Here is a 55,837-nt window from a genome sequence, read left to right on the forward strand (position 1 = left end):
GCGGGTAGTGCGGATCGGCGCGGTCATCCAGCACGTCGACATTCCAGCCGCCGGTCGTGTCAAAGAAATGCTGTGCACCCTCCGCGCCGAATTCGCGCAGATAGCCTTGCACGACAACGTCGATATAACTCAGCAAGATATGATGTCCCTGCGGGCTGTCGTCATAATGCGTACCCGGCACCGCATAAACGGCGATCTGCGGTGCATGGGGCAGGGGATGCTCGACCATATGCGCGGCGGGCACGCGGTCATACGCGCCCTCGCGAATATCCAGCGCATGCCAGTCGTCATCGGGGACCGGCGCGATGAGGCCGTGGATCCAGCACTCCTCGTCCGGCACGACCGACAGGAACGCGACCTCGCGCAGGTTGGTGGGCCGCCAGACCCGCCGCCAACCCTTCAGCTGGGCCGGATGCGCGTCCTTGAAGCTGTGCGTGTCGCGGTTCACGAGGCTGCCATAGCCAAAGAAATAGGCGTGCGAAGGGGCGGTCATCGGGGCCTTTCAACGTTGATCGGATGATTGGGTTGTGCCGCAAGGCGCGGCCCGGCGCAACCTGGCGGCGCAATTCCTCTTGCCGCTGCGCGGGTGGTATACTACCGTCTACCTTGATTGGATTGGGAGAACTGGTGTGAGCCAGTGCCGAAGGAGCAACCGCCCCGGAAACTCTCAGGCGACAGGACCTTTTCAATCGACAGACTCTGGAGAGATCCGCGTTCGGGGGGCACCCCGGGCAAGGGCGCCGAAGGGATAGCGATCTCAGGCCAAAGGACAGAGGGGGCATCGTGGCGCAGCCTGCATAGGGCAAATGCGCCGTTGCGATGCCGCAGTTGATTCCAGATCGACCCGGCAGCCATGATGGGAGGGCCGGTATGATCGACTTGAAGGTAACGGTGCTGAACGCGCTGCATCACGAGCTGGGGGCCAAGATGGTGCCGTTCGCGGGCTACGAGATGCCCGTGCAATACCCCATGGGCGTGATGAAGGAGCATCTGCATTGCCGCGCCGAGGCGGGTCTGTTCGATGTCAGTCACATGGGCCAGGTCATCATCCGCGCGCCAGGTGGCTACGCCGAGGTGGCCGCAGCGATGGAGGCGCTGGTACCCGTCGACGTGGCCGGGCTGCCCGAAGGGCGTCAGCGCTATGCGATGTTCACCAATGAGCTTGGCGGGATCGAGGACGATCTGATGCTGGCGCATCGCGACGAAGAGCTGTTCGTCGTCGTCAATGCGGCCTGCAAGGAGGCCGATATTAAGCGCATGACGGCGGGCATGCCCGGCTGTGACGTCCTGCCCGTGACGGACCGAGCGCTGCTGGCGCTGCAGGGGCCCAAGGCGGAGGCCGTGCTGGAGGGGCTGGTGCCCGGCGCCGCCGAGATGCGGTTCATGGATATTGCCGTGCTGCCGTCGGACTGGGGCGATCTGTGGCTTTCGCGTTCGGGTTACACCGGCGAGGACGGCTACGAGATTTCGGTGCAGGAAGACCGCGCCGAGGCGTTTGCGCGCGCCCTGTTGGAGCATGACGCGGTCGCGCCCATAGGCCTTGGCGCACGGGACAGTCTGCGGCTGGAGGCGGGGCTGTGCCTCTATGGCCATGACATTGATGCCGGGACCACGCCGGTCGAGGCCAATCTGGGCTGGGCCATCCAGAAAGTGCGCCGCATGGGCGGCGATCGGGCGGGTGGCTTTCCCGGCGCGGATGTGATCCTGCCGCAAATGGCCTCGGGCGCCGAGCGGCGGCGCGTGGGCCTTCGTCCCGAGGGACGCGCGCCGATGCGCGAGGGCACCGTGCTTTTTGCAGACGAGACGAGTGAAGATGCCATCGGCACCGTCACCTCGGGCGCGTTCGGGCCGACCATAGAGGCACCGATGTCGATGGGCTATGTGCCCAACGATCTGGCGGCACTCGGCACGACCGTCTATGGCGAGGTCCGGGGCAAGCGCATGGCCGCGACCGTGACCGCGCTGCCTTTCACACCTGCGAATTTCAAACGCTGACACGCATGAACGCTAACACCCAAGGGAGATATCAGGCATGAAATACACGGAAGAACACGAATGGCTGCGCGTCGAGGATGATATGATCGTCGTCGGCATCACCGAGCACGCGGCCGAGCAACTGGGCGACATCGTTTTTGTCGAGCTGCCCGAGGTGGGCAAGGAAGTGGTCAAGGATGACGAGGTCGTCGTGATCGAGAGCGTCAAGGCCGCCAGCGATATCCTGGCCCCCATCGACGGCGAGATCGTCGAAGTGAACGAGGCACTGACCGACTCGCCCAGCACGGTGAACGAGGATGCCATCGGCGATGGCTGGTTCTTCAAGATGAAGACCGAAGACATGAGCCAGCTGGACGACATGATGGACGAGGCCGCCTACAAGAAGTTCATAGGCTAGGCCCTCCGGCCCGCGGCGGACGCGCTCCGCGCGGGAGTATTTGAATCAAGATGAAGACGGGCGGGGCGCATCGGCGGCCTGCCTGACCCCAGCCCGCAACCTGATGGAGTGTGACATGGCGTTCGAGCCCACCGACTATCTGCCTTATGATTTCGCCAACCGCCGCCATATCGGGCCTTCGCCCGAAGAGATGGCTGAGATGCTGAAAGTTCTGGGGGCGGACAGCCTCGACGCGTTGATCGACGAGACGGTGCCGAAGGCGATCCGCCAGAAAGAGCCGCTCGATTTCGGCAAGGCCAAATCCGAGCGCGAGCTTTTGCATCACATGCGGCGCGTCGCGGGCAAGAACAAGGTTCTGGTGAGCCTGATCGGGCAGGGCTATCACGGCACCGTCACACCGCCCGCGATCCAGCGGAACATCTTTGAGAACCCGGCCTGGTACACCGCCTATACACCCTACCAGCCCGAGATTTCGCAGGGTCGCCTTGAGGCGCTGCTGAACTTCCAGACGATGGTCAGCGATCTGACGGGCCTGGAAATCGCCAACGCGTCCCTTCTTGATGAGGCGACGGCCTGCGCCGAGGCGATGACCACTGCGCAGCGCGTGGCGAAATCCAAGGCAAAGGCGTTCTTTGTAGATCGCGATTGCCATCCGCAGAACATTGCGCTGGTTCAGACACGCGCCGCGCCTTTGGGCATTGAGGTAATCGTCGGCAATCCGGACAAGATGGAGGCGGACAAGGTCTTTGGCGCGCTCTTTCAGTATCCCGGCACCTACGGCCATGTGCGCGACTTCACCGATCATATCGCGCAGCTGCATGAGCATGGCGCCATCGGCATCGTCTCGGCCGATCCGCTGGCGCTGACCCTGCTGAAAGAGCCGGGCGCGATGGACGCCGATATCGCGGTGGGCTCGACCCAGCGCTTTGGCGTGCCCTTGGGCTATGGCGGCCCGCATGCGGCCTACATGGCCTGCCGCGACGACTACAAGCGCGCGATGCCGGGCCGGATCGTAGGCGTCTCGATCGACAGCCACGGCAACCGCGCCTACCGGCTGAGCCTGCAAACGCGCGAGCAGCACATCCGCCGCGAGAAGGCCACCAGCAACGTGTGCACTGCGCAAGCGCTTCTGGCGGTCATGGCGTCGATGTATGCGGTGTTCCACGGGCCCAAGGGCCTCAAGGCCATCGCGCAGCGCATCCACCGCAAGACGGTGCGCCTGGCGAAGGGCTTGGAGGCCAACGGTTTCCAGGTCGACCCCAAGGCGTTCTTCGACACGATCACTGTCGATGTTGGACCGCTGCAATCGGCGGTGATGAAATCGGCGGTCGATGAGGGCATCAACCTGCGCCGCGTTGGCGAAACGCGCGTCGGAATCAGCCTTGATGAGTGCACGCGCCCCGAGAATATCGAGAGCGTCTGGCGCGCCTTCGGCATCACCGATCACGACGATGATTTCACGCCGGAATACCGCGTGCCGGACAAGATGCACCGCACGTCCGACTACCTGACGCACCCGGTCTTTCACATGAACCGCGCCGAGACCGAGATGATGCGCTACATGCGCCGCCTTGCGGACCGCGACCTGGCGCTGGACCGGGCGATGATCCCGCTGGGCTCCTGCACGATGAAGCTGAACTCAGCCGCCGAGATGATGCCGGTCAGCTGGCGCGAATTCTCGCGCATCCACCCCTTCGTGCCGCGCGATCAGGCTGCGGGCTACCACGAGCTGATCGACGATCTGAGCGCCAAGCTGTGCGATATCACGGGCTATGACGCTATCTCGATGCAGCCCAACTCGGGTGCGCAGGGTGAATATGCGGGTCTACTCAGCATCGCCGCCTATCACCGGGCGAATGGGCAGGGCGAGCGCAATGTCTGCCTCATCCCCACCAACGCGCATGGCACCAACCCCGCCAGCGCACAGATGGTCGGCTGGAAGGTGGTGCCGGTAAAATGCAATGCGCGCGGCGATATCGACATGGAGGATTTCCGCGCCAAGGCCGAGAAGCATTCCGACATGCTGGCCGGCTGCATGATCACCTATCCCAGCACGCACGGCGTGTTCGAGGAGACGGTGATCGATGTCTGCAAGATCACGCATGAGCATGGGGGCCAAGTCTATATCGACGGGGCCAACATGAACGCGATGGTTGGCCTTGCCCGCCCCGGCGATCTGGGCGGCGACGTCAGCCACCTGAACCTGCACAAGACGTTCTGCATCCCGCATGGCGGCGGCGGGCCCGGCATGGGTCCGATCGGCGTCAAGGAGCACCTGATCCCGCATCTGCCAGGCCATCCTCACACGGGTGGCACCGAGGGACCGGTATCCGCCGCGCCCTTCGGCTCGCCCTCGCTATTGCCGATTTCCTGGGCCTACATTCTGATGATGGGCGGCGAAGGTCTGGCGCAGGCGACGCGGGTTGCGATCCTCAACGCCAACTACATCGCCAAGCGGCTGGAAGGTGCATATGACGTTCTCTACAAGGGCGAGAACGGGCGTGTGGCGCATGAATGCATCCTCGACACCCGCCCCTTCGAGAAAAGCGGCGGCGTGACCGTGGACGACATTGCCAAGCGTCTGATCGATTGCGGCTTTCACGCGCCGACAATGAGCTTTCCGGTCGCGGGCACCCTGATGGTCGAGCCGACAGAGAGCGAGACCAAGTCCGAGCTGGACCGCTTCTGCGATGCGATGCTGGCGATCCGGCAGGAGATCAAGGACATCGAGGACGGCAAGATCGACGGGGAGAACAACCCGCTGAAGAACGCGCCGCACACGATGGAGGATCTGGTGCGCGAGTGGGACCGTCCCTATGACCGCGAGCAGGGCTGCTTCCCCCCGGGGGCGTTCCGGGTGGACAAATATTGGCCCTCGGTCAACCGGGTCGACAATGTCTATGGCGACCGGAACCTGATTTGCACCTGCCCGCCGATGGAGGATTACGCCGAAGCGGCGGAATAGAAGCCATCAGTGAAAGTTGCGGAAAAGCGGGCTCTCGCGGCCCGCTTTGTCATGCGGGGCTACTCACGCGCGCGCAGTACCTGCGCCGGGCGCGCGTTGAGCGGCTTCAGCGCAAAAGCGAGTGCGGTAATCAGCGTCACCAGCACCCCGGCGCAGATGATGATCAGCGCTGAGGGCCAGAGGATTCTGTATTCGACCTCCAGCACGTAATGGCTGACCGCCCAGCCCCCCAGCGCGCCAGCGCCAAGCGCCACGGCCCCTGCCGCGCTGCCCAGCAGAATGGCACGGAGCGCAAGGCTGGTTAGAATCCTCGCCCGCGAAGCACCCAGCGTTTTCAGCACCGCCGCCTCGAAGATGCGCGCGTTCTGGTCTGCCGCCGCCGCGCCGATCAGCACCAGAAAGCCGGTCAGAAGGGTCGCCGAGGCCCCCCATGACGTGGCCGCCGCCAGCCCCTTGAGCAACTGCGCCACGCGGTCGATCGCCTCCTTTACCGGAATGCCCGTGACGTTGGGATAGGCGTCCGACACGACCCGCAAGAGGCGCGCCTCGGCCCCCGGATCGGCGTAGACGGTGGCGATGACGCTATGGGGCGCGGCGGCTAATGCGCCGGGGTTCATCACCATGATGAATCCGATGCCGGCGGTAGAAAAATCCACCTCGCGCAGGCTGGTGATGGTCGCGGTGATGTCGCGGCCAAGGATGTTGACGGTGATTTCGTCGCCGAGGCCGAGCCCCATCTCCAGCGCCTCTTCCTCGGCAAAGCTGATCTGGGGCGGGCCGTCGTAATCCTCGGGCCACCACTCGCCCTGCGTGACCGTGTCATCGGGCCGGGCGGCATAGCTAAGGCCTCGATCCCCCTCCAGCACCCAATGCTGGCCCGCGACCTCATTGGGGTCTTGCCCCTTGATGGCGGTGATCATGCCGCGCAGCATCGGCGCGCTGTCGACCCGCGTGACATCGGGATCGCCTGCCGTCAACTCGCGAAACCCCTCCATCTGGTCGGCCTGCAGATCGACAAAGAAGAACGAGGGCGCGCGATCCGGCAGGTTGCCGGTGATCGCGCCGCGCAGCGTGCCGTCGATCTGGCCCACGGCGGCGAGAACAGTGAGGCCAAGGCCCAGTGCCAGCATCGTCGGCGCCGCCGTGCTCTGCGGCCCGCCGATGGCTGCCAGCGCCCATCCCAGTGAGGGCCGCCCGCGCGCAAGTGGACGCGCCAGCCGCGCGAGGGCCTGCACACCCCAGGCCGCCAGCCACAAAAGGGTCAGCGCCCCGATGATGCCCCCCGCCGTCCAGAGCGTCAGGCGCAGGTTGCCGGAAAAGGCTGCGGCGATCGCCAAGAGGATCGCGACCAGCCCGGCAATCAGCGCCAGCATGGGCCAGCGCGGCAGGCTGCGCGTGCCCGTTCCGCCATCGCGAAAAAGGCTGGCGGCGCGGATTTCCTCGATCCGCGACAGCGGAGCCAGGGTAAAGATCAGGACCGTGAGCGCGCCGTAGATGGCCGCCTCCAGCATGGGCCGTGCATAGAAGCCAAAGCTGGCGGGAACGGGCAGGCGCGCCTCGATCACGGGGGCGAGGGCCACGGGCACGCCCGCGCCCAAGAGGATGCCTACGGTCAGCCCGAGGCCGCCCAAAGCGCCTATCTGCAGGAAATAGGTGGCCAGCACCGTGCCGCGATCCGCTCCCAAGGTGCGCAGCGTGGCGATGGTTGCGGTCTTGCGCGCCAGATAGGCCCGCACGGCAGAGGAGATGCCGACCCCGCCCACCGCCAACCCGCTAAGCCCCACAAGCACCAGGAACGCGCCCAGCCGGTTCACGAATTCGGAAATGCCGGGCGCACCTTCTCGCGCGTCACGCCACTCGATGCCGCTTGTGCCCAGCGCCTCTTCTGCCTCCGCCTCGAGCGTGGCCAGATCCGCGCCCTCGGGCAGGTCCAGACGGTAGCGCGTCGAAAAGAGCGTGCCCTCGCGCAGAAGTCCGGAAGATTGCAGCGCCGTGGTCCGCACCAGCGTGCGCGGCCCAAGGGCGAACCCGGCGGCAGCTCCGTCCGGCTCGTCCACCAGTGCCGCCATCAGCACGAAATCCTGCGTGCCAAGGCGGAAGGTCTCGCCCGACTCCAGCGCCAGCCGCGCGATCAGCGTAGGCGCCATCACCGCGCCGGGCAGGCCGTCCGCGCCGTCAAGGGCCGTGGCTAGCGGCATCGCTGGATCGAGGCCGACATCGCCAAGGAGCGGATAGGCGCCATCCACCGCCTTCACTTGCGTGAGCGCGCGATCCTCGCCCACCACGGCAAGCGAGCGAAAATCGACGATCTCCGAAACAGTGTCGGCGCGGCCCCCCATCCATGCGCGCTCATCCTCGCTGGCGAAACGGTAGGTCAGACCGATCTCGGCATCGCCGCCAAGCAGCTCGGCGCCCTTTTCTGCAAGGCCCGCCTCGATGCTGGCGCGGATTGTGCCGACGGCGGCAATGGCGGCCACGCCAAGGATGATGCACCCTAGAAGGATGCGAAACCCGGCGAGGCCCCCGCGCAATTCGCGCCGGGCCAGACGTGCGGCTGCGCGGAAATTCATGCGATACGTCCGTCCGACAGCGAGACGGTCCGGTCACAGCGCGCGGCCAGATCGGGATCATGCGTGACCATGATCAGCGTCGCGCCATGCTTGGCCCTCAGATCGAACAAGAGGTCCATGATCGCGCCGCCGCTGGCGCTGTCCAGATTGCCCGTCGGCTCGTCCGCCAGAATGAGGCGCGGCTCTGTCGCGGTTGCGCGGGCCAGCGCGGTGCGCTGCTGCTCGCCGCCCGACATTTGCGAGGGGTAGTGCCCCGCCCGGTGCGCAAGGCCGACGGCTTTCAGCTGCGCTTCCGCCCGCTCGGTGGCGTCAGCCGCGCCCGCCAGCTCCAGCGGCACGGCGACGTTTTCCAGCGCGGTCAGGGTCGGGATCAGGTGGAAGGATTGAAAAACAACGCCCATATGCCCGCGCCTCAGCCGTGCCAGCGCATCTTCGCTGAGCGCACTCAGGTCTTGGCCAAGCGCCCTCACACGGCCCGAGCTGGCCCGCTCGAGCCCGCCCATCAGCATCAGCAGCGATGATTTGCCCGAGCCGGAGGGGCCGACCAGCGCAAGCGTCTCGCCCTCGGTGACATCCAGCGATATCCCATGCAGGATCTCGACGTCGCCGGTGCCTGATCTAAGTGTAAGACCAACATTTTCGAGCGACACGATAGGAGAAGACATGGATATGCGCCTGACATTTAGGAGTTTCCTGCTATATGGGGCTGCGCGGGCAGGGGGCAAGGCGATAGCGCTTGCGCTGGCCGTCGCGCTGGGCGGAACCGCCGCCACGGCCGAGGAGGCCGTACCGAACGAGGTGCGCGTGATGACCTTCGGCGACAGTCTGACAGCGGGATACGGCCTGACGCGCGAGAACGGATTTGCCGCCCAGATGAGTGTCTGGCTGAAGGAAAACGGGACGCCTCAGGGGGTGCCGGTGCGCATCCTCAACTCGTCCGTGTCGGGCAGCACCACGGCGGGCGGTGTGCGCCGCCTTGACTGGGCGCTGGCCGATGATCCCGATGCGATGATCGTCGAGTTGGGCGGCAATGATTTGCTGCGCGGCACCGACCCCGCCGAGACGCGCGCCAATCTCGAGACGATCCTGTCCCGCGCGGCAGATGAGGGTATCGAGGTGCTGCTGGTCGGGTTGATCGCCAAGGACAATTACGGGCCCGAATACCGTGAGGCGTTCAACGCGATCTATCCCGATCTGGCCGAGACATACGGCACGGCGCTGCAGCGCGATTTCTTTGGCGCGCTGCCCGAGGCGAATGCCGATCAGCTGCCGTATCTGCAAGGTGATGGCACGCATCCCAATGCGGAAGGCATCGCCAAGGTCGTGGCCGATATGGGGCCGCGCGTTCAGGCGCTGATCTCGGACGTGCTGGAAGATCGAGCGGCTGCGGTGCAGAACTAACGGGCACCTATCGCCGAGCCGGATACAAAAAGGGGCCCCGCGGGGCCCCGATTTACCACTTATCGCAAAAGGCTTAGGCCAGAACGATGTTCGATGCCGACTCGCGACCGTCACGGCCTGCTTCGATGTCGAACGTCACTTTCTGGTCGTCTGCCAGGCCGGTCAGGCCTGCGCGCTCAACAGCGGAGATGTGGACGAAAACGTCCTTGCCGCCGCCATCGGGTGCGATGAAGCCGTAGCCTTTTGTCGAGTTGAACCATTTCACGGTGCCATTAGCCATACCGTAATCTCCTTAGTTATACTGCCCGCGTCAGTGCGGCAGCGCGGCTAGTCAGTGCAAGATCGAGTGCCTGAGCCGTAAGGAGCAGTTGGTCGATAGTGGTAACGTCGCGCGAGTCGTATACGCCAAAAAAGGCGATTTTGCAAGACCTAAGGAATTGGCCAACGCCTAGCCGCGGCGTCGGTGGCGCCAAATCGCCTGCGGCATCCGGCGCAGGGCCAGCCGGCATATGGCGGGGTATTCCAGATCGCCGGCCAAAAGATCGAGATAGGCGCCCTTCAGCACCGATGACTTGGCGAAGGCGCGCAGGAAAAACGGACGCGTCCGTGCAGAGTAGATCAGCGGTCGCAGCCAGCACGCCATGGCGAGCGCGCGGTGCACGGGTTTCAGCGCGCGCCGATAGGCTGGCAGGAGGGCATCCGGGCGCCCTTGGGCCAGCGCATATGCGGCGGCGGCGGCGGCGGCGGCGCCCGATTGCAGCGCATAGGCGATGCCTTCGCCAGTGATCGGATCGACAAGGCCCGCGGCATCCCCCGCAAGCAGGACACGGCCCCGGCCCGGCACCCGGCGATAGGCTCCGAAAGGCAGGAAATGCCCCTTGACCCGCGCGCTGCTCGCCTCGCCCAGGATGTCGCGATAGGCGTCCAGCCGCCCTTTCATGTCGGGGTTCCGGGCGCTCAGGCCGCCAACGCCGATCGTCGTGCTGCCCGCCTTGGGAAATTGCCAGCCATAGCCCCAATCCGCGGCCCCGAGATCAATGCGGATCACGCTCTGCTCGGGCGGAGCCAGGGGCGGGGCCTCGATCTCCATCGCGAAGCCGATGGTGCCCTGATCGAAAGCGCGGCCGAAGAGCGTGCGGGCGACATGGCTGCTGACGCCATCGGCGCCGATCAGGATGCGCCCGGCCAGTTGGCGGCCATCCGACAGCGTGGCGGTCAGCGCGTCCGCGTCCAGATCGGTGATGCGCTGCCCGGTGAAATCCGCCGTCCCTGCCGCGCGCGCGATGTCCAGCAAATGCGCGTCCATGTCCCAGCGCATCGCCAGATAGACGGGCGGGCTGCCCATCTCGCCGCCCAGCGATGCGCCATTCGCCTCGAAGGTGATGCGCTCGCGCGGCTCGAAAAGCGAGGGAGGGAGCGGCGCGCTGAATATTTCACTATAAAGCGTGGCAGAGCGCCCGGTTACCAGCCCGCCGCAGAGCTTGGCGCGCGGGAAGGTCGCCTTGTCGATGATGGCCGTGCTGAGGCCTGCCCGGCAGGCCGTGACGGCGGCGGCTGTGCCCGCCGGGCCAGCGCCGATTATGAGGATGTCGAAGGTCTGGAGCGTGCGAGCCATGGACCGGGTTTAGGCGGTTTTCACGTCATGCAAAAGCGAAACGCGCCCGGTCGGGGCGCGCGTCTGGTCTGACTTTCAGGGCTTGCGTTGAAGCGAGGCGTCTTTTGCGGTCAGCGCGCGAACTTCTTGTGCTTGGTCTTCGACGGCTCGACATCGCCCATCCGGCGGATCTTGTCTTCTTCATAATCCTCGAAGTTGCCCTCGAACCATTCGACATGGCCGTCACCCTCGAAGGCCAGCATATGCGTGCAGATCCGGTCGAGGAAGAAGCGGTCGTGGCTGATGACCACGGCGCAGCCGGCGAAATCGACCAGCGCATCCTCAAGTGCGCGCAGCGTCTCGACGTCCAGATCGTTCGTCGGCTCGTCAAGGAGCAACACGTTGCCGCCCGCGCGCAAGAGGCGCGCCATGTGTACGCGGTTCCGCTCACCACCCGACAGCAGCGAGACCTTCTTTTGCTGGTCGCTGCCCTTGAAGTTGAAGGCACCGCAATAGGCGCGCGCGTTCACTTCGGCGTCACCCAGCTTGATGATGTCCTGGCCGTCGGCAATCGCCTCCCAGACGTTCTCGTTGGGGTCCAGATCGTCGCGCGACTGGTCGACATAGCTGAGATCCACGGTCGTCCCCAGCTCGATCGTGCCCTCGTCGGGCTGTTCCTGCCCGGTCAGCATCTTGAAGAGCGTCGACTTACCCGCGCCGTTGGGGCCGATCACGCCGACAATGCCGCCAGGGGGCAACGAAAAGCTGAGATTGTCGATCAGCTTGCGCCCGCCCAGCGATTTGCTGAGTCCCTCGACCTCGATCACCTTCGAGCCGAGACGCTGGCCGTTCGGGATGACGATCTGCGCCTTGGTCAGCTTCTCGCGCTCGGACTGGTCTGCCATCTCATTGTAGGACTTGATCCGGGCCTTGGACTTGGCCTGACGTGCCTTGGCGCCCTGACGCATCCATTCCAGTTCGCGCTCCAGCGTCTTTTGCTTGGACTTGTCCTCGCGCGCCTCCTGCAGCAGCCGCTTGGCCTTCTGCTCGACCCAAGAGGAATAGTTGCCCTCATAGGGAATGCCGCGGCCACGGTCCAATTCGAGGATCCAGCCGGTGATGCTGTCGAGGAAGTAGCGGTCGTGGGTGACGATCAGGATCGTGCCCTTGTAGTCGATCAGGTGCTGCTGCAGCCATGCGATCGTCTCGGCGTCGAGGTGGTTGGTCGGCTCGTCCAGCAGAAGCATGTCGGGCGCTTCCAGCAGCAGCTTGCACAGCGCCACGCGGCGCTTCTCGCCGCCCGAGAGGCCCGAGATATCGGCATCGTCCGGCGGGCAGCCAAGCGCCTCCATGCTGACGTCGATCTGGCTGTCGAGATCCCACAGGTTGTCGCTGTCGATCTCGTCCTGCAGCGCCGCCATCTCATCCGCGGTGTCGTCGGAATAATTCATCGCCAGCTCGTTGAAGCGATCCAGCTTGGCCTTCTTCTTGGCGACGCCCAGCATGACATTCTCGCGTACCGACAGGCTCTCGTCCAACTGCGGCTCCTGCGGGAGGTAGCCGACGGTCGCATCCTTGGCGGCCCATGCCTCGCCGGTGTAATCCTTGTCGAGACCGGCCATGATCTTCATCAGGGTCGACTTACCCGAGCCGTTGACACCCACGACGCCGATCTTGACGCCGGGGAGGAAGCTGAGGTGAATGTTCTCAAAGCATTTCTTGCCGCCCGGATAGGCTTTGGAAACGCCCTGCATGTGATAGACGTATTTGTTGGCTGACATGACGCATCTCTTTCCTGTGGACCGGCGCATGTGCCCGGCATGAGTTTGAGTGCCATGTAACCGCCCAGCGCGCCGAATTCAAATGGATGTATCGCGCCGCCGCCCTTTACCGTCTGTGGCATTCGGGCGGGGCGGGGGATCGCAGGGCGCTTCGAGGCCAGAGGCGAGGCCGCGCGGCATCGTGATGGGCGCGGCAAAGGGCGTATGCGCGCGCAGCCATCCCGAAAGGTCCGGCAAGGGCATGGGCCGCGCCAGACCATAGCCCTGCACCTGCGGACATTTGGCGCGGCGCAGGATGTCCAACTGATCCTGGGTTTCCACGCCCGCCGCGATCACGTCGACCCCCAGGAGCGCGCAGAGCCTGATGATCGAGCGGGTGATGACCCGCGCCCGCGCGTCATGGCCAAGACGGCAGATCATCGTGCGGTCCAGCTTGATCGCGTCGATCGGTGCGGCGGACATATGGGCAAGGCCCGCATAGCCGGTGCCGAAATCATCCAGTGCGACCCGAACGCCAAGGCGGCGCAACGCGGTGACGGCGCCGGTGACGTCCAGCGTTCCGCGCGTCATCATCGTCATCTCGAGGATCTCGACGCAGACGGCCTGCGGCGGCAGGCCGCGCGATTGCAGCCCCCAGTCCAGAAGGGCCGGGTAATCCGCATCCGCCAGAATTGAGCTGGAGACATTAAGCGACATCACCAGATCGGGAAAGCCCTGCGCCCGCAGTTCGCTCAGCGCATCAAGCGCCGCATTCATCGCATGGTAGTCGATCTCGCTCAGCAGCCCGGCTTGTTCGGCGGCTGGCAGAAAGGCGGCCGGGGCCAGCATTCCGCGCCCCGGATGCCGCCAGCGGAGCAGCGCCTCGCAGCCGGTGACGCGGCTCTGCGCCAGATGCGCGATGGGCTGCAGGTGAACGCAGAACTGGCCCTGCTCGACCGCCAGCTTCAGATCGTGGGCAAGGCGCTGTCCGTCGCGGTGGCGGCGGCCCAGTTCGGGCGTGTAGAGAACGGCGCGCCCGCGCCCGCGATCCTTGGCGCTGTAGAGGGCCTGATCGGCCTGCCGGATCAGCGCCTCACCATCTATGACGTCGCTCCCCGCGCCGGGCATGCTGGCCCCGACCGAGATACCGGGCAGGATGATCTGATCTTGCCACGCCAAAGGGCGCGTGGCGGCGTCCAGCACCGCCTGCGCCCGGCGCATCAGGCGCGTGCGGTCGCCGATATCAAGGCAGACCACCAGGAATTCGTCCCCGCCGGTGCGGCAGGGCAGGTCCCGCTCCTCGGCGGTATTGGCCAGCGCGGCGGCGACATGGCGCAGCACCGCGTCGCCCGCCGCGTGGCCCATCGTGTCGTTGATGTCCTTGAACCGGTCGAGATCCAGTTGCAGCACGCCCATGACCCCCGCGCGCAGGCTGGTGCGCGCAGGGGGGGAGGCCAGGAAATCCGACAGCCTTTTGCGATTGGCAAGGCCGGTCAAATCGTCATGATGGGCGGCATGGTCCAGATCCTCGGTCATGCGCTGCAGCGCCATCTGCACACGCACCTCGTCCGAGATGTCGCGGCAGGTGACGACCACCATCTTCTGTGTATCGCCCGGCCCCAAGTCGATCAGCGCATGGCTTTGCTGGTTCCAGAAAAGGGTGCCATCACGGCGCATATGCCGGGTCACCCGGTGCTTGCGAAAAAGCGAGCTGCCGGGATCGTAGCGAAACTGCGCCAGCGCCGCGGGGCCGGGGCGCGCCTCGGGCGGTGTGATCAGCTCGGCCGGATTGCGGCCGCGCACCTCGGCCAGGGTCCATCCCAGCATCCGCTCCAGCGCGGGGTTCATCCACAGGATGCGCCCGAAAATATCCAGCAGGACGATACCGTCGCGCGTGTGGTCCAGAATCAGCCCGGCCAACCACGGGCTGGCCGCCCCGTCCGCCGAAACGGGGGGCACGGCAGACGCGCGGCCCCGCCGATCTGTGGGGCCGGTCCCGCCGGCCGGGATCTGATCATGTTTAGTGCGCGGCACGCCGTCACCTGAATACTTGTCAACGTGAGGCGAGGGTGCCGTAGCGCCGTTAATATCCGGTGGCCTTCATTCGGCTTTCTGGCTAGAAATATTGACGAATTTTAGGAGTTTCCGGAAATGACGCCTGCGGGCCGCCCTCTTTGCCTGCCGCCTGCGCGGCCGGGCCGTGTCATCGGCCTTCTGGGCGGCTCGTTCGATCCGCCGCATGCGGGCCATGTGCATATCACGCGCGAGGCGCTGAAACTCTTTGGCCTCGACGCGGTCTGGTGGCTGGTCAGCCCCGGCAACCCCCTGAAGGAACGCGGACCCGCCCCGCTGGAGCGGCGGATGCAGGCCGCGCGCAAGATCATGCAGCACCCGCGCGTTCACATCAGCGACGTCGAGGCGCAGATCGGCGCGCGCTATACCGCCCGCACCATCGAAGCCCTGCGCGCGGCCCGGCCGGACGTGCATTTTGTCTGGCTCATGGGGGCGGATAACATGGCGCAATTCCATCTCTGGCAGGATTGGCGCCAGATCATGGAAAACGTGCCTATCGGTATCCTAGCCCGTCCGGGTGCGCGGCTGGCGGCGCGCGCCTCGGTCGCGGCGCGTATCTACGAACATGCGCGCGTGCCCCTGGGCGAGGCCCGCAGGCTGGGCCGGATGCGGGCGCCGGCATGGTGCTTTGCCAATGTGCCGATGATGGCGCTGTCCTCCACCCGTTTGCGCGCCACCGGGGCATGGTGACGCGCCCGCGCAAACGTGAGCGCACGCGCCGCAGAAGGCGATTGCGGCCCGTCCCGCCCTGCGGTTAAATCCCACGCATGACATATCCGTTCTCACGACGTCTTTTCCTGGGCGCTGCGCTGTCGGCGCTGGCCGCCGGCGCGCAGGCCGGGGCACCTGCGGTATCGCTGCGCCCTCAGCTGCGCCCCGACAGGCTGGGCCAGCCGCCCGATTCCGCCGCGCTGATCGAGGCGGCCCGGCTGGACGGGCGCGTGGGCTTTGCGGTGATCGACATGACCACGGGCACGGCTCTCGAGACACGCGAAGGCGCTGACGGCTTTCCACCGGCCAGCGTGACCAAGGCGATCACGGCGCTTTATGCGCTGGATGCGCTGGGGCCGACCTATCGGTTCACCACGCGGCTGATGGCGACCGGGCCGGTGGTGGATGGCATCATCCAAGGCGATCTGGTGCTGGTCGGGGGCGGCGATCCGGTGTTGGATACCGACGCGCTGGCGACGATGGCCGCAAACTTCAAGGCAGCGGGCGTGAAGGGTATTACCGGCGCCTACCGCGTCTATGGCGGCGCGCTCCCGTTCGAGCGCGTGATCGACGCGGCGCAGCCGGCCCAGGTCGGCTATAACCCCGCGCTCTCTGGGCTGAACCTCAATTTCAACCGCGTGCATTTCCAGTGGGAAAAGGGCTCGGGCGGGTATGCCGTTACGATGGATGCCCGTTCGGCCAAGTATCGCCCCGAAGTGCAGGTGGCCCGGATGAAGGTCGCTGACCGCTCCAGCCCGATCTTTACCTATACCGATGGCGGGGATCACGATCAGTGGACCGTCGCGCGCGGCGCGCTGGGCAACTCGGGCGCAAGGTGGCTGCCTGTGCGCCGCCCGGCAAGCTATACGGGCGAAGTCTTTGGCAGCCTTGCCCGCGCGCAGGGCATCAAGCTGGGCGCGGCCGTCCCGCAGGAGGATGCGCCGTCGGGCGACACGCTGGTCACCCATCTCAGCGATCCGCTGCCGGACATCCTGACCGGAATGCTGAAATATTCCAACAACCTGACAGCCGAGATGGTGGGCATGACCGCTACGCTGGCGCGAACGGGCAGCGTCACCTCCCTTGCCGCCTCGGCGCGCGAGATGACAGCTTGGGCCCGCGGCGATCTGGGGCTGGAAGGCGCCAGCCTGGTGGACCATTCGGGTCTGGGCGACGCCTCGCGCGTCAGCGCGCTGGCGCTGGCCAAGGTGCTGACCGCTGCGCATCGCAGCGCCACGCTTCGCCCCATGCTCAAGGAATTTCGGATGCGCAACGCGGATGGCGGTTTCGATGATCGGCATCCCGTGCGGGTCGAGGCGAAGACCGGCACGCTGCACTTCGTCAGCGCGCTGGCCGGCTATGCCACCGGCCCGTCGGGCCGACCGCTGGCCTTTGCCATCTTTGCCCATGACGCGGATCGGCGCGCCGCCGTCGCGGGCCTCGCCGATGACAGGCCCCCCGGCGCCGCTGGCTGGAACAGGCGTGCCAAGGGTCTGCAACAGGCCCTGATCGAGCGCTGGAGCGCGGTCTATGGCGGCTAGCCTCCCTGTGCGCGAGCGGCGGGGCGTGCTGACGCTTTATCCAATGTCACGCGTCAATGCGAAACCGCCCTTGCACCGCGCTGCGCCATCCACTAATTGAGGCCTACCACCACGGCAGGCGAGTTGGCGGAGTGGTGACGCAACGGATTGCAAATCCGTGTACACCGGTTCGATTCCGGTACTCGCCTCCACATCTTCAATCAGGCATTTAAACGGCGCGCACTGGGAGCTTTGTGGTATCGGCCCGATCGGGGCGATAGCTGGGCCGTGCCGCCTATGTTGGCGGGACCTAGTTCGGCGACACCTTGTCGATCTTGATCTTCTTCGGCATTGCGCCGCCGCGCGGTTGCCATCGTGGCGCGAGCGGCACAGGATGCGGTGAAGGCAGAGCAGGGAATGTGGGTGATGGAAAAGGTTGCGTTGATATCCGGGGGCAGTCGCGGGATCGGGGCCGAGGTGGCGCGCCTTTTGACGGATGACGGCTGGCGGCTGTCGCTGGGTCTGCGCCGTCCCGAAGAGGCTGATGCGCGCTGGCAGGGCCACCACGTTTCCCATTTCGATGCCATGGAAGGGAATGAGGCGGCATGGGCGGAGGCGGCGCTCGAACACTATGGGCGCATCGACGCGGTCATCTGCTGCGCGGGCATCATCGAGGCCAAGGACGTGATTGCGGTGAGCGACGATGCGCTGGAGGCCATGCTGGAGATCAACGTCAAATCACCCAGGCGGCTGGTGCGCGCCGCGTGGGAGGCGCTGAGCGCATCCGGCGAGGGGCGTGTGGTGATGCTGGCCTCGCTCTCGGGCAAGCGGGTCGCCTCAGCGGGCAGTGGCGCCTATTCCATGACCAAATTCGCCGCCGTCGCGCTGACTCATGGCATAAGGCAGGCGGGCTGGGATCAGGGCATCCGCGCGACCGCGATCTGCCCCAGCTACGTCAATACCTACATGGCGGCCGCGATCACGGAGTTCCCGGCAGAACAGATGACCCAGCCAGGCGACGTGGCACGGATGGTGAAACTGGCGCTCGATCTGCCGAACACGGCCTCGGTCGCGGAGATGACTGTGACTTGCCGCCGCGAAGCGCAGTACTGACCTAGCGCAGGCTGGTGCAGAAGGCCTCGATCCGGTCCATCGCCTCGGTCAGTTCGGCCTCGGAGGCGGCATAGCTGACGCGGAAATAGGGGCTTTGCCCGAAGGCCGCGCCATGCACACAGGCGACGCCGCCCTCCTCCAGCAGGGCCATCACGAAATCCTCATCCGTATCGATACGGCGGCCCTTCGGCGTGGTTTTTCCCAGAAACGCCTCGCAGGATGGGAAGACGTAGAAGGCACCGGGCGGGGTAGGACAGTCGATGCCGGGAATGGCATTTAGGCGGCTGACCACCAAATCGCGGCGCCGCTGGAACGCTTCGCGCTGACTATGGATTGCGTCCTGCGGTCCGGTCAGCGCCGCATGGGCCGCCCATTGGCAGGGCCGCGCGGCGCCGCTGGTCAGTTGGCCCTGCACCAGCGCCATGGCGTTGATCAGTTCCTGTGGCCCTGCGGCATAGCCGATGCGCCAGCCGGTCATGGCGTAGGCTTTGCTGACGCCATTCATGGTCAGCGTGCGGTCCTTCATCGAAGGCGCGGCGGCGGCCATCGTGGCAAAGGGCATGCCGCCATAGATCAGATGCTCGTACATGTCATCGGACAGCACCCAGACGTCAGGATGCCGCTCCAGCACCTCTGCCAGCGCGCGCAGATCATCGGCCGAATAGACCGCGCCCGAGGGGTTCGAGGGCGAGTTGAGGATCAGCCATCGGGTCTTGTCGGTGATTGCCGCCTCCAGCGCCGCGGGGGTCAGCAGGAAGCCGTCCTCCGCATGGGTAGGCACCACCACGGGCACGGCGCCTGTCATTTCGACCTGCTGGGTATAGCTGACCCAGTAGGGGGCTGGCACGATGACCTCGTCGCCGGGGTCGAGCGTGGCCAAGAGGGCGTTGGCGATCACCTGCTTGCCGCCGGTGCAGACGATCGTCTGCGCGGCGCTGTAGTCCAGCCCGTTCTCTCGCGCGAATTTCTGCGCGATGGCTTCGCGCAGTTGGGGAATGCCGGGGATGGGGGTGTATTTGGTCTCGCCCCGCGCCACCGCCTCGGCGGCGGCGGTCTTGACGTGGTCGGGGGTGTCGAAATCCGGCTCGCCGATGGAGAGGGAAATGACGTCCTGCCCCGCATCGCGCAGATCACGCGCCTTTTGCGTGATGGCGATGGTCGCCGCGGGCTGGATGCGCGACAGGGCGGTCGATTTGCGAAACTGGGTCATATGCGGGCCTTTCCTGCGTTGGTCAGACCATCGGACAGGCGCCCGCAAACTGCAAGCGGATCAGGTGCCGAAGACGGACCAGCCGGTGAAATTGGCCAGACGTTGGGCCGCCTCGGTGCCGACCTTGGAATTGCCGTAGTAGTTGAGGCCGGGCGACCAGACCGCGATGGACGCCTTGCCCGGCGCGATCATCAGGATGCCGCCGCCAACGCCGCTTTTGCCCGGCAGGCCGACGCGGAAGGCAAAATCGCCCGAGCCGTCGTAATGCCCGCAGGTCATCATCAGCGCGTTGATCCGGCGTGCCCGGTCCGATGAGATCAGACGCGGCGCCCCCTCCAGCCCGGCCAGCATCCGGCCCGACTGCGCCAGTTGGTCGGTCGTCATGGCGATGGCGCATTGGTGCATATAGGTGCCCAGGGTCATATCGGGCTCGTTCACCATGTTGCCGAAGGAATAGAGGTAATGCGCCAGCGCCGCGTTGCGGTGGCCCGTCGCCTCCTCGGAGGCGGCGACGTGTTTGTCGATATAGATATCGTCATCCTCGGCGGCGTAGCGGATGAATTGCAAGAGTTCCGCCAGCGCCTCGCGCGGCTGCCGCTTGTCCAGCAGCGCGTCGGTGGTGACGATCGCGCCCGCGTTGATGAAGGGGTTGCGCGGGCGGCCCTTTTCCTGCTCGAGAAGCGCGATGGAGTTGAAGGCGGTTCCCGACGGCTCGCGCCCCACACGGCCCCAGAGCGTGTCGCCGATGCGGCCAAGGGCGGCGGCGAGGGTGAAAACCTTGCTGACGCTCTGGATCGAGAAAGGCTTGGTGTGCTGGCCCGCCGAGATCGTGCGCCCATCGGCCATCGCGACCGATATCGCGAATTGCGCGGGGTCCACGGCCGCCAGTTCGGGGATGTAGTCGGCAGGCGTACCCCAATCGGCGGCGGCGTGCATGTCGTCGTTGAGGCTGAGGAGGAAGTCCTGCAGCCCCTCGGGGAAGGTCTCGCTCATGGGCGGGCGCTCGCCCGGCTCATGTCGCTCTTGGTGGCTCGGTCGCTCGTCGTCATCCGGCTCTCCTCCCGGCGCGCGCCTTCAGGTGTTGAAGAGGAAATGCAGCACGTCGCCATCCTTGACGATATACGACTTGCCCTCGGCGCGCATCTTGCCCGCTTCCTTTGCCGGTTGCTCGCCGCCGAGGCGCACGAAATCATCATAGGCGATGGTCTCGGCCCGGATGAAGCCGCGCTCGAAATCGCCGTGGATGACGCCTGCGGCCTTGGGTGCGCTGGTGCCAGTGCGGATCGTCCAGGCGCGCGCCTCCTTGGGGCCGACGGTGAAATAGGTCTCAAGATGCAGCAGCTCGTAACCCGCCTTGATGAGGCGCGACAGGCCTGCCTCGTCCAGACCCATCTCGCTCAGGAACATCTCGGCCTCCTCGGCGTCGAGCTGGCTGATCTCTTCCTCGATCTGGGCGCTAATGACGACATGGGCGTTACCCTCGGCGGCGGCCATCTCGGCCACCTTTGCCGAAAGGGTATTGCCCTCCGCCGCGTCCGACTCGCCCACGTTGCAGACATAAAGCACAGGCTTGGTGGTCAGCAGTTGCAGCATCTTCCACGCGCGGCGGTCCTCGTCATCGACTTCGACTGTGCGGGCAGGCTTGCCCTCTTCCAAAGCTGCCAGCGCAGATTTCAGCAGACGCTCCTGCTGGACCGCCTCCTTGTCACCGCCGCGCACCTTGCGGGTGATGTTCTGCATTCGCTTCTCGATGCTGTCGATATCGGCCAGCATCAGCTCGGTCTCGATGGTCTCGGCGTCGGCCACCGGGTCGATCCGGTTCTCGACATGGGTGACGTCGCCATCCTCGAAACAGCGCAGCACATGGGCGATGGCATCGACCTCGCGGATATTGGCGAGGAACTGGTTGCCAAGGCCCTCGCCCTTGCTGGCGCCTTTCACCAGCCCGGCAATGTCGACAAAGGTCATCCGCGTGGGAATGATCTGCTTGGAGCCCGCGATCTCGGCCAGGGTGTCCAGCCGCGCATCGGGCACGGCTACGTCGCCCACGTTGGGTTCGATCGTGCAGAAGGGGAAATTTGCGGCCTGCGCGGCGGCGGTGCGCGTCAGCGCATTGAAGAGCGTCGATTTGCCCACATTGGGCAAGCCCACGATACCCATTTTGAAACCCATGACGCCGCTCCCGATGCAAAAGTCACGGCATCTAGGGCAGAGCGGCCCTTGGCGTCAACCAGCCATTGATTTCCTCGGCCTCTTGCGCCAAACCCGAAGCGATCAATCAGAGGGACCGCCATGAGCCGTATCGACGCCAAATTCGCCGAGTTGAAGTCCGCCGGGAAAAAGGCGTTCGTGTCCTATGTCATGGCCGGGGACCCCGATTTCGACACTTCGCTGGAGGTGGTCAAGGGGTTGCCGGGCGCGGGTGTCGACATCATCGAGCTGGGCCTGCCCTTTACCGATCCGATGGCGGATGGCGAAACGATCCAGCTGGCTGGGCAGCGCGCGCTAAAGGCAGGCATGACGCTGAAGCGGACGCTGCAGATGGCGCGCGAATTCCGCAAAGGTGATAACACGACTCCCATCGTGCTGATGGGCTATTACAACCCGATCTACAATCACGGCGTGGACAAGTTCCTGGTGGACGCAAAAGAAGCCGGTATCGACGGGCTTATCGTCGTCGACCTGCCCCCCGAGGAGGATGAAGAACTATGCATCCCGGCGCAGGCGGCGGGCCTCAACTTCATCCGGCTGGCGACGCCCACCACCGATGACAAGCGTCTGCCCAAGGTCATGCAGAATACCTCTGGCTTCGTCTACTACGTGTCCATCACCGGCATTACCGGTGCGGCCGCGGCCGAGGCGAAGGACGTGGCGCCCGAAGTGGCGCGCATCAAGGCCGCCACGGATCTGCCCGTTATCGTCGGGTTTGGCATCCGCACGCCCGAGACGTCCAAGGCCATCGCGGGCGTCGCCGATGGCGCGGTGGTTGGCAGTGCCATTGTGGCCAAGCTGGCGGCGGGCGACAGCCCCGCCAAGGTGCTGGAGTTCGTCAAGGGGCTGGCCGACGGCGCCCATTCCGCCTGACGGGCGCGCAGAATGCCCAGCGCCTCGATCAAGACGCCGCTCGGCGCGCTTTGCGTCACCGAAGAGCATGGCGCGATCACGTCGCTCGCTTGGCATGAAGCGTTTCTTCAGGCTGACACGCCTCTCCTGCGCCGGGCGATTGAGCAACTGAACGCCTATTTCGCGGGCGATCTGACCCGGTTCGATCTGCCCACCCGCGTTACTGGCAGCGCCTTTCAACGCGAGGTCTGCGCCGCCATCGCCGCGATTCCGCACGGACAGACGCGCAGTTACGGTGATTTGGCCAAGGCGCTGAAGGCCCCCGCTCAGGCAATCGGCACCGGCTGCGGCGGCAACCCGATCCCGATCATAATCCCCTGCCACCGGGTTCTGGGCACAAACGGGCTGGGCGGATTTTCAGGCAAGGGCGGGGTCGAAACGAAGGTCTGGTTGCTGAGGCACGAGGGGGCGGGCGGGTTGCTGATCTAGGTCTCCGCGAAACCGTCGGGACGAAAACGCACAAATGCGTCGGGGCCGCGAGGATCCAAGTCATAGAGGGCAGGACGCGCGGCAAGGTAGGCGCGCCAGTTAGGGGGGGAATTCAGCCCAGTGCCGTGCAAGTTTCGCATCCTGGCGCCCAACTCGCAAATCTTCATCCCGCGTCCTTTCTGGCTGTACTGACTTATCATGGTGCGGATGTCGTGATCCATTTGGGACGCATCGCCCTTAGTCCGCGTTTCCGTCGCATTAGGGACTTTCTCGAGAACGGAAAAAGCAGAGCAAGCCTGTCGAAAATTCTCAGGCGCCTTCGTCTCGCCCATACCCAGCACGTGCAGCCCACGCTCGCGCTGTCGATGTGCAAGATGCGCGAAATCCCCGTCTGACGTGGCGATCACGAACGCGCTCAACTCACCGGTCAGCGTCAATTCCATCGCATCAATGCACAAAAGGACGTCTGCCGCGTTCTTGCCCGCACCTGCGTGCATCAGGCGGTAACCCGGGGTGTTCAGCCAGTCGCAGGAGGGGTGCATCCCGGCATAGACGCGCGCCACATCAATGCGGCCCAGTTTGCGGGCCCGAGACAAGATTTCATTCGCGTGCGCCGCATTGATGTTGTCGCCATCGACCAGAACGGCGATCCGCCTTGCCTCCATGTCAGCGCCCTTTCGTGAATTCGCATCTTGCGAAGAGCTATCGGGGCAATGGGGCAGGAGTTTGGCGAAATACGGGACAGGCCGGAAACTTAGCCCTTAGCTCTCAGCCCTTTCGCTCGGGAACGATCTGCTGCACGATCCCCGCGCCCAGCAGGTAGACCGAGCTGATCACCAGCCCCCAATGCGCCCAGCTTTCGGGGTGGAAATCGACCCAAGCGGCCCAGCCGGCAAAGAACGTCCAGACAAAGATCATGGGCAGTGAAATCGCGCGCCAGCGCTTGGTGCGCACGGGATGCACGAATTTCAGCGGCAGGAACATCCCGACGGCTAGCACCGTGACAAGGCCGAGCGTGAACCAGAAGGGCGGCGCAGTGGCGAACAAGACCAGCACCAGCATGTTCCAGCAGCCGGGAAAGCCCTGAAAGGACTTGTCCTCGGTCTTCATCCCGCGATCGCAGAAATACATCGCGCTGGCGAAGGTGATGAGGATGATCGCGGCCCAGCCCGTCCAGCCTGGCAAAAGGCCCGATTTGAAGAGGGCGAAGGCCGGGATGAAAGCGTAGGTGATGAAGTCGATGATCATGTCGAGCAGGTTGCCGTCAAAGCGCGGCGCATATTTGTCGACCTCGTATTTCCGGGCAAGCGGGCCATCCGCACCGTCGACCGCGAAGGCGACGACCAGCCAGACATACATCAGCCCCCATTTTTCATCTGCCGCCGCCAGCATGGCCAGCATCGCGAACACGATGCCGGTGGCGGTGAAAAGGTGGACGAGGAGGGCTTTGATTTCGCGTGTCATGGCGTCCCTATAGGGGCTAAGGGGCGGGCGGGCAATCAGCCTTTGGCAGCGGTCTTGCGATTGGCTTTGGGATGGGCGCGGGCGTAGACCTGCATCAATCGGGCGGTGTCGACCGCCGTGTAGGCCTGCGTGGTCGAGAGCGAGGCGTGGCCCAGAAGCTCCTGAATGCTGCGCAGATCGCCCCCGGCATTCAGCAGATGGGTGGCAAAGCTGTGGCGCATCGCGTGCGGCGTCGCCGTGGCGGGCAGGCCCAGCTGCGCGCGCAGGCTTGCCATGACGCCCTGTATCGCCCGCGCGCTCAGCGCACCGCCGCGCGCGCCCTTGAAGAGAGGCGCATCGGGCGCGATGTCATGCGGGCAGGCGCGCATATAGGCTTCCACGGCCTCGCGGGTGGCGGGCAGGACGGGAACGACACGCTCCTTGCCGCCCTTGCCGGTGATGCGCAGGGTGGCGGGCAGGGGTGCGTCCGCGCCGGTCAGCGACAGCGCCTCGGATATGCGAAGACCGCAGCCATAGAGCAGCGTGATCACCGCCTGATCGCGCGCGGCGATCCACGGGGTCAGGGATTGAAACTCGGCCGTCTCGATCACACTTTTCGCGGCCTCGACGCTGAGCGGGCGGGGCAGCTTACGCTGAAACTTGGGACTGCGCGTGGCGAGGACGGCGGTCGGCTCGAACCCCTCACGCTCAGCCAGCCAGCGATAAAAGGACTTCACCGCTGAGAGCTTGCGCGCGAGGCTGCGCGCGCCGATGTCGTGCCCCCGCGCATGCGCCATCCAGGCCCGCATATCCGAGGTGCTGATGACTGCCAGCGCGCCCAGGCCCTGCGGCGCGCCCTTGTGCTGGGTGATGAAGGTCAGAAATTCGGTCACGTCGCCCTGATAGGCCGTGACCGTGTTGTCCGCCGCGCCGCGCAAAGCGCGCTGATGGTCCAGCCACAGCGCCAAGGCGTCCCGCGCGGCGGGCGAGATCATGACAGCCAGCGCCGCATGGCCCGCTCGAACACGCCCGCAAAGAAGGCCAGCAAATCGGTGCCCTGCTGCGGGGTGAACTGATGTGGATCCTCGGCGCCCAGTACCAGCATGCCGGGCAGGCGGCCGGATCCGAAATCCAGCCTCAGGCACGCTTCGGAGCGGATATGCGCCGCCGCCGTGCCATGCAGCGCGCCCTCGCCGCCGCTGAGCTGGCGCAAGGTCACCGGGCGCTCGCCGCTGCGGCCGTTCTCGATATAGCGCGAGACGAATCCCGGCTCGGCCACCGACAGGACATCGCCCAGCCGCTGCACGGCGGGATCATTGTCGTCCTGCACCGATTCGAGGATCAGACGCACCGAGGAGACGCGCAGGATGTCGGCCACTTCGCCGCCCAGATTGTGCAGGAACGCCTCGAATTCGGTCGGGTCCAGCATGCGCAGGATGGCGCGGTGCACCTGGTTGGTGCCTGCCAGATTGTCATAGGCCGCTGCGATCACGCTACGATGCGTGTCCTCCAGCCGGTCCAGCCGTGCCTCCAGCCGGTCCATCGCGATACCCCGCAGATCGACGATATTGCCGCCCATTGCCCGCTCGTTCGCGGCGATAAGCGCATGCATCAGGTCCTTGTCCTCGAGGATGACATCGGGTTGGCTGATGATCCGCTCGCGCAGGTGATCGTCCATCTTGGGATTGCTGCTCATGCTCACGCTCGTTTCTTGGTTTTGAGAAGTTGTAGCATGGGGTTGCGGGGAAATCTTCATCTGATTTGGCAGAGGACATGAAATTCCCGGCCCGCTCAGCGGTTCAAGGGTATTTCACGCCCTTGCGGTCCTCCGTCAGGCCTTCAGATAGGCCCAATAGCAAAACATGATGACAAGTACGATCACCACTTGGGCGACCATCGCCTTGATCAGGAATTTCGACCGCTTCAGGTCGTCTTCAACGTCGATTTTTTTCATGGGATGTCCTTTTTAAAAGGTCACGAATAATAGGCCGGAACAGGCCAAAAGTCAATCTGCGCAGCATTCGCGCCTGGATCATGATTTTCGTTTCAGCAGCCTCGCTTCTTGCTTGTTCACGCTGGTTCGCGCGGCTGGCCCGTAAATGGACGGGTCGCCGCGCAGCTGCGGGAAAATCTCGTATATTTCTTCCCGGATGTCTTCGTTCATGGCGCTGATCCCGACATCTCCGGGATGAAAGCTCTCGCTTTCCGCGCCTTCGGCCATAACGATTTCATGCGTGTCGAACAGCAGGTGGAAATATTCGACCTCGCCGCATTCCACCTGACGAATCGAGTGGTCATTGATCAGGTGTTTCGCGGGGACCAGCACCTCGTCCCGCCCAAAATACAGTTGGGCCTGCCAGCCTCGCAACAGCATCCGGTGCTGCGGCGACACCAGCAGATCTCGCGCGTTGGCCAATGCGCCGCGGCGGATTTTCACGGGGGCCAGCTTGCCCGAGCCGGCCACCACCATCGACCCTATCCAGCGAATGGGCTTGAGCGCCCCGTCTGCGGTGGCGACCATATCGCCCGCGCGAAGGTCTTCGATCAAGACCTCGCCGCGATCCGTCGTGATCCGTGTGCCACGGGCAAAACACACGACGTTTTCTTCTTCAATGTTCTTGTCTTTGACGCCGGGAGATTGCGTTGACAGAGTATCCTCACCCTTGCCGCCGTCAATCTCATCCAGATCGGCATCCGCACCGACCTTGATGCTATCGTCGCCGTCGCCAGCCTTGATTTTTTTGCCGGTCGCATCGTCACCAACGGTGATCGAATCGTCGTCCTTGCCCGTGTCGATTTCCTCGAAATCGGCACCATCACCGATCTCGACCATGTCCTGACCTTCTTCGGTTCGGATATTGCCGGCGGACAGGTCGTCGCCGATGGTCAGGCTGTCATCGCCCTCTCCGGACTCGATATCCTCCAAATCGGCGCGGTCGCCGATCTGGACCCTGTCATCACCCTTCTCGGTCGTGATGTTGTCGGCGGTCAAATCGTCGGCGATCGTGACGCTGTCATCCCCGTCGCCCGTGTCGATATCCTTGAGCGTCGCGCCCGACCCGATTATGATCGAATCGTCGCCCCCTTCGGTGTCGATATCCTTGGTCGTCGTGAAATTGTCGGCAACCGTCAAAGTATCGGCGCCGTCCTTCGATCCCTTGTATTCCTCCAGCGTGACGTTGTCGCCGATATTCACGGTCGCCGAAGAAGCCTCGCCCGCGTCAAGTTTGACCTTCGACAAGTCGACATCGTCGGCAACCGCGATGGACGGATTCAGGAATTCCTGGAATTTGACATCAAAATCGTTCGAGTTGCTGTCATTGAATTCAACCGAGAAATCCGTCTCGGTCCCGTTCGCGGCAGCGAATTGGGTATTTTCATTCGCAGTGCTGTCAAAAATGAACGTATCGCCGTCATTGACCTGAACCGTCCCTCCCGCGTTGATCTCATTGGGACCAAGAGGATCCTTGTCCTTGTCGACAATAATGAATGTGGGCATGGGATCGGGATACCATTCTGGGGGAGAGCACACGCAAGGCGCTACGTTCAAAGGTATTACATCTTAAAGTAGACATTCATTTTCGAATTTCAAACAAAGCCATGCGGTCTGCGATGGAATGGCGAAAAAACGCCATGCCAGCCGGACATGCATCGCCCGGCGGAACGGACCGCCGGGCGATGCGTTGCGGCCTGAAGGCGGGGTCAGACGATCTTCTGGCCCGTCTTGGCCCAATCCTTCATGAACTGGTCGAGGCCGGCATCGGTCAGCGGATGGTCGGCCATCTTCTTGATCACTGCGGGGGGCGCGGTCATCACGTCGGCGCCTATCATGGCGGACTGGTAGGCGTGGTTCACGGTGCGGATGGAGGCGGCGAGGATCTGGGTCTCGTAGCCGTAATTGTCATAAACCTGCCGGATGTCCGAGATCAGCTCCATCCCGTCGAGGTTGATGTCATCCAGCCGCCCGATGAAGGGGCTAATGAAGGTCGCGCCCGCCTTGGCGGCCAGCAGCGCCTGGTTGGCCGAGAAGCAGAGCGTGACATTGACCATGTTGCCCTCGTCCGAGAGCACCTTGCACGCCTTGAGCCCCGCCCAGGTCAGCGGCACCTTGACCGCGATATTGCCCGCGATCTGCGCCAGCTTGCGGCCCTCGGCGATCATTTCGTCCGCCTCGAGGGCCACCACTTCTGCGCTGACGGGGCCATCGACCATCCCAGCGATTTCCTTGGTCACGTCCAGAATGTCGCGGCCCGATTTCAGGATCAGGGACGGATTGGTCGTGACCCCGTCGACCATCCCCAGATCGTTGAGTTCTGCGATTTGATCGACTTCGGCGGTGTCTACGAAAAATTTCATGGCGGCAGCCCTCTTGGATGGATTGGAGTTTGTTGCCGGAACGTTTATCCCATGGGCGATCCCCGTGAAACCCTGAAAGGCCCGGAAAGGAAGATGCGCGCGTGACCGCCGGACCGGATTTCTTTGACGCAGGCGCGCTGATCGGCGTGCTGACGGCGCAGCCTCTGGACCGCGTGCTCGATTACCGCGCGCCAGAGGGCGGCTGCCATGTGGGCGCGTTCGTCGAGGTGCCGCTGGGGCCGCGCAAGGTGCTGGGCGTGGTCATGGGGCCGGGCGAGGGCGGCTATGACCTTGCGAAGGTGCGCTCTGTGATCCGCGTGCTAGACGTGGCACCGATGGCGCCCGAGATGCAGACTTTCCTGCAAAAGTCGGCTGATTACACCCTCACGCCGATGTCTGCGATGCTGCGCCTTGCCACCCGCGCGCCGGGGCTGGGCGATCCGCCCTCGATGCGCAAGGTGTACCGGTTGGGCTATTCCGAGCCGCCGCGCGTGACCGAGGCGCGGAGCCGCGTGCTGGAGGTGCTGGAGGGGCAGGGGGATCAGGCCTTTACCCTGAAGGAGCTGTCGGACGAGGCGGGCGTGACTTCCTCGGTCATCAAGGGGCTGGTCAAGCTGGGCGCGGTCGATGAGGTGGACACGCCCCGCGACACGCCCTATCGCCGCCTCGATCCGGCCCATGCCTCGAAAGAATTGACCGAGGATCAGCGCGCCTGCGCCGCCACCTTGGACGCTGCCATCCAGATGGGCTCCTATGGCACAACTCTCCTGCGCGGCGTCACCGGATCAGGCAAGACCGAGGTTTACCTTGAGGCGGTCGCGGCAACCCTGCGCGCAGGACGGCAGGCGCTGGTGCTGCTGCCGGAAATCGCGCTGACCGCCGAATTCCTCACCCGGGTGGAGGAACGTTTCGGCGCCAAGCCCGCCGAGTGGCATTCAGGCGTCACGATGACCGAGCGGCGCCGCTGCTGGCGCATGGTGGGCGAGGGTGGCGCGCAACTGGTCGTCGGCGCGCGTTCGGCGCTTTTCCTGCCGTTCCGCGATCTGGGCCTGATCGTCGTCGATGAGGAACACGACACCTCCTACAAGCAGGAGGATGGCGTGCTCTATAATGCCCGCGATATGGCCGTTCTGCGCGCGTCCATCTGCGGGGCGCAGGTGGTGCTGGCCTCAGCCACGCCCAGTCTGGAAACATGGGTCAATGCCGAAGCTGGCAAATACACGCGCCTCGACCTCAAGGCGCGGTTCGGCGCAGCCGTGATGCCCGAACTGCGGGCGATCGACATGCGCAGCGAAGACCTGCCCGGCAATCGCTGGATCTCGCCCACGATGCAGGCGGCGGTGCAAAGCCGCATTGAGAGGGGCGAGCAATCGCTGCTCTTCATCAACCGGCGCGGCTATGCGCCCGTCACCATCTGCCGCGCCTGCGGGCATCAGGTGGGCTGCGATCATTGCGACGCGCGCATGGTCGAGCATCGGTTCCAGAAGCGCCTGATGTGCCACCAATGCGGCGAGACGAAGCCGATGCCCGAAAAATGCCCCGCCTGCGAGGTGGAGGGCAAGATGGCCCCCGTGGGCCCGGGCGTCGAGCGTCTGGGCGAGGAAGCGGCCGCGCTGTTCCCCGAGGCGCGGGTCGCGACGCTGAGCAGCGACATGTTCGCCAGTTCCCGCGCGCTCAAGGAGCAGATCCGCGCCATTGCGGCGGGCGAGGCCGACATCGTCATCGGGACGCAGCTGGTGGCCAAGGGGCACAATTTCCCCTTGCTAACGCTGGTCGGCGTGATCGATGCCGATCTAGGCCTTCAAGGGTCGGACCTGCGTGCGGCGGAACGCACGTTCCAGCTGATGCGGCAGGTCGCGGGCCGGGCGGGTCGCGCGGAAAAGCCGGGCACGGCAATGCTGCAAACCTTCCAGCCCGAGCATCCGGTGATCCGCGCGATCCTCTCGGGCGACGAGGAAGGCTTCTGGCGCGCCGAGGCCGAGGAGCGCCGCCATGCGGGCGTGCCGCCCTTCGGGCGCATGGCGGGGATCATCCTCAGCTCGCCCGACATGCAGGAGGCGTTCGACGTGGGCACGCATCTGGCCCGCACCGATGGCCCCCTGCGCGAGATCGGCGCGCAGGTCTTCGGCCCCGCGCCCGCGCCCATCGCGCGGGTGAGGGGACGCCACCGCGTGCGCCTCTTGGTCAAGGCGCCCAAGGGCGCGGCGCTGCAGCCTGCGCTGGCGCGCTGGACCGGCGCGCTGCGCCTGCCGAATTCGCTGCGTCTCAGCGTCGATATCGACCCGCAGAGTTTTTACTGATGCGCGCGGCGGAGCAGGGCAGATGAGACCGCAGGTGTTGCCTCGCCGGTCGGCCAACCTGATCGGCAGCCTCTGGATGATCACGGCCATGGCGCTCTTTGCGGTCGAGGACGGGTTCATCAAGGCCGCCGCGACCAGCCTGCCTGTGGGCGAGATCCTGATGATCTTCGGCCTTGGCGGCGCGGCTGTCTTTGCGGGCGTCCTGCGCAGGAACGGGCTGCCCCTCTTTCGGCGCGAGGTCGTCTCGCGCCCGATGCGCATACGTGTCTGCTTTGAGGTGACGGGCCGTCTTTTCTGGGTGCTGGCGCTGGCGCTGACGCCGCTCTCTTCGGCCGCGGTGATCCTGCAGGCGACGCCGCTGGTGGTGGTCGCGGGCGCGGCCTTCGTCTTTGGCGAGAAGGTGGGCTGGCGGCGATGGACCGCCATCGTCATCGGCCTGCTGGGCGTTGTTGTCATCATCCGCCCCGGCGCGGACAGCTTTTCCCCGCTATCGGTGCTGGCGCTGATCGGCATGATCGGCTTTGCCGGGCGCGATCTGGCCAGCCGCGCCGCGCCTGCGGCCATCGGAACGGCGATGCTGGGCCTCTACGGCTTTCTCGCGATGGCTTTGGCCGGCGCACTCTATTCAGTCTGGAGCGGTGAGGCCTTTGCCCTGCCGGGCCCGCGTGCGGCCATGATGTTGGCGGGGGCCATCGCCTCGGGCACCATCGCCTATTCCTGCCTGATGAAGGCGATGCGGGTGGGCGACGTCTCGGCGGTCACGCCGTTTCGCTACACGCGCATCCTTTTCGGCATCGCGCTGGGCGTTGCGCTTTTCGGCGAGGAGATCACCGCGCCGATGGCGATCGGATCGGGCCTTATCGTCGCGTCGGGCATTTTCATCCTCTGGCGCAGTCGCGCGGGTGCCGCAAGCTAGGCGCCAAGAGCATATTCCCCTCGCCAAAATGCTGGACGCGGCGTAAAGCGGATTGATGACCCAGCTTGTCCCCCTTGGCGAGGCCCGCCACCTGCCGTTCTGGCGCAGGCCCATCACGCTGCTGTTCCTCATGGCCGCCGCGATGCCCATCGCCTTTGCCACATGGTCGGCGCTGCTCAACAATTTCGTGATCGAGGTGGCGCAGTTCGACGGGCACGATATCGGCTGGCTGCATACCGTGCGCGAGATCCCCGGCTTTTTCGCCATTGGGGTCATTGCCATCATCGTCTTCATGCGCGAGCAGGTACTGGGCCTCGTGTCGCTGATCCTTCTGGGGGCCGCGACGGCCATCACCGCGCAATTCCCGACGATGGGCGGCATCCTGACCATCACCATGCTCAGCTCGATCGGCTTTCACTATTACGAGACGGTGAACCAGTCGCTGCAACTGCAATGGATCGACCGCGCCCGCGCGCCCCAGATGCTGGGCTGGCTCTTGGCCGCCGGGTCTGGCGCGACACTGATCTGCTACGGCGGTATCGTCCTGCTGTGGGAGCCTTTGGGCCTGACCTACAACATCGTCTACATGCTCTCGGGCGGGATCACGGCGGCCATCGCCGTCTTTGCCCTGATCGCCTACCCGCAATTCGAGGCGCCTAATCCGCAGCTGAAACAGATGGTGCTGCGCCGTCGCTATTGGCTCTATTATCTGCTCCAATTCATGGCGGGCGCGCGCCGGCAGATCTTTGTCGTCTTTGCGGGCTTCATGATGGTCGAGAAGTTCGGATTTCAGGTGCACGAGATCACCGCGCTCTTCCTGATCAACCTTGTTGCCAACATGGTCTTTGCCCCGCTCATGGGCGGCGCCGTCGCCCGCTTTGGCGAGCGGCGCACGCTGATCTTCGAATATGCCGGGCTGATGGCGGTATTCCTCGCCTATGGAGGGATCTACATGTTCGGTTGGGGCGTGCTGCTCGCGGCGGCGCTCTATGTGATCGACCACATGCTCTTTGCGCTGGCGCTGGCGCTCAAGACTTATTTCCAGAAGATCGCCGACCCCGGCGATATCGCCCCCACCGCCGCCGTCGCCTTTACCATTAACCACATAGCCGCCGTGTTTCTGCCCGCGCTGCTGGGCTATCTGTGGCTGGTCTCACCAGGCGCGGTGTTCGTGCTGGCCGCTGGCATGGCGGGGATGTCGCTGTTATTGGCGCTGCTGATCCCGCGACACCCCGCGCCGGGGCACGAGACAATCCTGACCCGCCTTATTCCCGCCCCGGCGGAATAATCACCGCGAAAGACCCTATCCATGCCCACATATACCGCCCTCACCACCCTGACCGGCCAGACCAGCGCCGAGGCACTGGCTGATGCGCTGGACGAGCTCGAGCCCGCGCCGATGGGCATCGGCACGTTCGAGATCGAGGATGGCAGCGGCACCTGGGAGGTCGGCGGCTATTTCGAGGAGGCGCCCGATATCGCGGGCCTCGCACTGCTGGCGCAGGTGCATGGCGCGCGTCCCTTTGCCGTCTCCGAAGTTCCCGAGACCGATTGGGTCGCCCATGTGAAGCGCGAGTTGACGCCCGTCGCCGCGGGCCGCTTCTTTGTCTATGGCAGCCATGACGCGGACAAGGTGCCCGAAGGATGCCAGCCGCTGTTGATCGAGGCGGCGATGGCCTTCGGCACCGGCCACCACGGCACGACGCAGGGCTGCCTCCGCGCGCTTGACCGGCTGGCCAGTGCCGGTGCGCCGCATGCCTCCGTCGTGGACATCGGCTGCGGCACCGCAGTGCTCGCCATGGGCGCCGCGCGGATCTGGCCGGGCGTGATGCTTGCCAGCGATATCGATCCGGTGGCGGTGGATGTGGCCAAGGTGAATGTCACCGCCAACGATCTGGAAGGGCGCGTGCGCTGCCTCGTCGCCACGGGGCTGGACCATCCCGATCTGGCGGCAGCCGCGCCTTTCGATCTGGTCTTTGCCAATATCCTGAAAGGCCCGCTGATAGACCTTGCGCCGGATATGACAGCGGCCATGAGCACGGGAGGTCACGCGATTCTCTCGGGCATACTGAACGAGCAGGCCCAGGAGGTGATCGACGTTTATACGCAAGCTGGAAACAGTCTGGTCCATGCCGAGCAGATTGGTGACTGGACTACGTTGACCTTGCGGAAAATTGTCTGAAACAGCGCTGAAAAGCAGCTGAATTGAGGCGGTTGCCCCAGAATTGCCACAATTCGACCCTAGTTTTTCCAAGGGATCTGGCGGGGGGCCGGAAAACTGGAATCTGCTGATGTCTACGACACATACAAACACGCCCGAGGGGTTTGATGCGCGCATCAAGCGGGTGCAGAAAGCGCATAGTCATCTCGCACGCGGGTATAGCGCCAAGGTCGGGCGTGACGGGCTGATCGTGTTTCGGCCCAAGCGCCGCCGTCCGGGTATTCCGGTGCGCGGCATCCTGTTGGGCGTTGTTGCCTTTTTCGGGTTCAAGGCGCTGGTTTTGATGCAGCTAGGCGATATCGCGTATCAGGACCGCGTTGACGCGCTGGCCGCTGGCGGCGTCGCCGAAAAGGCCGGCGCATGGATCATGCAGATCGATCCTGTGACGCGTGTCATCGTGGCCCAAGTCGCGCCGCTGATCTGAACCTGGTCCCGCGCGGCTCGGTGTTTCGGGCAGCATGCCTCGAATATTCCCACAGTTCTTGAAGCCACAGTTGTTTCAACCGGAATTTTTTTGATCCCTTTCAGGGAGAGCCCTCGTGCCCGCTCGTGGCATGGGGATTTATTCATTTTCGGGAGGCGGTACGCAAAACGCGCGCCTCTGGCAGAAAGGCGCGCGTTTTAGTTTTGATCGTATGTTGCGGCCGTGCCGCGGCAGCCCATCAGCGGATGCTGAAGTTGGCGATGTCGGCGCGGGTCAGGCCGATATCATCCAGTTCGCGATCCGACAGGACCGACAGGGCCTTGCGTGTGGCGCGGGCGTCTTTCCATGCGGTGAAGGCAGCGGCGAAACGCGCGAAGCCGAGGCCGAGGGGCGCGGTCTGAAACTGGGTGGAGCGGGTGGTGTCGATAACGGACATTTCAGTCTTCCTTGGGTTTGCATGACGGGGTGTCATGGCGATTTGATCAAAGTCGATAGCCTGTGTGCTGCGGTGCAGATAGATGCGGCGCAGGCATCTGGCAATACCGCTTGTTGCATAGTCATCATGCGCCGGACGCATAGGTCGATACGGGTGTCATAGCCCTTTTTATTAACGCTTTTGTGACTTACCAGTAACAACAGCGAATAAATCACACGCCGAATGCTGCGGTGCGGCACAATTCGCCTCGATTGCCGCATCTGCACGGTCGCCTTTCCGGCCACCGCGCAAAGCTCTTGGCCCGCGTTCCCGTTTCGTGCTAAAGCCTTTCCCAAGCCGCGCAAAAGCGGAGACGAGGCGCCGGGCAGATCCGGCAGGCAGGGGCGACAGATCATGCGTGTTCTTGGGATTGATCCGGGATTGCGAAATCTCGGCTGGGGCGTGATCGACGTCGATGGCAGCCGTCTTTGCCATGTCGCCAACGGCACGCTCCACTCGGTCGGCGATGAGATGCCCGCGCGCCTCCTGTCGCTTTTTCAGCAACTGGGCGCCATCCTGATCCAATACGCGCCACACACCGCGGCGGTCGAGCAGACCTTTGTCAACAAGGACGGTGCCGGCACGCTGAAGCTGGGCCAGGCGCGCGGCATCGCAGTGCTGGCCCCGGCGCAATACGGGATCGAGGTGGGGGAATACGCCCCCAACAAGGTGAAGAAGACGGTCGTCGGCGTTGGGCACGCCACCAAGGATCAGATCGCCCACATGGTAAAGATGCAGCTGCCGGGCGCGGTCCTGACCGGCCCCGATGCTGCCGATGCGCTGGCCATCGCGATCTGCCACGCGCATCATTTCGCCAGCCGCGCCCGCATCGCGAAGGCGCTGGCATGATCGGGCGCATCGCGGGCCGCATTGATTATCGCGCCGCCGATCATGTGCTGATCGACGTGCGCGGCGTCGGCTACCTTGTCTATTGCTCGGACCGCACAATGCAGTCACTGCCCCGCGCGGGCGAACACGCGGCGCTTTATACGGATCTGCTGGTGCGCGAGGATATCCTGCAGCTTTACGGCTTTTTGACGCTGGTCGAGAAGGAATGGCATCGCCTGCTGATGAGCGTGCAGGGTGTGGGCGCCAAGGCGTCGCTGGCAATTCTCGGTGCGTTGGGCCCGGACGGTATCGGACGCGCGATTGCTCTGGGAGATTGGAATTCGGTCAAGGCGGCCAAGGGCATTGGCCCTAAAACCGCGCAGCGCGTCGTGAACGAGTTGAAGGACAAGGCGCCCGAAGTGATGGCCATGGGCGCAGGCCCTGCGCCCACCCCGCCTGAACCGGATGACAGCGTAATCGAGGCCGCGGCCCCCGCCGCGCCGCGCCAGGCCCCTGCCGGGCCCGGTCCGCAAGCCGAGGCGCTGTCGGCGTTGACCAATCTGGGTTACGCGCCGGGCGAGGCGGCGGGCGCCGTAGCGCAGGCGGCGGGCGAGGCCGAGGATGCAGGCACGGCTGATCTCATCCGCGCGGCGCTGAAGCTGCTGGCGCCGAAGGGGTGACGCGATGAGCGAGGCCCCCGATCCCACCCTGCGCCCCGAAAAGCTGGCCGAGGACGAGGGGCGCAGCCTGCGCCCGCAGGCACTGGATGCGTTCATCGGCCAGGCCGAGGCGCGCGCAAACCTGCGTGTCTTCATCGCCTCTGCTCGGCAGCGCGAAGAGGCAATGGATCACACGCTGTTTCATGGCCCGCCCGGCCTCGGCAAGACGACGCTGGCGCAGATCATGGCGCGCGAGCTGGGCGTCGGTTTTCGCATGACTTCGGGGCCGGTGCTGGCCAAGGCGGGCGATCTGGCGGCGATCCTGACCAATCTCGAGGCGCGCGATGTCCTTTTCATCGACGAGATCCACCGCCTGAACCCGGCGGTCGAGGAGGTGCTCTACCCCGCGCTCGAGGATTTCGAGCTGGACCTCGTCATCGGCGAAGGGCCCGCCGCGCGCACCGTCCGGATCGAGCTTCAGCCCTTCACGCTCGTCGGCGCGACGACGCGGCTTGGCCTTCTGACCACGCCCCTGCGCGACCGCTTTGGCATTCCGACACGGCTGCAATTCTATACCGTGGATGAGCTGCACGAGATCGTCGCGCGCAATGCCAAGCTGCTGAACATTCCTTGCGTGCCCGACGGCGCGCATGAAATCGCGCGCCGTGCACGGGGCACGCCGCGCATTGCCGGGCGGCTTTTGCGCCGGGTGGTGGATTTTGCGCTGATCGAAGGTGACGGCACCATCACCCGCGATCTTGCCGACAGCGCGCTGACGCGCCTAGGCGTTGATCACCTCGGCCTTGATTCCGCCGACAGGCGCTATCTGACCCTGATCGCCGAGGCCTATCAAGGCGGCCCCGTCGGCATCGAGACGCTGAGCGCGGCCCTGTCGGAATCGCGCGATGCGCTGGAAGAGGTGATCGAGCCTTACCTGCTGCAACGCGGCCTCATCCAGCGCACGCCACGCGGGCGGATGCTGACCCAAGGGGCGTGGACCCATCTGGGCCTTGCGCCGCCCAAGCCTGCCGGACAGGGCGATCTGTTCTAAAGGGCGGCGCGCGGATGCCGGATTCCGAATAAGTACTTTTGGAACAGTGAAAGGGTGCGGGGGCGTGCTTTTTCTTGGTAAAAATACCCAGCCCGCCACGTGTCAAGGGTTACGGGCCGTGGGCCGGCGGGCTAAAAGGGCGCCGGTCTGAGGCAGGAGGCGGCGATGACACCCGAAGAGATCGAAGCGCATTTCACCCGGTCGGATGGCAGCTATCTTTGCGCGCGCTGGAGCCGGCCCATCGCACCGGTGGTCTTTGGCGTTGACGATGCGACACTGTCGATCGTCAAAGGCGCGGTCGAAGCGGTGGCTCAACTGGCCGGGCATGACATGGTCGAAACTGATCCCGAGTTGGGCGCGAACCTGATGGTCTTCTTCTTTCGCGAGTGGGAGGAGCTGCTGGAGCTGCCGGATCTGGGCCGGATGATCCCTGACCTCGAGCCTTTGGTGGCGCGGCTGGTTGCAGCGGATGCGAACCAGTATCGCATTTTCCGCTTCGAGACGGATGGCGCGATCAAGGTGGCCTTCGTCTTTCTGCGCATGGACGCGCATCTGAGCGATGTGCCCGCCGAGACACTGGCGCTGAGCCAGGCGGTGCAGACGATCCTTCTGTGGTCGGACACCGCGTTTCAGGACCGCTCGCCGCTGGCGCTGCTGCCGGGGCAGGAGGCGGCGATGTTGCGGCCCGAGATCGGCCAGTTGATCCGCGCAATCTATGATCCCGTCCTTCCCAATGCGGCGCAGGATGCCGCCCATGCGCTGCGGCTCTCGGCGCGTCTTGCGGTGCAGACAGGCTGAGCCATTCCTGCGCAGTTGCCGCGCCATGGCCGCGCAGCTACCCTTTTCGGCAGTCCCTCGCATCTGGAGATCCGCCATGAAACCCACCCGAATCGCGCCGGGCGCGCGCATGAGCCAAGCGGTCGTGCATGGCGATCTGGTTTGGCTCTCAGGCCAGATCGGGGCGCCGCAGGACGATCTGGAGACGCAGACGCGGGACTGTCTCGCCAAGGTCGAGGCGCTGCTGGAGGCCGCCGGCTCGGCCAAATCTCATATCATCAAGATGGAAATCTGGCTGGCCGATCTGGCCGATTTCGACGCGATGAACCGGGTTTACGAGGCGTGGATCGACCGCGAGAACCCTCCCGCGCGCGCCACATGCGAGGCCCGCGTGCGCGCCGACGGCACCTTGATCGAAATGGTGGCGACCGCCGCTTTGACCTGAGCGCTACTTACAAACAGTCTTGACGGTTTGTTGAATCAAAGCGCAGTCTTGCGGCTGAGGGTGGCGCGCGGGCCTACTCCGCCGATGGCCCATCCTCCAACAGGGAGATTGAAATGCAGAACCTTCGCAAGATCATCAAGGGCGCCGGTGTTGCCGGTGCCATCGCGCTTGCCCCGCAGCTCGCCAGCGCCGAGACCAACTTCATCGCCAACTCGTTCTACGGCGCCGAGACGCCCTTTACCAAATGGGGCTATGTGGACTGGGCCGAGAACGTCAAGGAAATGTCGGGCGGCGATCTGGTGCCCGAAGTGTTTACCGGCTCCGTGCTTCTGGCGCCGCGCGCGAACCTTCAGGGGATCCGTGACAATGTGGTGCAAGTCGCGCATCACGCCGCCGTTTACACGCCGTCCGAGCTGCCCGTGGCCAACGCCGTGCAGGAGCTGGGTTTCAACTATTCCGATCCGCTGATCGCGATTTTTGCCGTCGCGGATTTCAGCATGCATAACGAGACTCAGCTGGCCGAGTGGAAGGATAAGGGCGTGGTCTATCTGGGCGCTTATGCCACGCCGCCCTATCTGCTGTTCTGCCGCGAGCCGATCCGCAACCTCGCAGAGCTGAAGGGCAAGCGCATCCGCACCGCCGGATCCACCGTGTCACTCTGGGTCGAGGCCGCGGGGGGCATCCCCGTCAACGTGCCGTCCTCCGAGATGTATACCGGCCTCGAGCGCGGCACGCTCGATTGCGCGTCGAACGCGGGCAATGATCTGATCGACCGCTCGCTTTGGGAGGTAGCCGAGCATACGACGCTGCTGCCCACCGGCATGTATTGGTCCGGACCGCAATGGGGCGTCAATCCCGGCTTCTGGGCATCGCTCACGCCCGAGCAGCGCAAGGTGATGATGGACGCCTCCGCCATCGGCATGGCGCGGATGAACGTCAACTATATTCAGCGGGCCGAGGATGCGCTGACCGAGGCGCAGGAGAAGGGTCATACCGTCTATGAGCCCGAGGAGGATCTGATGCAGTCGATCCTAGACTACCGCGAAAAGGCGCTGGCCGATGTCTACAAGACCGCCGAAGAGAAGTATGGTCTGACTAACGGCCAGGAGGTTATCGACGACTTCCGTGCGACATGGGACAAGTGGGAAAAACTGCTGGAGGGCGTCGACCGCACCGATCCCGACGCGCTGGCCGAGATCGCCAAGAAAGAGATCTACGCCGATCTCGATCCGGCGACCTACGGCGTCCAGTGAGCGAAATGGACGGCGCCGCCCCGCGCGGCGCCGGACACCCCTCTGAAGAGACGGCACCCGCCGCGCCGCGTCGCCGGACGCAGGCCGAACGCTCGCATGCCACGCAGCAGAAGATCCTGACCGTCACGACCGAGCTGATCCTGGCCAAGGGCTTGCGCGATACATCGACCGTCGATGTGGCCGAGGCTGCAGGCGTGTCGCGCGGGGCGCTTTTGCATCACTATGCCAGCCGGCAGGTCCTGATGCAGGAGGCGCTGCGCCACCTCTTGAACCGCGAGATTGACGAAATCACCGATATCGCCAGCGCGATCCGTGCAGGCGCCATGGACATCGACGGCTTCCTTGCCGAGATGTGGCGGCGGTTTTCCGGCCCGCTCTTCATGGTCACGATCGAGTTCCTGACCGCGGCGCGCACCGATCCTGCCATGCGCGAGGCGCTGGTGCCCGTGGCGCTGGACTACAACCGGCAACTCGATGAGATTTGGGAAAACCTCTTTCCCGACATGCCGGGCATGGGAGGCACGCGGCGGATCGCGCTGAATGCGACGCTTTGCCTGCTGCGCGGGATGGCAACCCAATCGATCTGGCGCGACGATCCGCAGCTGTTTCTGGACATGCTGGCGTTCTGGAAAACCTCGCTGGGCAACATGCTGCCCGGACCTGATGAGGAGACGGCCCAATGACCGCAGAAACCGATGCCCCGGAGGAGACCGGTCTGATCTACAGCGCGATCCGCTACGTCAACCTCGCGCTGCTGGCGCTGGGCTGCCTCTTCCTGCTGCTCATGATGGCGCATATCACGGTGGATGTCTTCGTGCGCTATGTCTTCAACGGCTCGATGGTCGGCACGCTCGAGACGGTGTCGTTTTACTATGTGGTCCTCGCCGTGTTTCTCCCGCTGGGCTATGTGGAGCTGAAATCCGAGCATATCCGCGTGGATCTGTTCGCGCAGATGATGCCGAACTGGGCGCAACTGGCGCTCTACATCCTTGCCTGCGTGGCGGGCCTCGTCTTCTTCGGCATGCTGGCCTGGCAAAGCGGGATTGACGCCATCCGCTCGACGCAGCGCGCCGAGACGATCATGTCGAACTTCCTTTTCTATATCTGGCCCAGCCGATGGGCGCTGCCTGTCGGTTTTGTCGGCATGTGCCTTGCCATCCTGTCGAACCTTTTGCGCGCGATCCAGCGCCGCCAGGCCCTTTGAAGGACGCCCCTTTATGAGCAATCTCGATATCGGCATCATCGGCACGCTGACCGCGCTGGCCATGATCGCCTTGCGCGTGCCCATCGGCCTGACTCTGGGCCTTGTGTCGATCTTCGGCATCGGTGCGATGCTGTCGATGAACGTGGCCTGGGGGATGATCAGCGCCACGCCCTTCGATTTCGTCGGCCAGTGGGAGCTGACGGCCGCGCCGATGTTCCTGCTGATGGGTTATATCTGCACCACCACCGACATGACCAAGAGCCTTTTTGTCTCGCTCAAGATCGTGCTGGCGCGGCTGCCCGGCGGGCTTGCCGTGGCAAGCGTTGCAGCCTGCGCCTTCTTCGCTGCCGCCTCCGGCTCCAGCGTGGCGACGGCGGCGGCGATGTCGCGCATCGCGGTGCCCGAGATGCTGAAGGCCAAGTATGAAAAGGGGCTGGCGACGGGCACGATCGCGGCATCCGGTACGCTCGGATCGCTCATTCCGCCCTCGGTCCTTTTGATCCTTTACGGGGTCTATGCGCAGGTCTCCGTCGGCCAGCTTTTCCTTGCGGGGTTCATTCCAGGCGTCGTTTCGGCGCTGATCTACATGGCCATGATCGTCACGCGGGTAAAGCTGAAGCCGTCGCTGGCAGGCACCGTGATCGAGGATATCAGCCGCGAGGAAAAGATCGCGGCGGTCAAGGATATCTGGCCCCTGCCGCTGCTGATCTTCTCGGTGCTGGGCGGCATCTTCGCGGGGGTCTTTTCCCCGACCGAGGCAGGGGCCATCGGCGCTGCCGTCGCAACACTGATCGCGGTCATCCGCGGCTCGTTCAGCTGGGCCGCCTTGCGCGATGCGCTGGTTCAGACGGCCATCAGTACGACGGGCATCTTTATTATCCTGATCGGCTCGGTGTTCTTCACCCGCTTCCTGGCGCTGTCGGGACTGCCCCAAGCCTTCGCCGACGTGATCCTCAGCGTTAGCGACAATGTCTGGTGGATCCTCTTCGCCGTGGCGCTGCTCTATATCGTGCTGGGGATGCTGATCGATTCCATCGGCCTCCTGCTCCTGACGCTGCCGCTGGTCCTGCCTCTGGTGCAGGGCGCGGGGCTCGATCTGGTGTGGTTCGGCATCATAGTGATCAAGCTGCTGGAGGTCGGCCTCGTCACGCCGCCCATCGGCCTCAACGTCTATGTCATCAAGGGCGCGCTGGGGAACCTCGTGACCTTGCCGCAGGTGTTCAGGGGCGTTGCGTGGTTCATCGCGATGGATATCGTGACGCTGTTCCTGATCATCATGATCCCCGCCATGTCGCTATGGCTGCCGTCGCTGGCCTTCAACTGAGCAAAGGAGACACACCATGACCGATTTCACCAATGCCGATTACGAGACGCGCAGCTATGGCACGATTTCCGTCGGGCGCGGGCGCCGCCCCGGCATCGTCGTGATCGACTATCAAAAGGCCTTTACCGAGGAGCAATATGCCCTCGGCGGTGCCCCCATGGTGATGCGGGGTCTCGAGAATACCGCGCGTCTGCTGAAGGTCGCACGGGCGCATAATATCCCCGTCGCCAATTGCTACACCGCCTACAAGGACGAGGATGACATGCCTCACTGGAAGATCGACGTGGTGCGCCGCGAGTTCATCCACGGCCATCCCAGCACCGAGCTTGACCCGCGCATCTTTGAGCCGGATTATGACGTGAAGATCTGCAAGACCGGCCCCTCGATCTTCTTTCAGACGCCGGTCGTGCCGTTCTTTACCAAGCACAGCGTCGATACGGTCATCGTCACCGGCTGCATCACAAGCGGCTGCATCCGGGCGTCGTCCATCGACAGCTTTCAATGGGGCTACCGCACCATCGTTCCCGAGGATTGCGTGGGCGACCATGACGAGCAGCCGCACAAGGACAACCTGCGTGACCTGGGCCGGCGCTATGCCGATATTTCGACCTGCGATGAGATGATCGGATATATTGAAGAGGTGGGCAGGCTGAATTCGTAGGGCGTCGCCAAGTCCGGCTGGCACAGGTTGAGATGGCCGCCGCTCAGGCCGGTTTGTCCTCGTCGACCACGACCCATTCATTCCCGGTGATCATCGCCCTTAGGTAGGCCCCCACCGTCTCGCCCGTGGTCGCCATATAGACATGGATCACCACGAAAATGGCCATCGCGTAGGCCGCGACCACATGCGCCCAGGCGATGGTCGACAGGTCCAGCCCGGTGGCGCTGATCGTCAGGTAGAGGATGCCCGTCAGCCAGATCGCCGGATTGATGACCAGCTTGAGGAACAGATAGCTGAGCCGTTGCAGCGGGTTGTGCTTGCGGTGGATCGTCGGCTTGGCCGGGTGCGCCTCGCCCCAAAAGATGCCCCAACCGTAATAACGGATGACCGCTAGAAGATTGCGGAAGGTGGGGATGTAGTGCTGCCACTGGCCGGTGGTGAAATGCCAGAAGATGGCGAAGACCCAAAGCACGATGATCAGCCCGGCCATGATCAGATGCAGCCCGAAGGCCGCCTGCCAGTCGATGCCGCCGATCAGGCCATGCAGCCTTGCGCCTGTCACCAGCAGCCCCAGAACCAGTGCCGCCTGCGACCAGTGCCAGAAGCGTTCGAACCGGGTGAAAATCTTGACGTAGCGCTTTTCGGCCATTGGGTGCCCTCCCTACTTGCGCCGCATCGCTGCAATGATGCGGATCGCGGCGTGCCCCAGAACTCCGGCCAGCGCCAGCGCCAGAAGGATCAGACCGATCCGGTCGGTCACGCCGAACATGTCACGGCCAGGAATATAAAGACCGGCCAGATTGGCCAGCCGCCCGTCCTTGGCATGGCAGCTTTGACAGTCCAGCGCCTCGGAGGCGGGGGGCACCATATGCGTTGTGGGCCACCACATCTCGGTATCGGTGAAGGCGAATTTGCCGGAATAGGGCACATCGGTTGCCGCCATGCCCGCCGCCAAGGCCTTCTCCCAGTCGAAATTTGTCCAAAGCGCGGAGTCGCCCTCGGGGCCATAGACGTTGTTCAGCAGGAGATACTCGTTGATCTCGTCATAGGCCTGCCGGCCCAGCATCCGCTTGAACGGGTAAATGACCGAGGCGCGATCGTCGGCGCCGCCGTGGATCTTGTTGATGCCGACAACGCCCTCCGGGTCGATCTTTTCGCCCAGCAGCGTGTATTCGATCACGCCGTTCCAGAACTCATAGGTCGGGATTACATCCGTGCCCCACTCGAAATCGCCCTTGGTGGACAAATACGAATGGCGCCCGCTCTTCCCGTCCTCCAGTGAGAACGGCTTGCCGTCCTTGAGCTGACCGGCGGTGGACCAGTCCCACCACGTTTTCGTGGCAACGCCGCCCTTGGCGAATGTGGGGATATGGCAGGTCTGGCAGGCCACCCTGTCGGTATGATCGTTCAGTTTCAGCCCCTTGATCGAGGCGGTGGGATGCGGCGCATCGCTGTGGCAACCCTGACAGCTCAGCACATCGGGCCGCCTAAAGCCCGGCATCTGGACGGTCCCATCCTTGACCGTGCCCAGATAGCGCGAGCCGGGCCACTTATGCCCCTGCGACATGTGGCAGTCGGTGCAGACCATGTTGGCGCCCTCGGGCGACATGTGCACATCCACATGCGGGTCGGGTGAGATCAGCGCCGAGGACAGATCGCCGTGCTTCACGTTATCGCCGCCGCCCCCGTAGAAATGGCAGTTGCCGCAACTTTCCCGGCCCGGGGGGCCGACATGCTGGGCGACCTTCGCCAGATCGGGCGGCGCGTGCCGGAAGGATCCATCACCCAGGTCGGTGATCAGCCCGCTGGCATAGGGCACGTGCTTCTTGCCGATCGTCGTCGGCTCATAGATGGGGTGACCGGCCCGATCCTCCCACTTGACGTATTCGCCGGTGGTATCGTGGCAGACAAGGCAATCCACCTTGTCCTGCGCCGCGAAATCGAAGGTTTCGGTACCGTCCCACCCATAGCCCGCATGGCAGGAGGTGCAGCGCGGCTCGTTCGAGGCGACATTGCCGCAAAAGGAGTTGATAACATTGCGCTTGCCCAGAAGCTGGCCGGTTTTCGGATGCTCGAATTGCCAGGTCCAATGGATGGAGTCCTGAAACTGCGTGGCAGCCTCGGTATGGCACGAAAGGCAGGCCCGCGTGACGTCGGGGCCAGAGGCAAAGGGGCCTTTCAGCTCTTCGAACTTGGAATGATCCGCGGTGGTATCGCTTTGCTGCACCTGCGCGAGCGCAGGCAGGGCAAAAGTCGCGAGACCTGTGATCAGGCCGAGCATCCGAAGAAGGCCGCGCATCTAGAGCTTGCCCAACGGTTTGATCGCGCGTCGATCAAGGCCGCCCTGCTTGGTCGGGGGCGTGTGGCCAAGGTCCAGATCCCCGCCGAGTGACCTGAGCGCGACGAGGATATCATGCACCAGCGCCCCTTTCGGGCCCGCCATGCCTTCCTCGTCGGCAACACCGATTTCTGCGGCGTCGTATTCCCATCGGCGCAGGATCTCGATCTTTTCGGCGGTCGAGAAGGTATCATCCGCCAGCACATCGGCAGGCGCATCATAGATATCCGCGGGGTCGAGCAGGGCCTGCTCGAATCTGGTGCGATCCATCGAATCCACTACCTTCACGCTGTTGCCGGTCTACACACCGGGCACGGACGATGGATCGCCCGAACCCAAAAGCATAGTACCGAAGCCGCGCAGCAGCGAATTGACGAAAGTCATTGGATGGCGGTGCGCCGAACGCGAGGTGGTCCGCCTTGAAACTTCTGCCGATACACCTCGCGCGCGGGTCGTCTTAGAGTCCCGCCGCCTTCTTCTTCGCCACCCCGCCCTGCAGGATCAGCGGCATGTGCGCGCCCTGCTCGGTCAGAAGGTTCAGATCGTCCAGCGGATTGCCGTCCACCACGATCAGGTCGGCATGGGCACCCGGCGCGATCACGCCCAATTCGCCCTCCATGCGCAGTACCTTGGCCGCGTCGCTGGTGGCCGAGCGGATGACCGCGTCGGCGGGGATGTGTTGCCCGCGCAGGGGGAATTCGCCCGACTGGTGGGGCTGCATCCCGCCCAGAAGGTCCGAGCCGTAGCCGACGGTGACGCCCGCCTTGTGCATTTTGGCCAGCCGCTCCAGCCCCGCCTCGCGGACATCCGCGATCTTGGCGACCGACTCGGGCGGCAGGCCGTATTCCGCGCCGGTCTTGGCGAGGCGGTCATAGGTGATGTTGGTCGGCACGACGCATTGACCCTCGCGCGCGATGCGCTGGATGGTCTCGTCAGCCATCAGGTTGCCATGCTCGACGCATTCGATGCCGCAATCCAGCGCGCGGTTGATGGCGCGGTCATCATAGAGATGCCCCGAAACATAGGTGCCAAAGCCCTTGGCGATCTCGACCGCCGCCTTCAGTTCCTCTACCGAGAAAACCAGGTAGCCCACCGGATCGGAAGGCGAGGACACACCGCCATCCGCCATGATCTTGATGAATTGCGCGCTGCCCTTCAGCTCTTCGCGCACGGCGCGCTGCATGGCGCTGACCCCGTCCAGAACGCGGCCCATCGAGCCCAGCTTGCCCTCGTAATAGCTGACGTCGCGGCTGTGATTGGGGCCGCGATAATCGGTATGACCGCCCGTCTGCGACAGCGCCTTGCCGCAGATCACGAGGCGCGGCGCATCCATCAGCCCGTCCTCCTGCGCCTGTTGCAGGCCCCGGTCGGCACCGCCCAGATCGCGCACGGTGGTAAAGCCGCGCATCAGCATCGCCTTCATCATCTGCGCAGACTTTAGCGCGATCCAGGAATTCGGCAACTCGGCATTGAGGCCCAGATTGGCCGTGGTGGCGATGACATGGACGTGGCAGTCGATGAGGCCCGGCATCACGATCTGGCCCTTGAGGTCCAGCACTTCATCCGCGTCGAACCTGGCATTCGCGCCCACCTCGACAAAGCGTCCATCCTCGATGGCGATGTCCACCGGATCCGCCGGGCGGTCGGCGGTGCCGTCCACGATACGCGCATTCTTGATCAGCAGTGACGTCATGGTGAGTTCCTCTTGCGGAGTTTGCCCGCCGGTGCGGGGCAGGGCGATGATATTTGCAGACAGGCCTGTCGGTAAGTTGGATAACAGCACAGCTCCGGGCGTTGGTAAAGGCCGCCCGCGGTGGACAGGGCGCGCAAACATGTTTTAAGCCGGGCAAGAGGCAGCGAGGAAAGGTCCACCGCCATGGCTCAGGCCACGACAAATCCCGGTGCGGTGACGCGCCCCGATCAGGCGCATCGCTTTGATATCCGCGTCTATTACGAGGACACGGATATGGGCGGCATCGTCTATCACGCCAATTTCCTAAAGTTCATCGAGCGCGCGCGCAGCGACTGGGTGGCCGGGATGGGCATCGATCAGCGCAGCATGAAGGAAAAGGACGGGCTGGCCTTCGCCGTGCGGCGAATCGAGTGTGACTACCTCATGGCCGCGCGCTTTGACGACCGGCTGGAAGTGCAGACCGAGGTGCAATCTGTCAGCGGCGCGCGCCTGACCCTGCGCCAGCAGGTGATGCGCGCGGGCGAGCCGATCTTTGCCGCCACCGTGACCATCGTCTGTCTGACGGATACCGGTCATCCCGCGCGCCTTCCGGCGAATATCCGCCTGATATTGCACTGACGGCCTGAATTTGCGCAGCTGACGGCGATGTCATTGGCTTTTGCGCCGATCATCGGCTAGTTTCGCCGCAAATATCGCCGGCCCAGAGGGGCAGGCGCAAAAAAAGAGCAGGCAGAATGGAAGCAGAAACACTCGCAGTCGCGCATCAGATCGACTTTTCGATCTGGGGCATGTTCGCGCAAGCCACCTTCATCGTGAAGCTGGTGATGCTGATGCTGATCTTCGCGTCCTTCTGGGCGTGGGCGATCATCATCCAGAAACTTATTCTTTATCGCAAGGCCCGTGCCGAGGCCGAGGCGTTCGACCGGCAATTCTGGTCGGGCGAGCCGCTGGACGAGCTGTTCGAGCAGATCGGGACCGAACCTGAGGGTCAGTCACAGCGCATCTTTGCGTCCGGCATGATGGAATGGCGGCGCAGTCATCGCACTGATGGCGGAATGATCGCAGGCGCCACCGCGCGCATCGACCGCAGCATGGACGTGGCCATCGCCAAGGAATCCGAGGCGCTGCAATCGGGGCTGCCGGTGCTGGCCACCGTCGGCTCGACCGCGCCCTTCGTCGGCCTTTTCGGCACCGTCTGGGGCATCATGCAGGCCTTTGTCGGCATTGCCGCGTCGCAAAATACCAGCCTTGCCGTCGTGGCGCCCGGTATCGCCGAGGCGCTTCTGGCCACCGCTCTGGGCCTGCTGGCGGCCATCCCGGCGGTGATTTTCTACAACAAGCTGAGCGCGGATAGCGACCGTATCGTCGCGGGCTACGAGGCCTTCGCCGATGAGTTCGCCACCATCCTCAGCCGCCAGTTGGACAGCTAGGCCATGGGCGCAGCGATCCAGAGTTCAGGCGGCGGCGGGGGCAAGCGCCGCAGGCGCGGGCGCAGCCGCGCGCGCCCCATGTCCGAGATCAACGTCACGCCATTCGTGGACGTGATGCTGGTGCTGCTTATCATCTTTATGGTCGCGGCCCCGCTGATGACCGTGGGCGTGCCGGTGGAGTTGCCGAAAACCGCGGCCAATTCTCTACCGGGCGAGCAGGAAGAGCCGTTGACCATCACCATCACTGCCGAAGGTGCGATCTCGATCCAGACGACCGAGGTGAACCGCGACGAGTTGATCGGGCGTTTGCGCGCCATCGCCTCCGAGCGCGACAGCAACCGCATTTTCCTGCGCGCGGATGGGGCGGTGCCCTATGCCGACGTGGTGCAGGTCATGGGTGCGCTCAATCGTGCCGGGTTCGAGAATATCGGTCTGGTGACGGATATCGGCGGTCCGGCGCTGGACGCGCCGGAAAACTGAGGCGGCGGCCCGCGTGAATACAGGTCAGATCATATCGGGGGCAGGTCATATCGGCCTGATCGGCTGGATCCTGTTCGGCGGCATGCTGCCGGACCGGGAGTTTGAGTTCGACGCCGTGCAGGTAACTGCCGTCAGTTCCGAGGAATATGCCGATATCGTCGCGCGCAGCAACTCGCCCGAGCAGACGACCGAGATCGCGCCGCCCGCCGCGCCTGACGTGCCGCAGGACGCGCCCGACATGACCAGTGAGGCGGATACGCCCCCGGCGGCGCCCGCACCCGAACCTGCGCCCGAGATCGCCCCCGATCCCGCGCCCGAGCCGCCCGCCGAGACCCCGCAGGCCGAGGTGGCGGATGAGGCGCCTGCCATCGAGCCGCCTGCCGAGGACATGGCCGCTCTCGTGCCTGACACAGCGCCGCGCCCGCAGCAGCGCCCGGCCGAGCGTGTCGCGCCCCAGCAGGTCGAGCCGCCCGCCCCCGATACCGCCATCGACGACGTGGTGCGCGAAGAGGCCGTGCCCGACGAGGCCGCCGAGATGCCGCGCGAGGAGTCCGAGGCGACCGCCCCCGAGGCGGCGGCAACCGAGATTGTGACCGAGGCCGAGGAAGAAACGGTCGAGGCCGCGCCGCTCAATTCGGTGCGCCCGCGCACCCGCCCGCAGGATCTGCGCCCCGCACCCGAACCTGAGCCCGAGCCGGAAACGCAGACTGCCGCGGCCGATCCCGAACCCGCGCCCGAGCCTGCGGCAGAACCCGCCCCCGAACCTGCCGCCGAGCCGGAGCCTGCGCCCGCTACAGACAGCTCCAGCGTCGAGGATGCGCTGGCCGCAGCCCTTGGCGGCGCGGCCGAGGCACCCGCGCCGTCGATCAACGCCGGGCCGCCCCTGACGGCGGGCGAAAAGGACGGGCTGCGCGTCGCGGTCCAGAATTGCTGGAACACCGGCTCGCTCAGCAGCGATGCGCTGAACACTACCGTGACCGTCGGATTCGAGATGTCCGAGGACGCAAGGCCAATCGAATCGACGCTGCGGATGCTGGACAGTTCCGGCGGCACCGCAGGCTCGGCCCAGCAGGCCTATGAGGCGGCCCGCCGCGCAATCCTGCGCTGCGGCGCACGCGGCTTTGGCCTTCCGGCGGAAAAATATGCAAGCTGGCGGAACGTGGAACTGGTATTCAACCCGGAAAACATGAGGATCAAATGATGGCACGAGTCACGGCCCTTCTGGCGCTTCTTCTGACGACGCTCACCGCCCTGCCTGCCGCCGCGCAGCAGGGGCCGCTGAGGCTGGAAATCACCGAAGGCGTGATCGAGCCCTTGCCCTTTGCCGTGCCCGGCTTCGTCTCCACCGGCGGCGGCGCGCAGGTGGCGCAGGACATATCGAACCTCGTCTCCGCCGATCTCAGCGGCACCGGCCTTTTTCGCGAGATCCCGGCCAGCGCGCATATCAGCACGATCACCAGCTTTTCCAGCCCGGTCCAGTTCGCCGACTGGAAGGCGATCAATGCGCAGGCCCTCGTCACCGGCTCGGTCGATGTGGATGCCTCGGGGCGGCTGACCGTGCAGTTCCGGGTCTGGGACGTCTTCGCCGGGCAGGAATTGGGCAGCGGGCAGCAATTCGTCGGCACCGAAAGCGGCTGGCGCCGCATCGCGCACAAGATCGCCGATCAGGTCTATAGCCGCATCACCGGCGAGGGCGGGTATTTCGACAGCCGCGTCGTCTTCGTGTCGGAAACCGGCCCCAAGGACCAGCGCGCCAAGCGCCTTGCTATCATGGATTACGACGGCGCCAATGTGACCTACCTCACCGACAGCTCGTCGCTGGTGCTGGCGCCGCGCTTTTCGCCCAATGGCGACCGCATCCTCTATACCAGCTATGAGAGCGGATTCCCCAAGATCTACGTGCTGGACGTCGCCAGCGTGAACCGCCGCCAACTGCCCACGCAGGACGCCACGATGAGCTTTGCTCCCCGCTTTGCCCCTGACGGTCAGACGGTGGTCTATTCGCTGGAAGCGGGCGGCAATACCGACCTCTACACAATGAACATCAATTCGGGCGCCAGCACGCGGCTGACCAGCGCGCCCTCGATCGAGACCGCGCCCAGCTTCAGCCCCGATGGCCGCCAGATCGTGTTCGAAAGCGATCGCTCGGGCCGCAATCATCTCTACGTGATGCCTGCAAGCGGCGGCGAGGCGCGGCGCATCTCGAGCGGGGACGGCAACTACGGCACGCCCGTCTGGTCACCGCGCGGTGACCTCATCGCCTTTACCAAGCAGGCGGCGGGACGGTTCCACATCGGCGTCATGCGCACCGATGGCAGCGAAGAGCGCCTTTTGACCGCCTCTTTCCTCGATGAGGGCCCGACATGGGCGCCGAATGGCCGCGTCATCATGTTCACCCGCGAGACGCAGGGCGAATCCGGCCAGGCGTCGCTTTATTCGGTCGATATCACCGGGCGCAACCTGCGCCGCGTGCCGACCGCCTCGGGGGCCAGCGATCCGTCATGGTCGCCGCTGCAATAAGCGGCCGCCCAAAACCTGCGCGCGGCGATTCCATTGCGCCGCGCGCTGTGCTACAAACCTTGGAAACACCGTGCATTGTCCGCGCATCCACACCATTCATGAGGCTCCCCACATGACCTTTCTCAAGACGATGATCCTTCTTGGCGCTGGCCTCTCACTGGCCGCCTGCACCGATCCGGGCCGCTTTGGCGATGACGCCGCGGGCGGCCTCAGCGGCGGCATGGGCGCGAATGGCGGCATGATCGCAGGCTCGGCCAGCGATCCTGCATCGCCCGCGTATTTCCAGCAGACGGTCGGTGACCGCGTCCTCTTCGTAATCGACACCTACAACCTGACCCCGGAGGCGCAGCGCACCCTTGACGGGCAGGCGCAATGGCTGCTGACCAACCGCGACTACAACGCCGTGATCGAAGGCCACGCGGACGAGCAGGGCACGCGCGAATACAACCTCGCGCTGGGCGCGCGCCGCGCCAACTCGGTGCAGGAATATCTGCTGAGCCAGGGCGTGCCCGCAAGCCGTCTGAAAACCGTCAGCTACGGCAAGGAGCGCCCGATCGAGATCTGCAGCAACGAGGCCTGCTACGCGCAGAACCGCCGCGCCGTCACGGTCATCTCGGTCGGCGGCGCAAGCAGCTAAGCCCCTCAATCGCCCCTCTATCGGAGCCCGCCCATGCGCCGCATTTTTGTCCTGATCGCCGTTGCCACTTTTGCCCTTCCTGTCCATGCGCAGGACAAAGCCGCTACTTTGGCCGATATCCGGCAGGAGCTGACGGTCCTTTACGTCGAGGTGCAAAAGCTGCGGCGCGAGCTGAGTACGACAGGCGCGGCGGGCCAGCTCAGCACGTCCGGCTCGGTCCTTGACCGGGTCGGCGCGATCGAGAGCGAGCTTCAGCGCCTGACGGCCCGCACCGAAGAGATGCAGCTGCGCATCGACCGGGTGGTCAGCGACGGCACCAACCGCATCGGCGATCTGGAGTTTCGCCTGGTCGAGCTTGAGGGCGGCGACACCTCGCAACTGAGCGAAACGACGACGCTGGGCGGCGGTGATATGCCCGCCACCGGCGGCGGTGTCTCGGGCGGTGCGCCCGCAATCGAGCCTGCCCAGCCTGAAGGCGCGACAGAGCCGACCGGATCGCTGGCCGTGGGCGAGCAGGCCGATTTCGACGCAGCCGAGGCGGCGATGGCTTCGGGCGATACCGCCGGCGCTGCCGAGAAATATGCCAATTTCCTGCAGACCTATCCCGGCAGCCCGCTGGCGCCGCGCGCCTATCTGGCCCGCGGCAAGGCGTTGGAGCAGGGGGGCAACGTGAAGGACGCCGCGAAATCCTATCTGGACGGATTTTCCGCCAACAAGGAAGGCCCGCAGGCTGCGGAATCGCTCTATCGTCTTGGCCGGGCACTGGGCCAGCTGGGGCAGGACGATGCCGCCTGCCAGACCCTGCGCGAAGTCGAGGCCCGCTTTGCCGGCAGCCCGTCGGCGGCTGATGCGCGCAGCGAAATGCAGACGCTCGCCTGCCAGTGACCGAAGGCGCGGGCGCCGATCTGCGCGCTCTGATCCCGGCCCATTTTCAGGATGACGCCCGCCCGCTCGGCATTGCCGTGTCGGGCGGTAGCGATTCCATGGCCCTTCTGCACCTGATGGTGGAATGGGGCCGCGCCCCGCTGCGCTGCGTCACGGTCGATCACCGCCTGCGCCCCGAGGCGGGGGATGAGGCCGCGCAGGTCGCGCAGGTCTGCGCCGGTCTGGGCATCGCGCATGACACGCTGGTCTGGGACGGCTGGGACGGGCAGGGCAACCTGCCCGCCGCCGCGCGTGAGGCGCGCTATGCGCTGATGGCGGGTTGGGCCGCACGGCATGGTCTGGCGGGCCTTGTGCTGGGCCATACCCGCGACGACGTCGCCGAGACATTGCTGATGCGGCTTGCCCGCCGCGCCGGGGTGGAGGGCCTTGCCGCGATGCAGGCGCGCCGCGCGGCGCATGGCACCGTGCTGCACCGGCCCTTGCTGGCCGCCGGACGCGGCGATCTGCGCGCCTATCTTGCGCAGCGCGGCATTCAGTGGGCCGAGGACCCCAGCAATGATGATCCGCGCTATCGCCGCACGCTGGCGCGCCGCGCGCTGGCGGCATTCGCCCCGGTCGGCATCGACGCTCCTGCGCTGGCGGATGTCGCCGCGCATCTGGCCGAGGCAAGCGCGACGCTGGGCCACTATGCGGCCTTGGAGGCGGAGCACATCGTGAGGGCCGATCAAGGCGATCTTCTGTTGGACGCCGCGGGCTTCGCCGCGCTGCGCCCTGACATCGCGCGCCGGATCCTTGGCGCGGCCATCGGCTGGATCGCCGGGCCGGGGGTGCGCCTGCGCGGGCCGGACGTCACGCGGCTGATGGCCGCCATCGCCGCCGGGCAGGGCGGCACGCTGGCGGGCTGCCGGATCACGCAATGCAGGGGACAGATCCGCTTGGCGCGCGAATTTGCCGCGGTGGCAGGTCTGCGCGCCGATCTTGGCGAGCCGTGGGATGGCCGCTGGCGCCTGATCGGTCCACCAGCGCCCGGCGCGCATATCGCCGCGCTCGGCCCCGAGGGCCGCACCCTTTGCCCGGAATGGCGCGAATCCGGCCTGCCTGCGCATTCCATCGACGCCTCGCCCGCCCTCTGGCGCGGCGCCGCCTTGCTGGCTGCACCGCTTGCACGCTACAGTTCTGAGTACCGCGCCGCGCCTTGCCGCGCCCTGAGTGATTTCCACGCGGCGCTATTATCGCATTGAACAAGAGGGCATGATCTCTATTTAAGATACACGGCCCGCGTGATATGCCCGCGGGCGACCGAAAGTTTAGGAGAGTTTCCTTGGGCAACGCACGTAATATAGCCTTCTGGCTGGTTCTGTTCCTGTTGGTTCTGGCGCTGTTCAACCTCTTCAGCGGCGGCGGCGGCACGCTTCAGAGCCAATCGGTGAAATATTCCGAGTTCGTGGCGGCCGTGAATGACGACGCCGTGACCAATGTCACGCTGGACGGCGAAACCGTCCAGTTCCGCAAGACGGATGGCAAGGATTACGTGGCGATCAAGCCGGCGGATGCAGAAGTCACGCAGCTTCTCATCGACGAGGGCATCCCCGTTACGGCCAAGGCTCAGGAAGAATCGGGGTTCCAGACCTTCCTTCTGTCGCTCTTGCCCTTCCTTCTGCTGATCGGCGTCTGGATCTATTTCATGAACCGGATGCAGGGCGGCGGCAAAGGTGGCGCGATGGGCTTTGGCAAGTCCAAGGCCAAGATGCTGACCGAGAAATCGGGACGCGTGACATTCGATGACGTGGCCGGCATCGACGAGGCCAAGGAAGAACTGGAGGAGATCGTCGAATTCCTGCGCAACCCGCAGAAGTTCAGCCGCCTTGGAGGGCAGATCCCCAAGGGCGCCTTGCTGGTGGGCCCTCCGGGCACTGGTAAGACGCTGCTGGCGCGCGCGATCGCCGGCGAGGCGGGCGTGCCCTTCTTCACTATCTCGGGCTCCGACTTTGTCGAGATGTTCGTGGGTGTTGGCGCAAGCCGCGTCCGTGACATGTTCGAGCAGGCCAAGAAGAACGCGCCCTGCATCGTCTTCATCGACGAGATCGACGCCGTGGGTCGTCACCGCGGTGCCGGCTATGGCGGCGGCAATGACGAGCGCGAGCAGACGCTGAACCAGCTTCTGGTCGAGATGGACGGCTTTGAGGCCAATGAGGGCGTCATCATCGTCGCGGCGACCAACCGCAAAGACGTTCTGGACCCCGCGCTGCTGCGTCCGGGCCGTTTCGACCGTCAGGTGACTGTCCCGAACCCCGACATCAAGGGCCGCGAGAAGATCCTGGGCGTTCACGCGCGCAAGACGCCGCTGGGGCCCGATGTGGACCTGCGCATCATCGCGCGCGGCACGCCGGGCTTTTCGGGTGCGGATCTGGCCAACCTCGTGAACGAGGCCGCGTTGATGGCCGCTCGGATCGGTCGCCGCTTTGTCGCGATGGAAGATTTCGAGATGGCCAAGGACAAGGTGATGATGGGCGCCGAGCGCCGCTCGATGGTTCTGACGCAGGACCAGAAGGAAAAGACCGCCTATCACGAGGCCGGACACGCCATCGTTGGCCTCGCGCTGCCCAAATGCGATCCGGTCTACAAGGCCACGATCATCCCGCGTGGCGGCGCGCTG

Annotated in this window: 55 protein-coding genes, 1 tRNA gene and 1 riboswitch (2 of these 57 running past the window's edge); of the genes, 34 read left to right on the forward strand and 22 right to left on the reverse strand. The window is 64.8% G+C overall.

The features are described from left to right. Positions 1-493, reverse strand: partial view of a gamma-glutamylcyclotransferase family protein gene (locus tag ACEWPL_RS05260; RefSeq protein ID WP_393933842.1) — the 5' portion only. It extends 83 nt beyond the left edge of the window; only the first 493 of its 576 coding nucleotides appear in the window; the start codon lies at positions 491-493; the stop codon falls past the left edge of the window. Positions 494-606: 113 nt separating this feature from the next. Beyond that, positions 607-693: riboswitch (glycine riboswitch) on the forward strand. 177 nt (positions 694-870) lie between these two features. Between ACEWPL_RS05260 and gcvT the strand changes: the two genes are divergently transcribed. From gcvT to gcvP, 3 genes are all read left to right on the forward strand, one after another. After that, on the forward strand, positions 871-1,995 hold the full coding sequence (gene gcvT, locus ACEWPL_RS05265) for a glycine cleavage system aminomethyltransferase GcvT (RefSeq protein ID WP_393933844.1): 1,125 nt from the start codon (positions 871-873) through the stop codon (positions 1,993-1,995). 37 nt (positions 1,996-2,032) lie between these two features. Further along, positions 2,033-2,392 carry a glycine cleavage system protein GcvH gene (gene gcvH / locus ACEWPL_RS05270; RefSeq protein WP_393933847.1) on the forward strand — a complete coding sequence of 120 codons (360 nt, stop codon included), beginning with the start codon at positions 2,033-2,035 and terminating at the stop codon, positions 2,390-2,392. 115 nt (positions 2,393-2,507) lie between these two features. Further along, complete coding sequence (gene gcvP, locus ACEWPL_RS05275; RefSeq protein WP_393933849.1) at positions 2,508-5,357, forward strand: aminomethyl-transferring glycine dehydrogenase; 2,850 nt, start codon at positions 2,508-2,510, stop codon at positions 5,355-5,357. A 59-nt stretch (positions 5,358-5,416) separates the two neighbouring features. Here the strand turns inward: gcvP and ACEWPL_RS05280 are convergent, their stop codons facing one another. Beyond that, positions 5,417-7,927: an ABC transporter permease gene (locus ACEWPL_RS05280; protein WP_393933851.1), complete on the reverse strand. Its 2,511-nt coding sequence runs from the start codon at positions 7,925-7,927 to the stop codon at positions 5,417-5,419. After that, the gene (locus ACEWPL_RS05285; protein WP_393933853.1) at positions 7,924-8,592 is read right to left on the reverse strand and encodes an ABC transporter ATP-binding protein; all 669 of its coding nucleotides are present in this window, start codon (positions 8,590-8,592) and stop codon (positions 7,924-7,926) included. Before ACEWPL_RS05285 ends, ACEWPL_RS05280 begins: the two co-directional genes overlap by 4 nt. Here ACEWPL_RS05285 and ACEWPL_RS05290 point away from each other — a divergent pair. Further along, complete coding sequence (locus ACEWPL_RS05290) at positions 8,591-9,328, forward strand: arylesterase (protein WP_393933855.1); 738 nt, start codon at positions 8,591-8,593, stop codon at positions 9,326-9,328. The two genes, ACEWPL_RS05285 and ACEWPL_RS05290, sit on opposite strands and share 2 nt — an antisense overlap. 73 nt (positions 9,329-9,401) lie before the next feature. On the opposite strand, the gene ACEWPL_RS05295 is transcribed toward ACEWPL_RS05290, so the two are convergent. From ACEWPL_RS05295 to ACEWPL_RS05310, 4 genes are all read right to left on the reverse strand, one after another. Beyond that, positions 9,402-9,608 (reverse strand): cold-shock protein, encoded by a 207-nt coding sequence (locus tag ACEWPL_RS05295; protein WP_108692547.1) that lies wholly within the window; start codon positions 9,606-9,608, stop codon positions 9,402-9,404. Positions 9,609-9,776: 168 nt separating this feature from the next. After that, complete coding sequence (locus ACEWPL_RS05300; RefSeq protein WP_393933858.1) at positions 9,777-10,943, reverse strand: geranylgeranyl reductase family protein; 1,167 nt, start codon at positions 10,941-10,943, stop codon at positions 9,777-9,779. 110 nt (positions 10,944-11,053) lie between these two features. Then, a complete protein-coding gene (ettA, locus tag ACEWPL_RS05305) occupies positions 11,054-12,703 on the reverse strand; it encodes an energy-dependent translational throttle protein EttA (protein WP_393933861.1) in 1,650 nt (549 codons plus the stop codon). A 78-nt stretch (positions 12,704-12,781) separates the two neighbouring features. Further along, complete coding sequence (locus tag ACEWPL_RS05310; RefSeq protein ID WP_393933864.1) at positions 12,782-14,716, reverse strand: putative bifunctional diguanylate cyclase/phosphodiesterase; 1,935 nt, start codon at positions 14,714-14,716, stop codon at positions 12,782-12,784. A gap of 117 nt (positions 14,717-14,833) precedes the next feature. On the opposite strand from ACEWPL_RS05310, the gene ACEWPL_RS05315 reads away from it, so the two are divergent. From ACEWPL_RS05315 to ACEWPL_RS05330, 4 genes are all read left to right on the forward strand, one after another. Then, a complete protein-coding gene (locus ACEWPL_RS05315; RefSeq protein ID WP_393933867.1) occupies positions 14,834-15,445 on the forward strand; it encodes a nicotinate-nucleotide adenylyltransferase in 612 nt (203 codons plus the stop codon). A gap of 77 nt (positions 15,446-15,522) precedes the next feature. Beyond that, positions 15,523-17,007 carry a D-alanyl-D-alanine carboxypeptidase/D-alanyl-D-alanine endopeptidase gene (gene dacB / locus ACEWPL_RS05320; RefSeq protein ID WP_393933869.1) on the forward strand — a complete coding sequence of 495 codons (1,485 nt, stop codon included), beginning with the start codon at positions 15,523-15,525 and terminating at the stop codon, positions 17,005-17,007. A 117-nt stretch (positions 17,008-17,124) separates the two neighbouring features. After that, a tRNA-Cys gene (locus tag ACEWPL_RS05325) sits at positions 17,125-17,198 on the forward strand. Positions 17,199-17,412: 214 nt separating this feature from the next. Then, on the forward strand, positions 17,413-18,099 hold the full coding sequence (locus ACEWPL_RS05330) for an SDR family NAD(P)-dependent oxidoreductase (protein WP_393933871.1): 687 nt from the start codon (positions 17,413-17,415) through the stop codon (positions 18,097-18,099). A 1-nt stretch (position 18,100) separates the two neighbouring features. Here the strand turns inward: ACEWPL_RS05330 and ACEWPL_RS05335 are convergent, their stop codons facing one another. From ACEWPL_RS05335 to ychF, 3 genes are all read right to left on the reverse strand, one after another. Beyond that, positions 18,101-19,309 carry a pyridoxal phosphate-dependent aminotransferase gene (locus ACEWPL_RS05335; protein ID WP_393933873.1) on the reverse strand — a complete coding sequence of 403 codons (1,209 nt, stop codon included), beginning with the start codon at positions 19,307-19,309 and terminating at the stop codon, positions 18,101-18,103. Positions 19,310-19,369: 60 nt separating this feature from the next. Further along, positions 19,370-20,302, reverse strand: a complete 933-nt coding sequence (locus ACEWPL_RS05340) for a glutaminase (RefSeq protein WP_393933875.1) — start codon at positions 20,300-20,302, stop codon at positions 19,370-19,372. 81 nt (positions 20,303-20,383) lie between these two features. Further along, complete coding sequence (gene ychF / locus ACEWPL_RS05345; RefSeq protein WP_393933877.1) at positions 20,384-21,481, reverse strand: redox-regulated ATPase YchF; 1,098 nt, start codon at positions 21,479-21,481, stop codon at positions 20,384-20,386. Positions 21,482-21,601: 120 nt separating this feature from the next. Here ychF and trpA point away from each other — a divergent pair, with 120 nt between their 5' ends. After that, positions 21,602-22,393, forward strand: a complete 792-nt coding sequence (trpA, locus tag ACEWPL_RS05350) for a tryptophan synthase subunit alpha (protein WP_393933879.1) — start codon at positions 21,602-21,604, stop codon at positions 22,391-22,393. 12 nt (positions 22,394-22,405) lie between these two features. Further along, complete coding sequence (locus tag ACEWPL_RS05355) at positions 22,406-22,861, forward strand: methylated-DNA--[protein]-cysteine S-methyltransferase (RefSeq protein ID WP_393933881.1); 456 nt, start codon at positions 22,406-22,408, stop codon at positions 22,859-22,861. On the opposite strand, the gene ACEWPL_RS05360 is transcribed toward ACEWPL_RS05355, so the two are convergent. The 7 genes from ACEWPL_RS05360 to fsa form a co-directional block, all read right to left on the reverse strand. Further along, complete coding sequence (locus tag ACEWPL_RS05360) at positions 22,858-23,526, reverse strand: NYN domain-containing protein (RefSeq protein WP_393933883.1); 669 nt, start codon at positions 23,524-23,526, stop codon at positions 22,858-22,860. The genes ACEWPL_RS05355 and ACEWPL_RS05360 overlap by 4 nt on opposite strands. A gap of 103 nt (positions 23,527-23,629) precedes the next feature. Beyond that, the gene (locus ACEWPL_RS05365) at positions 23,630-24,325 is read right to left on the reverse strand and encodes a CDP-alcohol phosphatidyltransferase family protein (RefSeq protein WP_393933885.1); all 696 of its coding nucleotides are present in this window, start codon (positions 24,323-24,325) and stop codon (positions 23,630-23,632) included. Between the two features lie 35 nt (positions 24,326-24,360). Beyond that, the gene (locus tag ACEWPL_RS05370; protein ID WP_393933887.1) at positions 24,361-25,299 is read right to left on the reverse strand and encodes a tyrosine recombinase XerC; all 939 of its coding nucleotides are present in this window, start codon (positions 25,297-25,299) and stop codon (positions 24,361-24,363) included. Beyond that, positions 25,296-26,000 (reverse strand): DUF484 family protein, encoded by a 705-nt coding sequence (locus ACEWPL_RS05375; protein ID WP_393933889.1) that lies wholly within the window; start codon positions 25,998-26,000, stop codon positions 25,296-25,298. The genes ACEWPL_RS05370 and ACEWPL_RS05375 overlap by 4 nt, the downstream gene beginning before the upstream one ends. Before the next feature lie 135 nt (positions 26,001-26,135). After that, positions 26,136-26,258, reverse strand: coding sequence for a hypothetical protein (locus tag ACEWPL_RS05380; RefSeq protein WP_393933891.1), 123 nt, complete (start codon positions 26,256-26,258; stop codon positions 26,136-26,138). Between the two features lie 78 nt (positions 26,259-26,336). Then, a complete protein-coding gene (locus ACEWPL_RS05385) occupies positions 26,337-27,803 on the reverse strand; it encodes a Hint domain-containing protein (protein ID WP_393933893.1) in 1,467 nt (488 codons plus the stop codon). 203 nt (positions 27,804-28,006) lie between these two features. Then, positions 28,007-28,660, reverse strand: coding sequence for a fructose-6-phosphate aldolase (fsa, locus tag ACEWPL_RS05390; protein ID WP_393933895.1), 654 nt, complete (start codon positions 28,658-28,660; stop codon positions 28,007-28,009). Between the two features lie 101 nt (positions 28,661-28,761). Between fsa and ACEWPL_RS05395 the strand changes: the two genes are divergently transcribed. From ACEWPL_RS05395 to ACEWPL_RS05415, 5 genes are all read left to right on the forward strand, one after another. Then, positions 28,762-30,960, forward strand: coding sequence for a primosomal protein N' (locus ACEWPL_RS05395; RefSeq protein ID WP_393933897.1), 2,199 nt, complete (start codon positions 28,762-28,764; stop codon positions 30,958-30,960). Between the two features lie 22 nt (positions 30,961-30,982). Continuing rightward, positions 30,983-31,876 (forward strand): DMT family transporter, encoded by an 894-nt coding sequence (locus ACEWPL_RS05400; RefSeq protein ID WP_393933899.1) that lies wholly within the window; start codon positions 30,983-30,985, stop codon positions 31,874-31,876. Positions 31,877-31,931: 55 nt separating this feature from the next. Next, a complete protein-coding gene (locus ACEWPL_RS05405) occupies positions 31,932-33,164 on the forward strand; it encodes an MFS transporter (RefSeq protein WP_393933901.1) in 1,233 nt (410 codons plus the stop codon). Positions 33,165-33,185: 21 nt separating this feature from the next. Next, positions 33,186-34,058: a 50S ribosomal protein L11 methyltransferase gene (locus tag ACEWPL_RS05410; RefSeq protein WP_393933903.1), complete on the forward strand. Its 873-nt coding sequence runs from the start codon at positions 33,186-33,188 to the stop codon at positions 34,056-34,058. A 109-nt stretch (positions 34,059-34,167) separates the two neighbouring features. Then, a complete protein-coding gene (locus ACEWPL_RS05415; protein WP_393933905.1) occupies positions 34,168-34,521 on the forward strand; it encodes a hypothetical protein in 354 nt (117 codons plus the stop codon). 238 nt (positions 34,522-34,759) lie between these two features. On the opposite strand, the gene ACEWPL_RS05420 is transcribed toward ACEWPL_RS05415, so the two are convergent. Further along, the gene (locus ACEWPL_RS05420; RefSeq protein ID WP_393933907.1) at positions 34,760-34,957 is read right to left on the reverse strand and encodes a DUF1127 domain-containing protein; all 198 of its coding nucleotides are present in this window, start codon (positions 34,955-34,957) and stop codon (positions 34,760-34,762) included. 393 nt (positions 34,958-35,350) lie between these two features. Here ACEWPL_RS05420 and ruvC point away from each other — a divergent pair, with 393 nt between their 5' ends. The 10 genes from ruvC to ACEWPL_RS05470 all read left to right on the forward strand — a co-directional run bounded on the left by ruvC (position 35,351) and on the right by ACEWPL_RS05470 (position 43,198). Further along, positions 35,351-35,845, forward strand: a complete 495-nt coding sequence (gene ruvC / locus ACEWPL_RS05425; protein ID WP_393933909.1) for a crossover junction endodeoxyribonuclease RuvC — start codon at positions 35,351-35,353, stop codon at positions 35,843-35,845. After that, a complete protein-coding gene (gene ruvA, locus ACEWPL_RS05430; protein ID WP_393933911.1) occupies positions 35,842-36,504 on the forward strand; it encodes a Holliday junction branch migration protein RuvA in 663 nt (220 codons plus the stop codon). Before ruvC ends, ruvA begins: the two co-directional genes overlap by 4 nt. A gap of 4 nt (positions 36,505-36,508) precedes the next feature. After that, the gene (ruvB, locus tag ACEWPL_RS05435) at positions 36,509-37,534 is read left to right on the forward strand and encodes a Holliday junction branch migration DNA helicase RuvB (RefSeq protein WP_393933913.1); all 1,026 of its coding nucleotides are present in this window, start codon (positions 36,509-36,511) and stop codon (positions 37,532-37,534) included. 165 nt (positions 37,535-37,699) lie between these two features. After that, a complete protein-coding gene (locus tag ACEWPL_RS05440; protein ID WP_393933915.1) occupies positions 37,700-38,332 on the forward strand; it encodes a hypothetical protein in 633 nt (210 codons plus the stop codon). A 76-nt stretch (positions 38,333-38,408) separates the two neighbouring features. After that, positions 38,409-38,756 (forward strand): RidA family protein, encoded by a 348-nt coding sequence (locus ACEWPL_RS05445; RefSeq protein ID WP_393933917.1) that lies wholly within the window; start codon positions 38,409-38,411, stop codon positions 38,754-38,756. Positions 38,757-38,869: 113 nt separating this feature from the next. Continuing rightward, on the forward strand, positions 38,870-40,009 hold the full coding sequence (locus tag ACEWPL_RS05450) for a C4-dicarboxylate TRAP transporter substrate-binding protein (protein WP_393933919.1): 1,140 nt from the start codon (positions 38,870-38,872) through the stop codon (positions 40,007-40,009). A 5-nt stretch (positions 40,010-40,014) separates the two neighbouring features. Then, entirely contained in the window at positions 40,015-40,692 is a 678-nt protein-coding gene (locus tag ACEWPL_RS05455) for a TetR/AcrR family transcriptional regulator (protein ID WP_393934188.1), read from the forward strand. Continuing rightward, positions 40,689-41,213, forward strand: coding sequence for a TRAP transporter small permease (locus tag ACEWPL_RS05460; RefSeq protein WP_393933922.1), 525 nt, complete (start codon positions 40,689-40,691; stop codon positions 41,211-41,213). The genes ACEWPL_RS05455 and ACEWPL_RS05460 overlap by 4 nt, the downstream gene beginning before the upstream one ends. Positions 41,214-41,226: 13 nt before the next feature. Beyond that, positions 41,227-42,537, forward strand: coding sequence for a TRAP transporter large permease (locus ACEWPL_RS05465; protein ID WP_393933924.1), 1,311 nt, complete (start codon positions 41,227-41,229; stop codon positions 42,535-42,537). A 16-nt stretch (positions 42,538-42,553) separates the two neighbouring features. Further along, complete coding sequence (locus tag ACEWPL_RS05470; RefSeq protein ID WP_393933926.1) at positions 42,554-43,198, forward strand: isochorismatase family protein; 645 nt, start codon at positions 42,554-42,556, stop codon at positions 43,196-43,198. Between the two features lie 43 nt (positions 43,199-43,241). Here the strand turns inward: ACEWPL_RS05470 and ACEWPL_RS05475 are convergent, their stop codons facing one another. The 4 genes from ACEWPL_RS05475 to ACEWPL_RS05490 form a co-directional block, all read right to left on the reverse strand. Then, on the reverse strand, positions 43,242-43,847 hold the full coding sequence (locus tag ACEWPL_RS05475) for a cytochrome b/b6 domain-containing protein (protein ID WP_393933928.1): 606 nt from the start codon (positions 43,845-43,847) through the stop codon (positions 43,242-43,244). 12 nt (positions 43,848-43,859) lie between these two features. Next, positions 43,860-45,497, reverse strand: a complete 1,638-nt coding sequence (locus ACEWPL_RS05480; protein WP_393933930.1) for a tetrathionate reductase family octaheme c-type cytochrome — start codon at positions 45,495-45,497, stop codon at positions 43,860-43,862. Further along, the gene (locus tag ACEWPL_RS05485) at positions 45,498-45,806 is read right to left on the reverse strand and encodes a hypothetical protein (RefSeq protein ID WP_393933932.1); all 309 of its coding nucleotides are present in this window, start codon (positions 45,804-45,806) and stop codon (positions 45,498-45,500) included. It abuts the gene before it with no gap. 187 nt (positions 45,807-45,993) lie between these two features. Then, on the reverse strand, positions 45,994-47,229 hold the full coding sequence (locus tag ACEWPL_RS05490; protein WP_393933934.1) for a metal-dependent hydrolase family protein: 1,236 nt from the start codon (positions 47,227-47,229) through the stop codon (positions 45,994-45,996). Between the two features lie 183 nt (positions 47,230-47,412). Here ACEWPL_RS05490 and ybgC point away from each other — a divergent pair, with 183 nt between their 5' ends. From ybgC to ftsH, 9 genes are all read left to right on the forward strand, one after another. Next, positions 47,413-47,847 (forward strand): tol-pal system-associated acyl-CoA thioesterase, encoded by a 435-nt coding sequence (gene ybgC / locus ACEWPL_RS05495; RefSeq protein ID WP_393933936.1) that lies wholly within the window; start codon positions 47,413-47,415, stop codon positions 47,845-47,847. A 116-nt stretch (positions 47,848-47,963) separates the two neighbouring features. Then, positions 47,964-48,659, forward strand: a complete 696-nt coding sequence (gene tolQ / locus ACEWPL_RS05500; RefSeq protein ID WP_393933938.1) for a protein TolQ — start codon at positions 47,964-47,966, stop codon at positions 48,657-48,659. A gap of 3 nt (positions 48,660-48,662) precedes the next feature. Further along, positions 48,663-49,139: a protein TolR gene (gene tolR / locus ACEWPL_RS05505; RefSeq protein ID WP_393933940.1), complete on the forward strand. Its 477-nt coding sequence runs from the start codon at positions 48,663-48,665 to the stop codon at positions 49,137-49,139. A 13-nt stretch (positions 49,140-49,152) separates the two neighbouring features. Then, a complete protein-coding gene (locus tag ACEWPL_RS05510) occupies positions 49,153-50,340 on the forward strand; it encodes an energy transducer TonB (protein WP_393933942.1) in 1,188 nt (395 codons plus the stop codon). Next, positions 50,337-51,659, forward strand: coding sequence for a Tol-Pal system beta propeller repeat protein TolB (tolB, locus tag ACEWPL_RS05515; protein ID WP_393933944.1), 1,323 nt, complete (start codon positions 50,337-50,339; stop codon positions 51,657-51,659). The genes ACEWPL_RS05510 and tolB overlap by 4 nt, the downstream gene beginning before the upstream one ends. A gap of 112 nt (positions 51,660-51,771) precedes the next feature. Beyond that, positions 51,772-52,296 carry a peptidoglycan-associated lipoprotein Pal gene (pal, locus tag ACEWPL_RS05520; protein WP_393933946.1) on the forward strand — a complete coding sequence of 175 codons (525 nt, stop codon included), beginning with the start codon at positions 51,772-51,774 and terminating at the stop codon, positions 52,294-52,296. A gap of 33 nt (positions 52,297-52,329) precedes the next feature. After that, positions 52,330-53,181 carry a tetratricopeptide repeat protein gene (locus tag ACEWPL_RS05525; protein ID WP_393933948.1) on the forward strand — a complete coding sequence of 284 codons (852 nt, stop codon included), beginning with the start codon at positions 52,330-52,332 and terminating at the stop codon, positions 53,179-53,181. Next, a complete protein-coding gene (gene tilS, locus ACEWPL_RS05530; RefSeq protein WP_393933950.1) occupies positions 53,178-54,422 on the forward strand; it encodes a tRNA lysidine(34) synthetase TilS in 1,245 nt (414 codons plus the stop codon). The genes ACEWPL_RS05525 and tilS overlap by 4 nt, the downstream gene beginning before the upstream one ends. An 80-nt stretch (positions 54,423-54,502) precedes the next feature. Further along, on the forward strand, positions 54,503-55,837 hold the 5' portion of the coding sequence (ftsH, locus tag ACEWPL_RS05535) for an ATP-dependent zinc metalloprotease FtsH (protein WP_393933952.1). Its footprint extends 588 nt past the window's final position; only the first 1,335 of its 1,923 coding nucleotides appear in the window; the start codon lies at positions 54,503-54,505; its stop codon lies off the right edge, out of view.

The sequence above is a fragment of the Roseovarius roseus genome (assembly GCF_043355935.2).
Classification (GTDB): domain Bacteria; phylum Pseudomonadota; class Alphaproteobacteria; order Rhodobacterales; family Rhodobacteraceae; genus Roseovarius; species Roseovarius roseus.

Excerpts from the sequence above, each read along its gene's own strand:
- dacB (WP_393933869.1), top strand. The coding sequence starts at position 15,523 with ATGACATATCCGTTCTCACGACGTCTTTTCCTGGGCGCTGCGCTGTCG.
- tolR (WP_393933940.1), top strand. The coding sequence starts at position 48,663 with ATGGGCGCAGCGATCCAGAGTTCAGGCGGCGGCGGGGGCAAGCGCCGC.
- ACEWPL_RS05370 (WP_393933887.1), bottom strand. The coding sequence starts at position 25,299 with ATGATCTCGCCCGCCGCGCGGGACGCCTTGGCGCTGTGGCTGGACCAT.
- ACEWPL_RS05330 (WP_393933871.1), top strand. The coding sequence starts at position 17,413 with ATGGAAAAGGTTGCGTTGATATCCGGGGGCAGTCGCGGGATCGGGGCC.
- ACEWPL_RS05465 (WP_393933924.1), top strand. The coding sequence starts at position 41,227 with ATGAGCAATCTCGATATCGGCATCATCGGCACGCTGACCGCGCTGGCC.
- ACEWPL_RS05385 (WP_393933893.1), bottom strand. The coding sequence starts at position 27,803 with ATGCCCACATTCATTATTGTCGACAAGGACAAGGATCCTCTTGGTCCC.
- ACEWPL_RS05440 (WP_393933915.1), top strand. The coding sequence starts at position 37,700 with ATGACACCCGAAGAGATCGAAGCGCATTTCACCCGGTCGGATGGCAGC.
- ACEWPL_RS05405 (WP_393933901.1), top strand. The coding sequence starts at position 31,932 with ATGACCCAGCTTGTCCCCCTTGGCGAGGCCCGCCACCTGCCGTTCTGG.
- ACEWPL_RS05455 (WP_393934188.1), top strand. The coding sequence starts at position 40,015 with ATGGACGGCGCCGCCCCGCGCGGCGCCGGACACCCCTCTGAAGAGACG.
- ACEWPL_RS05360 (WP_393933883.1), bottom strand. The coding sequence starts at position 23,526 with ATGGAGGCAAGGCGGATCGCCGTTCTGGTCGATGGCGACAACATCAAT.
- ACEWPL_RS05470 (WP_393933926.1), top strand. The coding sequence starts at position 42,554 with ATGACCGATTTCACCAATGCCGATTACGAGACGCGCAGCTATGGCACG.
- ACEWPL_RS05460 (WP_393933922.1), top strand. The coding sequence starts at position 40,689 with ATGACCGCAGAAACCGATGCCCCGGAGGAGACCGGTCTGATCTACAGC.
- ACEWPL_RS05415 (WP_393933905.1), top strand. The coding sequence starts at position 34,168 with ATGTCTACGACACATACAAACACGCCCGAGGGGTTTGATGCGCGCATC.
- ychF (WP_393933877.1), bottom strand. The coding sequence starts at position 21,481 with ATGGGTTTCAAAATGGGTATCGTGGGCTTGCCCAATGTGGGCAAATCG.
- ACEWPL_RS05475 (WP_393933928.1), bottom strand. The coding sequence starts at position 43,847 with ATGGCCGAAAAGCGCTACGTCAAGATTTTCACCCGGTTCGAACGCTTC.
- ruvB (WP_393933913.1), top strand. The coding sequence starts at position 36,509 with ATGAGCGAGGCCCCCGATCCCACCCTGCGCCCCGAAAAGCTGGCCGAG.
- ACEWPL_RS05300 (WP_393933858.1), bottom strand. The coding sequence starts at position 10,943 with ATGGCTCGCACGCTCCAGACCTTCGACATCCTCATAATCGGCGCTGGC.
- ACEWPL_RS05490 (WP_393933934.1), bottom strand. The coding sequence starts at position 47,229 with ATGACGTCACTGCTGATCAAGAATGCGCGTATCGTGGACGGCACCGCC.
- tolQ (WP_393933938.1), top strand. The coding sequence starts at position 47,964 with ATGGAAGCAGAAACACTCGCAGTCGCGCATCAGATCGACTTTTCGATC.
- ruvC (WP_393933909.1), top strand. The coding sequence starts at position 35,351 with ATGCGTGTTCTTGGGATTGATCCGGGATTGCGAAATCTCGGCTGGGGC.
- tolB (WP_393933944.1), top strand. The coding sequence starts at position 50,337 with ATGATGGCACGAGTCACGGCCCTTCTGGCGCTTCTTCTGACGACGCTC.
- ACEWPL_RS05445 (WP_393933917.1), top strand. The coding sequence starts at position 38,409 with ATGAAACCCACCCGAATCGCGCCGGGCGCGCGCATGAGCCAAGCGGTC.
- ybgC (WP_393933936.1), top strand. The coding sequence starts at position 47,413 with ATGGCTCAGGCCACGACAAATCCCGGTGCGGTGACGCGCCCCGATCAG.
- ACEWPL_RS05295 (WP_108692547.1), bottom strand. The coding sequence starts at position 9,608 with ATGGCTAATGGCACCGTGAAATGGTTCAACTCGACAAAAGGCTACGGC.
- ACEWPL_RS05315 (WP_393933867.1), top strand. The coding sequence starts at position 14,834 with ATGACGCCTGCGGGCCGCCCTCTTTGCCTGCCGCCTGCGCGGCCGGGC.
- ACEWPL_RS05525 (WP_393933948.1), top strand. The coding sequence starts at position 52,330 with ATGCGCCGCATTTTTGTCCTGATCGCCGTTGCCACTTTTGCCCTTCCT.
- ACEWPL_RS05340 (WP_393933875.1), bottom strand. The coding sequence starts at position 20,302 with ATGAGCGAGACCTTCCCCGAGGGGCTGCAGGACTTCCTCCTCAGCCTC.
- pal (WP_393933946.1), top strand. The coding sequence starts at position 51,772 with ATGACCTTTCTCAAGACGATGATCCTTCTTGGCGCTGGCCTCTCACTG.
- gcvT (WP_393933844.1), top strand. The coding sequence starts at position 871 with ATGATCGACTTGAAGGTAACGGTGCTGAACGCGCTGCATCACGAGCTG.
- ACEWPL_RS05450 (WP_393933919.1), top strand. The coding sequence starts at position 38,870 with ATGCAGAACCTTCGCAAGATCATCAAGGGCGCCGGTGTTGCCGGTGCC.
- ACEWPL_RS05380 (WP_393933891.1), bottom strand. The coding sequence starts at position 26,258 with ATGAAAAAAATCGACGTTGAAGACGACCTGAAGCGGTCGAAATTCCTG.
- ACEWPL_RS05485 (WP_393933932.1), bottom strand. The coding sequence starts at position 45,806 with ATGGATCGCACCAGATTCGAGCAGGCCCTGCTCGACCCCGCGGATATC.
- ACEWPL_RS05290 (WP_393933855.1), top strand. The coding sequence starts at position 8,591 with ATGGATATGCGCCTGACATTTAGGAGTTTCCTGCTATATGGGGCTGCG.
- ACEWPL_RS05335 (WP_393933873.1), bottom strand. The coding sequence starts at position 19,309 with ATGACCCAGTTTCGCAAATCGACCGCCCTGTCGCGCATCCAGCCCGCG.
- ACEWPL_RS05365 (WP_393933885.1), bottom strand. The coding sequence starts at position 24,325 with ATGACACGCGAAATCAAAGCCCTCCTCGTCCACCTTTTCACCGCCACC.
- ACEWPL_RS05355 (WP_393933881.1), top strand. The coding sequence starts at position 22,406 with ATGCCCAGCGCCTCGATCAAGACGCCGCTCGGCGCGCTTTGCGTCACC.
- ACEWPL_RS05410 (WP_393933903.1), top strand. The coding sequence starts at position 33,186 with ATGCCCACATATACCGCCCTCACCACCCTGACCGGCCAGACCAGCGCC.
- gcvP (WP_393933849.1), top strand. The coding sequence starts at position 2,508 with ATGGCGTTCGAGCCCACCGACTATCTGCCTTATGATTTCGCCAACCGC.
- ACEWPL_RS05280 (WP_393933851.1), bottom strand. The coding sequence starts at position 7,927 with ATGAATTTCCGCGCAGCCGCACGTCTGGCCCGGCGCGAATTGCGCGGG.
- ACEWPL_RS05400 (WP_393933899.1), top strand. The coding sequence starts at position 30,983 with ATGAGACCGCAGGTGTTGCCTCGCCGGTCGGCCAACCTGATCGGCAGC.
- ACEWPL_RS05480 (WP_393933930.1), bottom strand. The coding sequence starts at position 45,497 with ATGCGCGGCCTTCTTCGGATGCTCGGCCTGATCACAGGTCTCGCGACT.
- ettA (WP_393933861.1), bottom strand. The coding sequence starts at position 12,703 with ATGTCAGCCAACAAATACGTCTATCACATGCAGGGCGTTTCCAAAGCC.
- ACEWPL_RS05285 (WP_393933853.1), bottom strand. The coding sequence starts at position 8,592 with ATGTCTTCTCCTATCGTGTCGCTCGAAAATGTTGGTCTTACACTTAGA.
- ACEWPL_RS05375 (WP_393933889.1), bottom strand. The coding sequence starts at position 26,000 with ATGAGCAGCAATCCCAAGATGGACGATCACCTGCGCGAGCGGATCATC.
- gcvH (WP_393933847.1), top strand. The coding sequence starts at position 2,033 with ATGAAATACACGGAAGAACACGAATGGCTGCGCGTCGAGGATGATATG.
- trpA (WP_393933879.1), top strand. The coding sequence starts at position 21,602 with ATGAGCCGTATCGACGCCAAATTCGCCGAGTTGAAGTCCGCCGGGAAA.
- ruvA (WP_393933911.1), top strand. The coding sequence starts at position 35,842 with ATGATCGGGCGCATCGCGGGCCGCATTGATTATCGCGCCGCCGATCAT.
- ACEWPL_RS05420 (WP_393933907.1), bottom strand. The coding sequence starts at position 34,957 with ATGTCCGTTATCGACACCACCCGCTCCACCCAGTTTCAGACCGCGCCC.
- fsa (WP_393933895.1), bottom strand. The coding sequence starts at position 28,660 with ATGAAATTTTTCGTAGACACCGCCGAAGTCGATCAAATCGCAGAACTC.